Below are 57,671 nucleotides of genomic sequence, written 5' to 3' on the forward strand. Positions count from 1 at the left end.
TATATTAAATAATACTGAAAAGGGAATGACCTACTGCACGGTCATTCCCTTTTATTATAGAGTAGGAAAGAAAAAATGCTCTAGGGAAAGACATTCTAGGAAGGGTAGTGACGTCCAGCGCCTTGGCTCTTAAATCTGTTCGTAGCATGGCGGATGAAAAAGTCGAACGTCAAAGAATCCCCCGTCTACCCTGTAGATTGAAGTGGAAGGTGTGAGACTCCTGCGGGAAGTAGCGTTTTGTGGAGACCCCGCAGGCAAAGCCGAGGAGGCTCCACAAGCGCCCCGCGATCGCTGCCACCTGCAACGGAGATCAACAGGGAGTCTAACAGGCAACCTACTTATTTTCAGGGTAGCCTATTTATTAAAAAGCAAGCAAACCATTTCGCATTTACAGTAAAGTTATTATAAACTATTAATAGGAATAATTGATGTAGCAATAAATTCAAGTTGGAGGGTTATATGAAGCTTATTGATCAAACAATTGTGCAAGCCGAATTAGATAAGCTAGCAAATGTAGACGTCTTTCTACATTTAGAAACAACCAATGGGGCCTATGCAGGCCATCATAATACTGGCTTACCAGTAGGAGCATTTATTAGAAATGTTCAACTGAAATTTGAAAGAGGGAAAATAATAGGATTAAATCCTTTTCGAGTAGGCTTAAAGCTAGAACATGGATGGGTTTATGCTGAGGGTGTAACACATTATGAAATTGACGAAAAAGAACGATTATTGCTTGCTGGCTTAAATCCAGAAGGGAAGCTTGCGGTGGCGCTTCAAATAAGTAAAGAGCCTTTTTAAAATCGGTTTTTTACTCTCGGGAAAAGGAGAGATTACGATGCAATCAGAAAAGCATGTTTTAGTTATATTTCCACATCCAGATGATGAGGCATTTAGTTCATCGGGTACTATTAAACTTTTTACTGAAAGTGGAGTTCCTGTTACATATTTATGTGGAACACTTGGACAGATGGGCAGAAACCTTGGGAATCCATTGTTTGCTAACCGTGAAACATTGCCAGAAGTAAGAAAAAAAGAACTAATCGATGCTTGTAACGTTATGGGGATTCAAGACTTACGAATGCTTGGATTACATGATAAAACACTTGAATTTGAAGACGAACAATATTTAGCAGATATCATAGAAAAAGTATTACATGAAATAGAGCCAAGTCTTATCTTAACCTTCTATCCAAAGCATGGGGTACATCCCGATCATGACGCTATGAGTAATGCGGCGGCAATTGCTGTAGCCCGATTACCAAAAGAAACTAGACCTACTATATATGGAAAAGCAATTTTGAAAAACAGTGTCGATCTCATCGGTAAGCCGGATATCGTCATTGATATTAAAACGGTAGCAGAAGACAAACTAAAAGCTATAAAAGCTCACACATCGCAAACAAGTGGCTGGGTCGAATTAATGGAGCAACAATTAAAGGAAAGTTCCCCGGAAATTGAAGACTGGCTATATCGCGAGACATTTTGGACGTATCACGTTTAGAATTTAAAGTAGACAACTATGCAATGCAAAGAAAAGTTGCACCATGGAGGATGAAAACGTGGGCACCTTATTTTCAGGGTAGTTAGGAACTGTCGAGATTGTTTCGGCAGTTTTTTTTTATGAATTAAAAAGCTTAACTTTCCTAAAGAGGAGGTGTAACATTTCGAAGTCATTTGGACAGATGAGATAATCTGTCCTTTTTCTGTAATTTTAATAATTTTCTGATAATATATTGACTTTTGTCCAGTAGAACGTTATTTTAATTGTGAATATACTATATTACAAAATGCAATATAACGAAAAAAAATCGTCATACTCTTAGGTGATAGTAAAAAAATAAGGTAGGTGTTAGTTTGATTCTTCATGATATTGAAACTGTAACACAAGCAACGATGGAGAAAGTTCAGCTACAACGATTAAAAGAAACCTTACACCATGTTTACCTGAATGTACCTTTCTATCAAAAACATTTTACAGAACAGATGATTACCCCAAATGATATAACAGTACTTCAAGATATTCGAAATCTTCCTTTTACAACCAAAAATGATTTAAGAGAACATTACCCGTTTGGCTTATTCGCCGTAAAAAAAGACGAAATTGTCAGACTGCACGCCTCATCAGGAACAAGTGGTAAACCAACTGTAGTGGCATATACTAAAGCGGATATTGATATGTGGAGTACCATAGTGGCAAGAGCGATTGCAATTGGTGGAGGACAACCAGGAGAACTATTGCATAATGCATATGGCTATGGACTATTTACTGGAGGACTCGGTCTCCATTATGGAAGTGAGCGTTTAGGAATGATTACCGTTCCAGTATCTGGAGGGAATACAATTAGACAAGTGCAATTACTAGAGGATTTTAACCCATCTGTTATTTGTGGAACGCCATCCTATGTATTAACAATCGCTGAGAAAATGGAGGAATGGGGAAAGGATCCTGCTACAACTTCATTAAAATATGGAATATTTGGAGCGGAACCGTGGTCAGAGGAAATGAGAAATACGCTTGAAACGAAGCTAAATATTAAAGCTTGTGATATTTATGGTCTTAGTGAAGTAATCGGACCAGGTGTCGCAATGGAATGCCATGAAGCGCAAGATGGCCTACATGTTGCAGAAGATCACTTCTTAGTGGAAGTAATTGATCCTAAAACTCTTGAGAATCTACCATATGGAGAAGAAGGCGAGCTCGTTTTTACGAGTTTAACAAAAGAGGCGATGCCGATTATTCGCTATCGTACGGGAGATTTAGCTTCGATTCGAAAAGAAAAGTGTCTATGTGGAAGAACGACACTAAAAATGTCTCGTATTAAAGGAAGAGTTGACGATATGCTGATAATTCGTGGTGTCAATATTTTTCCGACTGAAATTGAGCATCATCTTTTAAAAATAGAAGAGCTGACACCTCACTATCAATTATTTCTAACTAAAGAGCAAAATTTAGATTGTCTAGAAGTAAAGGTTGAAATCAAAGAAAGTCTTGTATTAGAGATGGATCAACTTTCTTTACATGAAAAAATGAATACACTCTCTCGAAAAATAGAGCGTGTAATAAAGAGTAATTGTTATGTATCTGTTCGTGCAACAGTTGTTATACCAAGGACAATTTCCCGTTCAGAAGGGAAAGCCGTAAGGATTATCGATCAAAGAATTCCTACAAAATGAAATTTCAGAACTTTCAGAGTTGATAAATGTATAACATTATATTATAATTTCGTTAAATAAACGTTATAGAAATAGGAGGCGGCGACAATGACAAACTCACTTTCGTTTGACCGCTTAACAGAAGAAGAGAAACATCAGCTTTTTATGAAACGTATAGAGGCTGGTGAGAAGATAGAGGCAGACGATTGGATGCCTGAAGAATATCGGAAAACCTTAATAAAATTAATCAGTATGCACGCCATCAGCGAAATAATGGGAGCGCTTCCAGAGAAAGAGTGGGTGCCTAAAGCACCGACCTTAAAGAGGAAACTTGGCATCATGGCAAAGGTACAGGATGAAATGGGGCACGGTCAGCTTTTACTAAGAGTTGCAGAGGATCTTATGGTTCCTTATGGAAAAACAAGAGAAGAGATCATGCAAGATTTATTTTCGGGAGATTTAAAGTTTCATAATGTTTTTCATATGGAAGCACCAACTTGGGGAGATGCTGGTTTAATCGGTTGGTTAGTAGATGGTGCAGCGATTATCTCTCAAACAAATATGTTAGATGCATCTTACGGTCCATATGCACGAGCCTTAAAACGAATTTGTGCTGAGGAAGTGTTTCATGCTCAGCATGGAGAAGCGATTATTATGGCACTTGCAGAAGGAACCGAAGAACAAAGAGCGATGATACAAGATTCCGTTGACCGTTGGTGGGAAGCACTATTAATGTTCTTTGGTCCAGCAGATGCGTCAACAACAGGAACATCTAAGCAAGATATCACGATGAAATATAACATCAGAACAAAGAGTAACGAGGAACTTAGACAGGACTTTTTTACAAAATACGTACCGCGAGTATTGTCCTTAGGTCTAACAATACCTGACGAAACGATGCATTATAGTGAAACAGAGCAAAAGTGGATCTATCAACAGCCTGACTGGAACCGTTTTAAAGAGATTATTAAAAACAATGGTCCTAAATCAAAAGACCGTTTACGTCTTCGCGTTATCTCTCACGAAAATAATGCATGGGTCCGAGAAGCTTTAAGCTCCGAGACAAACGCACGCTAGAAAGGAGGAGCTTAGTTGAGTCACAAAGGATTTTACCAAGAATTTGAAGTATTTAGTAAAAGATCCCACAATTCCCCCATGCAATATCAATTTAGCTTACTGGCACCAAATGAAGAGCTAGCACTTGTAATGGCACAGGAAAATTTCATGCGCCGTGAGCCCGTAGTTGATATCTGGGTAGTAAAACGTGACAACATCAGAAAAATGACGCAAGAGGAACGTGAAACCTTACAAAGAATAGATAACAAAGAATATCGGAACACAAAAGGCTATGGCTATTTAAAAAAGAAATGGCGTCATTATGAACAAGAAATGTTAGACGAAAAGGAAATCATGTCGTGGGGAGGGAAGTTAAAGAAATGAATATAACATCTGTAGAGGAAGCAAAAAAAGACTCTGCCTATTATAAGGCCCTAACCCAATTATTATATCAACTTGCAGATGATGATTTTATTATAGCCTTCAGAGGGTCGGAATGGCTTGGCCTTGCCCCACATATAGAGGAAGATGTTGCTTTTTCTTCTATCAATCAAGATACAATGGGTCATTCCGCGATGTTTTATCAATTGTTAGAAGAGCTTGGGGAAGGGGACATGGACGCACTGGCACATGCGCGAAAAGCAGATGAGCGAGTAAATGCTGTTCTTTTGGAAAAAGTAAACGGCCCAGGTAACTATCTTATAGAACCTAAATATGATTGGGCCTTTGCCGTAGTGAGGCACTATTTTTATACACAAGCCAAAAAAATAAAAATAGAATCACTAAAAAATTCTTCCTATGAGCCTTTAAAGCATGTAGCGATTAAAGTCAATATGGAGCTATACTACCATCTGCTACATTGGAAAACGTGGTTTACCCAGCTTTGTCTAGCAAATGGAGAAGCAAAAACTAGAATGAAAGCTGCTATTGAGACGGTCCTTGATGATTTTGAAGGAGTGCTATCTCAAGGACCAGAAGCGGCAACGATTTCTCAATTCGGTCTAATTGGCAGAGAAGATAGGATACGTCAACAATTCATCACCATCATGACCGAAGTCTTTGAAAAGGTCGAATTAACCTTCCCTGCTCAAATGGGATTGAAAAGTGGTGATGGCCGCAAAGGGCAACACACCAAAGATTTAGAAGAAGCTATATTAACATTAGGTGAAGTATATAACAGTAACCCAACGGCTACTTGGTAAAGAGTAATGGAAATAGAAAATACACGTACAATAATACAGGAGCCCTTTTACTCAAAAATAAGGAATGATGCAAACATGACGGATAAAGCAAACCTACTTCGAGTATGGGAAAAACTCCAATCAGTGAAAGACCCTGAAATTGACTCTGTCAGCGTAGTCGAATTAGGGATGGTAGATGAAGTAAAGGTAGTTGGAGATACCGTAACAATAAAAATGCTTCCAACATTTATGGGCTGTCCAGCACTGGATATAATTAGAAAGAATGTAGAAAAAGAGATAGCTAGTCTAGCAGTTTTTGAATTAGTGGAAGTGAAATTCATTTACCAGCCTCCCTGGACTTCTGATCGAATTACTGAAGAAGGAAGAGAAAAACTAAAGGATTTTGGTATTGCCCCTCCACCAATTATGGATGAATCGGGAGAATGGCATGTAGACTGCCCGTATTGTGGCTCCACCTATACAACATTAGAAAACATTTTTGGTCCTACAGCTTGTAGAAGTATCCTATATTGCAAAGGCTGTAAAAATCCATTTGAAGCAATGAAGCCTATTTCAACATTAATGTAAATTTAGGTATTAAAGCTTTTTAGAGATAACCTCTATTAGGCTTACTACATATTAAAAGGAGAGATAATCATGGTAAAATTAATCGCGCTTTACAAGCACCCTGAAAATAGAGAGGAATTTGATCAGCACTATTTTGAAACACACGGACCTATTACGCAAAAAATTCCAGGACTTCGTAAAATGGAAGTGACTAAGGTAGTAGGAAGCCCAATGGGTGGAGAAGGTAAATACTATTTGATGTGTGAGATGTATTATGATAACCACGATGCACTAAAGCAAGCAATGAGAACGGATGAGGCAAAAGCATCTGGGAAGGACTTAATGAGATTTGCCGGTGATTTAGTAACACTAATGATCGGTGAAGAAGTGAATGAATAAAGAGTACCAATTTATTGACGTTTCTCTTCATGGGTCCGTTGGCGTTGTGGCCTTGAATCGCCCGAAAGTCTTAAATGCTATAAATCGACCGATGGTAACAGAAATCGTTACGGTTATTGAGGAATTCGATCGCAACGAGCAAGTGAAAGTCATTGTCCTTTGTGGGAATGGCAGGGCATTTGCCGCCGGAGCAGATATTGACGAAATGGCCGAGGCTAATGCCATTGAATTAGAACTATTAAATCAGTTTACAGAATGGGATCGAATTGCTTGGGTTAAAAAACCAATTATTGGTGCGGTTCAAGGATTTGCACTTGGTGGTGGTTTCGAATTAGCACTGTGCTGCGATATTTTATTTGCCGCTCATGATGCCGAATTTGGCTTTCCAGAAATCAGTCTTGGAGTAATGCCTGGTGCCGGTGGAACACAACGGTTAACTAAATTAATGGGCAAATCAAAAGCAATGGAATGGTTGTTAACTGGTGATAGAATGAGTGCCAATGAAGCACTTCACTACGGTGTAATAAATCGTGTCATTGCAAAGGAACTATTATTAGAAGAAACCATGAAATTTGCGAATAAAATAGCAAAACAAGCTCCTCTTTCTTTACGTTTAATTAAGGAATCCGTTTTAAAAGCGGTAGACTATTCTTTATATGAAGGGATGCAATATGAAAGAAAGAATTTTTATCTTTTATTTGCATCGAAGGACCAAAAGGAAGGAATGCAAGCTTTCATAGAGAAAAGAAAACCGAACTTTGAGGGAGAATAAGAGGAGTGAACGAAGTGTTTGAAACGATAACTTATTCAATAGAAAACGAAGTGGCATGGATCATCCTAAATCGACCAGATAAATTGAATGCGTTTACAGAACAAATGAATAAAGAAATAACAAAAGCAATGAAACAAGCTAGTTCCGATTCAAAGGTGCGCTCTATTGTAATAACTGGTGAAGGAAGAGCATTTTCCGCTGGTCAAGATTTAGCAGAAGTGGATGAAAGTATGGACCATGGTGAAGTACTACGAACACGATATGGTCCGATGATGAAACAATTAGCAAATTGTGAAAAGCCAGTCATTGCAGCAGTAAACGGCGTCGCAGCTGGAGCTGGATTTAGTCTTGCTTTAGCCTGTGATTTCCGCTTAGTTTCTGAGAAAGCTAGCTTTGTTCAAGCCTTCATTCATGTAGGACTAATTCCTGACTCTGGTAACCTATATTTTCTTCCAAAACTCATTGGAAATGCCAAAGCGCTTGAACTTGCCGTTTTAGGAGAAAAAATTCGGGCAGAGGAAGCAAAGGAGCTCGGTCTTGCAACAAAAGTAATTTCGCACGATAATTGGCAAGCTGAAGTAAGTGAATTCGCAGAACGATTAGCTAGCATGCCAACAAAAGCAATTGGTCTTATTAAAAGATCTATTCAAGCGAGCTGGAATATGAATTACGTTGAATACTTGGAACAAGAGGCATACGGTCAGAGAATTGCAGGGCTTTCAGAAGACCATAAAGAAGGAGTTTCATCATTCGTTGAAAAGCGTAAGCCAACTTTTAAAGGCAATTAATAGACACTAAAGGGGATGAGTGAATATGGCAACAGTAAAAGATGCAAAATTAGAGCAACTAGCTATGAAGCGTGATGTATATCAGTTAATTATTAATGGGCAAAGAATGGACAGTACATCTGGTGAAACATTTACCACTTACAATCCTGCAACTGGAGAGGCAGTTGCAACTATTGCAAAAGCTTCAAAAGAAGATGCAGAAAAAGCAGTGGCAGCAGCGCGACATGCTTTTGATAAAGGGAAATGGAAGCTATTTCCTTTAAATAAGCGTTCACGTACACTGAATAAAATCGCGTCTATTATGCGTTCAAGATTTAACGAGTTAGTAGAATTAGAAATTTTAGACACAGGTAAATCTCTTGCAGCAGCTCAAGGTCAAGTTATGCAAGCTATCGAAGATTTTGAATTTTACGCTGGAGCAATTGTCGGACATCGTGGTTCAGTAAACAATGTACCAGGTCAATTCCACAATTTCACAGAAAAAGAACCGGTAGGGGTTTGTGCACAAATAATTCCATGGAATTATCCATTAATGATGGCTGCATGGAAAATAGCACCTGCAATTGCTGTTGGATGTTCGGTTGTAGTAAAGCCAGCAACATTAACGCCACTTACTGCTATCGTTCTTGGTGAGATTTGTATTGAAGCTGGAGTTCCAGAGGGAGTAGTTAATATCATACCTGGAGCAGGTTCTGAGGTAGGAAACTATTTAGTTGAACATCCAAGAGTAGATAAAGTTGCATTTACAGGCTCTACGCCTATCGGTAAAGATATTATGGAAAAAGCTTCTCAAACGCTGAAGCGCGTAACATTAGAACTTGGTGGAAAATCTCCAAATCTAGTGTTTGAAGATGCAGATATTGATGCTGCAGTAGATGGATCATTATTTGGTATATTCTACAATACTGGACAATCTTGTGAAGCTCGATCTCGTTTATATGTCCATGAAAATATATATGATGCATTTATGGAAAAGTTTGTTGAAAAGGCAAAGAAGCTCTCTCTAGGTGATCCTTTTGCGAAAGAAACGCATATTGGAGCAATCATTAATAAAGGTCAGCTTGATGTAATTGATGGCTATGTTCAATCTGCAAAAGAAGAAGGAGCGAACATTGTTTTAGGTGGAAAAGTGGCAGAAGTAGCAGGATTTGAAAATGGTTACTGGTATGAGCCAACGATTATTACTGGTGTGAATCATGATATGAAGGTTGTTAAAGAGGAAATTTTCGGACCAGTCGTTGTCGTTATGCCATTTAGCGATGAGAAAGAAGCAATTAGATTAGCGAATGATAGTGAGTTTGGTTTAGGATCCGCTATTTGGACAAAGGACCATGGGCGTGCAACTCGAGTAGCAAAACAAATTCAAGCAGGTATTGTGATGGTCAACTGTCCATTCTCTGCTTTCCCTGGTACACCATTTGGGGGTTACAAACAATCTGGCTACGGTCGTGAACTTTGTATTGAAACACTCGATCTTTATACAGAAACTAAAAGTATTATCTCCTACTTCGGTAGTCGCCCTTTAAACCCGTTTGGGGTGTAAGAATTTAAATAAAGAGCAAAGGGGTCAGGTTCCCTTTGCTCTTTTCAAGTGCAGCTAAGGAGGAGAATTGAAAATGAAACATATTGTTGTAATAGGTTCTGGCGTGATGGGAAGAGGAATTGCCTATGTTAGTGCATTAGGCGGTTTCCACACAACTGTAGTAGATGTAAAAGAAGAACAATTAGAGAGTGCACAAAAGGAGATTCAATTAATTGTGGATGGTGGAGTAGAAAGAGCGCGATTAACGGAAATCCAAGCTTCCGCTATTAGAGCACATTTATCTTATTCTATTAATTTAGAAGATGTTATCAAAGAAGCAGACCTGATTATTGAAGCAGTACCAGAAAATATCGAAATAAAAAAAGCTGTATTTGAGCGCATAGATAGGTTTGCACCAGCCCATTGTTTATTTGCTTCGAACACATCTACTATGAGTCCAACTGAAATAGGTAGTTTCACGACTAGACCAGAAAAAGTAATTGCGATGCATTTCTTTAACCCAGTACATAAAATGAAACTAGTAGAAATTGTAAGAGGTCTTGAGACAAGTGATGAAACAGCAATAAGCATTCGTGCAGTTGCGGAAAAAATGGGAAAAGAAACAGTGGTGGTCAATGAATTCCCAGGCTTTGTTACAAGTAGAATTAGTGCGCTTGTCGGCAATGAAGCGTTTTACATGCTCCAAGAAGGAGTAGGAACCCCGGAAGAAATTGATAAAGCTATTAAGTTAGGACTGAATTATCCGATGGGACCATTTGAACTAGGAGATTTAGTTGGTCTAGATACACGCTTAAATAATTTGAAATACCTTCACGAAAAGCTTGGAGAAAAATACCGTCCTGCTCCTCTTTTAGAAAAGTATGTGAAGGCGGGAAGACTTGGTAGAAAAAGTGGGAAAGGCGTTTATGATTATCAGAAAAACGACTAGAAAGTAGGTGCTTCTTTTGAGAGAAGTAGTAATTGTAGATGCGTGCCGCACACCAATCGGAAGATATAAAGGAGCGCTTAAATCGATTCGGCCAGATGACTTAGGAGCTATAGTCATTAAAGCACTAATCGAAAGAAACCCATCCGTACCAACAGGTGAAATAGAAGAAGTAGTATTCGGAAATGCTAACCAAGCTGGTGAAGACAATCGCAATGTAGCAAGAATGTCAGCGCTATTAGCAGGACTACCAGTTGAAGTTGCCGGAACAACTATTAATCGTCTATGTGGTTCAGGCTTAGATGCAGTGAACTATGCAGCTAGAGCTATCTTAGCTGGAGAAGGGGATATATTCATTGCAGGGGGAACAGAAAGTATGACAAGGGCTCCTTTTGTCATGGGGAAACCTGAAATGGACTATCCACGTGGAAATATGGAACTCCTTGATACAACGATTGGTTGGCGATTCGTCAATAAAAGGTTTGAAAAAATGTACGGGGTAGACACAATGCCACAAACGGCAGAGAATGTGGCAACAGAGTTTTCGATTTCTCGGGAGGATCAAGATAAATTCGCGTATGAAAGTCAGCAAAAGGCGAAAAAGGCAATGGAAGTTAATCGTTTTGCAGATGAAATAATCCCAGTGCGCTTTCAAGATAGAAAAGGAAATGAGATAGTCGTAGATAGAGATGAACATCCTCGACCAGAAACGACTTTAGAAAAGTTAGGAAAGCTGCGACCGCTTTTTCAGGATGGAACAGTTACAGCTGGAAACGCCTCTGGTGTGAATGATGGTGCATCTGCACTTTTACTAATGAGTGCTGAAAAGGCAGAGCAACTAAATTTAAAGCCGCTAGCTAAATATGTAACCTCTGCATCAGCCGGGCTCACTCCATCCATTATGGGCAATGGTCCTATTTATGCAACTAGAAAAGCCCTACAAAGAGCTAAGTTGTCGGTAGCAGACCTTGAACTTATCGAATTAAACGAGGCTTTTGCATCTCAATCCCTAGAATGTATCAGACAGTTAGAACTGGATGTGGAGAAAGTAAATGTAAACGGGGGGGCCATTGCATTTGGTCATCCATTAGGAGCAAGCGGTGCTAGAATATTGACTACCCTTATCCATGAAATGAAGAAAAGAGAAGCTAAGTACGGTCTTGCAACGATGTGTGTAGGTGTTGGTCAAGGAGTCGCAACAATTGTAGAAAGATACGAAAAATCATAGAGGCTTCTCTATGATTTTTCGTATTCCTTATGACGCTTTACTTTGATAAAATAGAAATAATGTGATACGATTATTTGATTTTAAAGATAGAAAGAGGATGTAGCGGGCATGAACACGAGATCGATGATATTTACCTTATATGGAGACTATATTAGACATTATGGCAATAAAATATGGATTGGTAGCTTAATACGCCTACTGAAAGAATTTGGCCATAATGATCAAGCAGTTCGAGCAGCAATCTCTAGAATGAATAAGCAAGGTTGGGTTCAAGCTGAGAAAAAAGGGAACAAAAGCTATTATTATTTAACGGAACGTGGCGTAAAAAGGATAGAGGAAGCAGCAAAACGTATCTTTAAATTAAAAACAGAGAGCTGGGACGGGAAATGGCGTATCTTAATGTACACCATACCGGAAGAGATTCGTAGCGTACGGGACGAGCTTCGTAAGGAATTAGTTTGGAGCGGATTTGGTACATTGTCCAATAGCTGCTGGATATCACCCATCGCATTAGAAAAGCAGGTCAATGATTTAATTAGCAAATATAAAATAGAAGAATATGTCGATTTCTTTATTTCCGAATACAAAGGACCACATGAGAACAGTCGGCTCGTAAGGAATAGCTGGGATTTGCAAGAAATTAATGGGAAATATCAAGAGTTTATTCAAGAATACAGTCAAAAGTATATTATAGATAAAAACAAGATTCAAAAAGGTCAAATGACAGATGCAGAATGTTTTGTGGAAAGAACAAAACTTGTTCACGAATATCGAAAATTCCTCTTTGTAGACCCGGGTCTTCCTGAAGAGCTACTACCAGATATGTGGTTAGGAAGTCATGCAGGATCACTGTTTAGTGAATATTATAAAGAGCTAGCTGAACCTGCTTCACGATTCTTTGAAGGAGTATTTGAAGATGGCAATGAGTTAAGCTTTAAGGATAAAAAATATGATGTGCTTAATCATCCCTATATTATTGAATAAATGTAGGGGTGATTCAGCTTTTTTGTGTTAGTTGAATACTATTGGACGAATCGTTCAGTGCACAAGTAATTTGTGGGTAAAGCGCTGCTTATTAAACAGCTTATTACTTCATTGAAACAAAAATAATGTGATAAACATTAAAATTATTAATGCTCATCACATCATGTATTATAAAACAATCCATTATCTTTCCTTTAATTCCGCTTTATACTCTTTCCCTTTTTGCACATATGTGTCGATCGACAACTGAATTAGGTCCACATCTTTATCGGTAATTTCACGGATTACTTTTCCGGGTGAACCAACTACAAGTGAACGTGGTGGAATCTTTTTTCCAGAAGGAATTAACGTATTAGCCCCAATTATACTCTCTGCTCCTATTTCAGCCCCATCTAGAATGGTAGCTCCCATTCCAATGATACAGCGCTTCTTAACCGTACATCCATGCAAAATCGCATTATGTCCAACAGTCACTTCATCTTCAATGACAAGTGGAAACCCTTCATATAAATGGGCTGTTACATTATCTTGAATACTACACCTTTTTCCAATATGTATTGGCCCTTCATCGCCTCGAAGAACCGCATTAAACCAAACTGTTGATTCCTCTCCAATAGTAACATCTCCAATTAAATGAGCACCTGGCGCCACAAAAACAGTAGAATCAACATTAGGTTCTTTTTCCCCATAACGATAGAACATAAAATTTACCCCTTTCTATAGCTGGAATTGTAAAATAAAAGTATTAAACAAGCTTAAAAACGTGGATAGCTTTAGAGCCACTTCAACTTTTCGTATTGTCTAAATATTAAAATTAGTATAACATTATTTTTACGAGGGGTGAATTATTAGATGAATAAATTAATAGAGATATTAGAAATTCAGATCCCAATTATACAAGGTGGGATGGGGAATATTAGCAATGCTCCACTAACGGCAGCCGTTTCTAATGCAGGTGGATTAGGAACTATTGGCGCTGGAACGATGACGCCAAATGAAGTAGAGCAAATCATTACAGAGACAAAAACACTTACAGAAAAACCGTTCGCAGTCAATATAGCATTATCCGTTACTCTCTATGCAAAAGATATTTTAACCTTAGTAGTAAAGCATAAGATACCAGTCGTGTCCTTATCTGCTGGAAATCCGGCACCATATATTCCGAAGCTAAAAGAGCATGGGGTGAAGGTGATTTGTGTCGTAGCATCTCCTAAACAAGCAATTAAGGCCGAACAGGCTGGTGCAGATATTATTGTAGCAGAAGGATATGAAGCTGCTGGGATTAATTCTAACTTAGAAACAACCACCTTAGTATTAATTCCTCAAATTGCAGAATCTGTTTCGATTCCCGTGGCAGCAGCAGGGGGGGTCGGTGATGGGCGAGGTCTTGCAGCAACACTAGCACTTGGAGCATCAGGTGTACAAATGGGCACAAGATTAATTGCTACAAAGGAAGCTCCCTTTCATGAGTCGTACAAAAATAAAATCCTTGAAGCCGACGATCAGGGAACAATCATTGTTGGCCGTACAGTAGGCAGAGTAAGGAGAGTATTACGAACTCCATATGCGGAATTCTTGCTACAACAAGAACAAGCTGGGATTAGCTTAGAAGATTTTAATCGCTTAACGACAGAAGAACAACACAAATATGGTGCTATTGAAGGAAAGCTACAAGAAGGTTTTCTGAACGGTGGACAGATATCTAGTTTAATAACCACCATACCAAGTGTTCGAGAGTTATTCACTTCTATGATGCAAGAGGCGAAAAATGAGCTTCAAAGAGCTTCAGAGCTTCTTTAATCTAAACATTTTTATAACTATCCCAAATAGATTATTGAAGCAAGAAATAGACTCCTATGGGAAATCAACAGGGATTTTCACGGTGACGCTTTATTTTCAGGATAGACAACACCCGTGCAAAGAAAATTTACACCATAGTGGATGAAATGTGACTCAAATTCGTTTAAGGACCTCAGACATCTATTCTGAGGTCGTGCTTTTCTTTTCTGTTAAAATCCATGTCCTCAGCTACTCACTCTAAGGTCCTGCTTTTTTTGTTTTGTTAAAATCCATGCCCCTCAGCCATACTCACTCTGAACACCCCCGGCACGGAAATCTATAGGACGTTCAAAGAAGCTACCATATTTTCAGGCTAACCATAACCTAAAAACCAAACTTCTTTTTAGCAGAAGTTTATTTTTTTCTAAAGAAAAAAGGGTTTTTCATAAAAATGGCGTATTTATTCTAGAATAATATAATAAATTAAATTTTTCGAATATATTGACACTATTTAATTCGAAGTGTTAATATAACGTTGAAAAAACGAAAATGGTTTTTCCCATTACAGGATTTTTCAAATGTAACCGGTTTCAAACATTTAGTTTCAAAAGCTTGTCTAAGCTTTAATCAAAAACAAGCTTTTAAATAAAACAAAGGGGGATATTTATGAAAAAATTTCGAATTAAATCAGCTTTAGCTTTACTTGTGTGTTTCATGTTATTGGTAGGCTGTGGGTCGCCTTCCTCTGGTGAAGATGGAGAGAAACAAATTGTGATTGGTGTTACCCAGTTTGTTGAGCATCCCTCTTTAGATGCAGCTTATGAAGGGTTTAAAAAAGCATTAGCTGATAACGGCTATGTTGAGGGTGAAAATGTTAAATTTGATGTGCAAAATGCACAAGGGGACATGAATAACAACAAGCCAATTGCAGATAATTTTGTTGCAGATAAAGTAGATTTGATTTTTGCGAACACTACTCCAAGTGCGCAAAGTGCATTTCAAGCAACAAAAGAAATTCCGATAGTATTCACATCCGTAACGGATCCCGTTGGAGCTGAACTCGTTGAAGCTTTTGATAAACCAGGTGACAATATTACAGGTACTTCTGATACTCATCCAGATGCTCTTGCAAGTACAATCAACTTTATGGTAGAAGAGATGGGAATTAAGTCCATTGGAGTCGTCTATAATGCAGGCGAACAAAATTCTATCGTGCAAGTAAGTAATATTAAAGAACTAGCTGAAGCAAAAGGTGCATCACTTGTTGAAGCAACTGTAGCTACTTCGGCAGAGGTAAAGCAAGCGACAGAATCATTAATTGGACGTGTAGATGCTATTTACATACCAACAGATAATATCGTTGTATCTGCTTTACCGACAGTTATAGGTGTAGCAAATGACGAGCAAATCCCACTATTTGCTGGTGAACTTGATTCAATGGAACTTGGGGCAGTAGCTGCAAGTGGATTTAGTTATTCTGATTTAGGTTATGAAACTGGTTTAATGGCAGTGCAAATTTTAAAAGGTGAAAAGAAAGCTTCTGAAATACCAGTATCCTATCCGCAAAATTTAAAGTTAGTAATCAATACGAAAGCGGCCGAAGCGCAAGGTGTTGAAGTTAAAGATGCTTGGTCTGAAATCGCAGAGTTTTTTGACGGGAAGTAATAACGCTTAATCTTTATAGGAACAACGACAACAAGGAGATGATTCTAGCATGATTACAGCACTATTTGGCTCAGTAGAATTAGGAATCATCTACGCAATCATGGCCCTAGGGGTATACTTATCCTTTAGGGTTCTTGATTTTCCAGATTTAACTGTAGATGGTAGCTTTGTTACTGGAGCTGCAGTAGCAGCAACAATGATTGTGAATGGCGCAAACCCAATTACAGCAACGATAGTAGCGATGGTAGTTGGGTTTTTAGCAGGTTGTATTACCGGTGCCTTACATACGTTCGGTAAAATAAATGCACTTCTTTCAGGAATTCTCATGATGATTGCCTTATATTCGATTAATTTAAGAATAATGGGAAGATCCAATGTTCCGATGATGAACACGGATACTTTTTTTACAAACTTACGTGCTTGGTGGAATGGAACAGGAATCGATCCATTTATTAATAATATTTTTGCTTCCATTGGCTTAGGAAATTTTGTACCGAGAACATGGGGTATCATTTTTGTAATGATACTTGTCACCCTACTTATAAAGTTATTATTAGATTTATTCTTAAAGACGGAAATTGGCTTAGCGATAAGAGCGACTGGTGATAATAAGCGAATGATTCGAAGTTTTTCTGCCAATACAAATGGCTTAGTTATTTTAGGTTTAGGTGTATCCAATGCCATGGTAGCCTTTTCCGGGGCGTTAATTGCTCAGCATGGTGGGTTTGCTGATGTAGGAATGGGTATCGGGATGATCATTATTGGACTTGCTTCTGTCATTATTGGAGAAGCTTTGTTTGGCACAAAAACGATTGCTCGGACAACCTTAGCTGTTATTGGTGGAGCGATTATCTACCGAATTGTGGTAACATTGGCTCTTCGTGTAGAGTTTTTGGATACTGGAGATATGAAAGTGATTACGGCTTCTATTGTAATTATTGCACTAATCACCCCTAAATTAATGGACGGTTATAAAGAGAAGAAAAGAAAACGACAAAAAATGTTAAAACTTCAATCTCTAGGGCCGAATGGAAAGGGGGAGCACAATGCTACATTTAACTCAGATTAATAAGGTGTTTAATGAAGGAACATTGGATGAAAAAAATGCATTAGATCATATTAATTTATCGTTAAATAAAGGCGATTTTGTCACGATTATCGGGAGTAATGGGGCGGGAAAATCTACGTTAATGAATATGATATCAGGGGTGCTAACTCCAGATACAGGTAAGGTAGAGATAGACGGGAAAAATGTAACCTATTTATCAGAGCATAAGCGTGCAAAATTAATAGGAAGAGTCTTTCAAGATCCAATGGCAGGAACTGCTCCAACAATGACGATTGAAGAGAATCTAGCAATGGCGTATTCAAGAAACAAAACACGTACCTTGAGACGAGGAGTAACGAAGCAAAGGAAAGTCTACTTTAAAGAGGTATTAGAAACATTGCACTTAGGCCTAGAAAACCGCTTAACCGCCAAAGTGGGACTTTTATCAGGAGGGGAAAGACAAGCACTTTCTCTCTTAATGGCAACCTTTACAGAGCCTTCTATTCTCTTATTAGATGAGCATACTGCTGCATTAGATCCTTCTCGGGCCGAATTAATAACAAATATTACGAAAGAAATAGTAGCAAACACCGGTCTAACGACACTTATGGTTACACATAATATGCAACAGGCACTCGATCTTGGGAACCGCTTAATTATGATGGATAAAGGGCAAGTAATTTTAGAAGTTGAAGAAGAAGAAAAGAAATCGTTAACAATTGATCGGTTATTAAAAGAGTTTCAGCGTATCAGAGGTCAACAAATGGCAAACGATCGAGCTTTGTTATCGTAATAAAGAAGGAATAGTGCAGAGATTAAGCTGCTCTATTCCTTCTTTTATGAGAGGAATTATCGGAATGAAATGATTATTTATAAAATTGTTACAATTCATTGACTGTTTATTTAACGGAATGTTATTATATCGTTAAATAAACGTTATACGTTTAGAGGTGATAGCAAGTGAAGCAGGGGTTAATGGTGGGATCAAAACAGATGCTGAAAGTTGAAGTTACTCCAGCAATGTTTGCTCAATTCGAAGGTAAGGTAGTTCATCCTGTCTATTCTACAGCAATGATGGTTTACCATATGGAATGGGTATCTAGACTAATTATTTTGCCATTTTTAGAAAATGAAGAAGAGGGGATGGGAGCAGAAGTTTCTGTAAAACATCTTTCACCTGCACCAGTGGGATCCGAGTTAGACATACAAGCCAATGTGGTCAGTCTAAAGAAAAATGTCATTGTCACGAATGTTCAAGTGAAAGCTGGCGAAAGAATGGTTGGCACAGGTGAGGTTACTCAAGTAGTTTTAGCAAAAAGTAAGATAAATAGATTAATAAGTGACAAGTAACAAGAATATGAGATAACAAGGGTGATAATGATGAATAATTTGAAAACGCTTACTTCTGAGGTAGGGGGAATAGATATGTTTGAAAAAATCCAAAATCATCAGCAAGTAGTTTTTTGTAATGATCCAGAAACTGGTTTGAAAGCTATTATTGCAATACATAACACAACACTTGGCCCGGCACTTGGTGGGTGTCGCATGCAACCATACCAATCTGTAGATGCTGCTCTATATGATGTATTACGTCTTTCAAAGGGAATGACCTATAAATGTGCTGCAGCTGATGTCGATTTTGGTGGAGGAAAGGCTGTCATCATCGGGGATCCAATTAAAGATAAATCGCCGGAGTTATTCCGTGCTTTCGGTCAATTTGTTGATTCATTAAATGGTCGGTTTTATACAGGAACAGATATGGGTACTTCCCCAGAGGATTTTGTTCATTCCTTAAAAGAAACGAATTGTATCGTTGGTGTGGATGAAGTATACGGTGGAAGTGGCGATTCTTCTGTCCCAACCGCGCAAGGAGTTATTTATGGTATAGAGGCGACCAACCTAACAATATGGGGTTCGAAGAATTTATATGGGAAAAGCTACGCTATTCAAGGATTAGGAAAAGTAGGAGCGAAAGTCGCGGAACAGCTACTACTTGCTGGAGCAGACTTATTTGTATCAGATATTAATGAACATGCTATTAATCAGTTAGTGACAAAGGCAAAAGAAATCGGAGCGGGAATTAAAGTGGTTGGTGGAGATGAAATATACTCCGCCCCGGCAGATGTCTTTGTACCTTGCGCACTTGGTGGAATAATCAATGACCATACAGTGGATCAATTAAAAGTAAAGGCAGTTGTAGGGTCGGCTAATAATCAACTAATAGAAAACCATCATGGAGCATTGCTACAAGAAAAAGGCATATTATATGCACCAGATTATATAGTAAATGCAGGTGGTTTAATTCAAGTAGCAGATGAACTATATGAGCCAAACAAAGAAAGAGTGCTTAGAAAAACGAAAGCAATCTATAACTCTTTAATGGATGTATATAAGGAAGCGGAAAAAATGAATATTACTACTGTGGAAGCTGCAAATATATTTTGTGAACAGCGTCTGGCCGATCGCAGTCGTCGTAATAGCTTCTTTACACACTCGAAACGTCCAAAATGGTCTGTCCGAGTTTAATAGAAGGAGGGGAATAAGATGGAGAAGCAATTTCCAATCATACAATTGATGGATGTGAATGGAAACATAGAAAAGCAAGAATACAGTTCAAAAATAACGAAAGAACTTACCGAGAAATTTTATAAGCATGTACTTCGTATTCGTACTTTCGACAAAAAGGCGGTTAGTTTACAGCGTCAAGGTCGAATTGGAACCTACGCTCCCTATGAGGGACAAGAGGCATCTCAAGTGGGGAGTGCATTGGCTTTGTCCCAAGATGATTGGTTATTTCCTTCTTATCGTGATCACGGTGCAACAATGACGTTTGGTCACTCTCTACGTAATATTCTCCTGTTTTGGAATGGGAGAAATGAAGGCTGTGTTCCTGCTGAAGGAAAAAAAGTATTTCCGCCAGGTATCCCAATAGCAACACAACTCCCACATGCAGTGGGAGCTGCTTATGCAGAAAAAAGAAAAGGCACAAAAAATGCTAGTATTGTCTACTTTGGAGATGGTGCAACATCAGAGGGTGACTTCCATGAGGGATTAAACTTTGCAAGTGTACTGAATGCGCCGGTTGTCTTCTTTAATCAAAATAATCATTTTGCGATATCTGTTCCTATGACGAAACAAATGAAAACTTCTACGATTGCGCAAAAATCATTAGCTTATGATATACCAGGATATCGAATAGATGGAAATGATATATTTGCCGTTTATTTTTACACTCAAGAAGCATTAAAAAGAGCAAGAAACGGAGACGGACCGACTTTAATAGAAGCTATGACGTGGAGATATGGTGCACATACGACAGCAGATGACCCGACGAAATATCGAAATCAAGCGGAAAGTGAAAAAAGAAGAAAAGATAATGATCCTATTCTTCGTTTAGAACGCTTTATGAAAAATAATGGTTGGTTTGACGAAAATCATAAAAGTGCATTACTAGCAGAAATCTCAGAAGAAATAGATGCTGCTATTTCAGAAATGGAACGTTTTCCGAAAGCAAACCCAGCGGACATGTTTGATTATGTGTTTGAAAAACCTACCTGGGGAATTGCCCAACAAAAAGAAGAACTTCTTCAAGTGCTAAGAGGTGAAAACGAATGAAAACAGCTGTTAAGACAAATACCTTAACAATGGTGCAAGCCATTACAGATGGTTTAGATACAATGCTACAGCATGATGAACGGGTTTTACTCATGGGGGAAGATATTGGTGTGAATGGAGGAGTCTTCCGTGCAACTGATGGATTACAAGCTAAGTACGGTGTGGAACGTGTACTTGATACACCATTAAGTGAAGCGGGCTTTGTAGGTGCTGCAATAGGCATGGCAATCAATGGATTTAGACCTGTTGTGGAAATTCAATTTTTAGGATTTATCTATCCAGCTTATGAACAAATTATGACGCATGCATCACGAATAAGAGCGAGAACGATGGGTCATTTTACCGCACCAATGGTTATTCGTGCCCCATATGGAGCGGGAGTTCGCGCACCTGAAATTCATTCGGATAGTACGGAAGCTATTTTTACCCATATGCCAGGAATTAAAGTAGTTTGTCCTTCGAATCCTTATGATGCAAAAGGGCTAATAATTGCAGCGATTGAGGATCCAGATCCCGTGTTGTTTTTAGAACCAATGCGCTGTTACCGTTCTGTACGGGAAGAAGTGCCAGAAGGGAAATATACGGTAGAAATCGGCAAAGGTAAGCTCTGTAAAGAAGGCGACGATGTTACTGTTATTGGATGGGGAGCTATGATTCCTGTAGCATTACAAGCGGCAAAACAAATGGAAGACAAAGGGATTAGTTGTGAAGTAATCGATTTACGAAGTCTATATCCAATCGATAAGGATATTATTACGGAATCTGTTCAGAAAACAGGAAGAACTGTCATTATTCATGAGGCACATGCAGCTACAAGTGTGAGTGGGGATATCACAGCAATTATAAATGATCATTCTTTTCTATATCAAAGAGCTCCAATTGAACGTGTAACCGGATATGATGTGCCAGTCCCATATTTTGGATTTGAAGACTATTATTTACCAACTAGTCAACGGGTTATCGCGGCTATTGAGAAAGTAATGAAGTTTTAGGAGGTGGAATGATGATAGAAGTGAAACTTCATGATATTGGAGAGGGCATGACACAAGCAGATGTGTTAGCCCTATTTGTAAAACCAGGAGATCATGTAAATCCAGATGAACCATTAGTGGAGGTACAGACTGATAAAATGACAGCTGAAATTCCTGCGCCATATGCTGGGACGATTAAAGAGATTAAAGTAGAAGTAGGTCAGACTATTCCAGTAGGTACGACTATCTTTGTACTAGATGTTGATACATCAAGTAAGGCATCGCTTGAAGAAATTGCACCAACCATAGAAACTCCCATTTCTTTAAACCAAGAACAGCGAGAAGAGACGAATCTGACCAACAAAAAAAGTTCAACGAAGCGAATTATGGCAGCACCATTTACAAGAAAGCTTGCAAGAGAACATGGTATTAATATTGAGTTAGTAAAGGGGACGGGGCCTGCTGGACGAATCACTGATGATGATATTCTTACTTTTGCAAAACAAAAAAATCACCCAGCAACTGAAATAGAACTAGTTAAAACGCACGAACAAGAAGCGTTATCCCAGCAGATCACAACCAAAGTGACAAAGAATACTTCTATCCCGTTCAAAGGTAGAAGGAAGCAAATTGCAAATAAAATGTCACAATCTCTCTACACGATTCCTCATTGCACTCATTTTGAAGAAGTGGATGTTACAAACATCTTAGAGATTCGTGAGCTTTGGAAAAGACGCAATGTGAACATTTCAGCTACTGCAATATTTATAAAAGCTATCTCAATCGCATTAAAGGAGTTTCCGATATTTAATGCGCGATTAAACGAAGAACAAGCTTTGATAGATTTATATGAAAATCACCATATTGGAGTGGCAATAGATACCGAAGAGGGATTAATCGTGCCAATCGTTCGCAATGTTGAATCGAAATCCTTGAAGGAAATACATGGAGAACTTAAACAATTAACGAAAAAAGCATTAGAAAACAAACTTACCATTGCGGATATTTCAGGAGGAACCTTTACCATAAGTAATGTCGGTCCTTTAGGTGGTAGTATCGGAGCAACACCAATTATAAATCAGCCTGAGGTGGGATTAATTTCTTTCCACAAAACGAAAAAAAGACCTGTAGTTAATGAACAGGAGGAGATTGTGATTAGATCAATGATGAATATCTCCATGTCCTTTGACCATCGGGTAGCAGATGGTGCCACAGCAGTAGCCTTTACCAATAGACTAACTGAATTATTAGAAGAACCTAAACTATTATTGCTGGAGTTGGTTTAAATGGTAGTTGGAGAACTAACACAAGAAAGAGATGTAATAATCATAGGCGGTGGACCAGGAGGTTATCATGCAGCCATTCGTGCAGCACAACTAGGGTTACAGGTGACACTAATTGAAAAAGGAGAGCTTGGGGGAGTCTGCTTAAATGAAGGGTGTATTCCATCCAAAGTTCATACCGCTGCTGCACAACAACTCAATCAATTAAGCTCGATGAACAAAATGGGAATTCAAACAAGTCCGGCTACATTTAATCTTCCTACTTTACAGGAATATAAAGTAAGCACCATAAATCAGTTGAAAAAAGGAATCGAAGCTCTTTGTAAAGCGAATAAAATCGAACTGATAAAAGGAGAAGCCACCTTTATTTCCTCTGAAAAAATTGGGGTTGAGTGGGGGCATCAATATGATACTTATACTTTTAAACATGCGATCATCGCTACAGGTAGTCACAAAAAGCCACTGCTAAATATAAGGGATAATCACCTCACAGTTACATCCATTTGGAAACTCGAAGAACTTCCAAGCGAACTCATTCTTTATGGAAGTGACGATATTACATTGGAAGCAGCAATGAGCTTTCGGAAGCTTGGTTCTGAAATAACGATCATATTTCCTAAAAATCAAACAGAATTCACATTCGACACTTCTATTAATAAAGAACTAACAAGACAATTCAAAAAGCAAAAGATAAAAATGATCAAAGGTGTAAGCGTAGAGAGCGCGCAACTGTCAGATGAAGGCTGGGTAATCGAACTGAAGAACAAAGAAGAGCAAACGCAAAAATGTATGGGAACCCATTTTTTTGTTGCAGCAGAAACAATGCCAGTCAATGAAAATTTAGGTTTAGATCGAGCGGGGATAAAGCTAACCCATAACGGTTGGATTGACATCAACGAAGTTTGCCAGACTAATAAATCTAATATTTATGCTATTGGTGACATAACACCTGGCCCGGCACTCGCTGTAAAAGCAATTAAGCAAGGTAAAGTAGCTGCTGAAAGTATAGCTGGTATATCTTCAGAAGTTGATTTAACTTTTATCCCGAGAGTTCTACATACGATTCCACCTATCGCTTCAGTAGGTCTAACAGAAATTGAAGCTAGAGAAAGTGGGCATGAGATCAATATTGGAGAATCCTCCTTAAAAACGAGTGGTTATGCCTCTATACTTGGACAAAAAGACGGGTTCGTGAAAACAATTAGTGAAAAGGATACTGAACTAGTACTTGGAGTTCATATTATCGGATTAGGTGCTATCGAGCTTATTTCGTCCGGTACTTTTGCACTAGAAATGGTAGGTAGAGAAGAGGATTTACTATTTCCACTCTACCCTCATCCAAGTATAAATGAGAGCTTACTAGAATCTCTTGACGATTTATCAAATAAAGCAATTCATAAGGCACCTTCTTCAAATAATCAGAAGGTAATTGTTTAATGTTTTGTGTATGTACATTCAATTAATCTGCTAGGATGCTTTTGTACGGCAAAGCATTCTAGCTTTAAATGGCACTCTTGCTAGGAAAGTAATGAATAGATTATAGTAAATTCAGAATAAACTTATATTTCGCTATATTTGGAGGGAAACGAAATGACTTTTGAAAAAACGATGCAAAACCAAAATCAGGTAGAAGATTTTTTTCCAGTGAAAGATGTTGATTACTTAGAAATTTACACAGGAAATGCTAAGCAAGCTACACACTTCTTTACGACGACTTTCGGGTTCGAGCCTATTGCTTATTCTGGACTAGAGACTGGGAACAGAGAGACGGTATCGTATGTGTTAAAGCAACGAAATGTTCGTCTTGTCATTACAGGTTCATTGAAACAAGACACAAGAATTTCAGAATTTGTAAAAAAACACGGGGACGGAGTTAAGGACATTGCTCTTGTAGTAGATGATGTTGAAAAGGCTTACAATGTAGCGGTAGAAAGAGGTGCCATTGCTATTTTGCCTCCACAGGCTTTAACAGATGAGCATGGTACTGTCGTAAAAGCGGTAATTGGTACATATGGGGATACCATCCACACATTAGTAGAGCGTAAAAATTATAAAGGTGTCTTTATGCCAGGATTTAGAGCGTATAAAAATTCCACACCGGTAAAAGATGCCGGCATTATTGGAATTGATCATGTTGTAGGTAATGTGGAGCAAATGGAAGAATGGGTTGCTTATTATGAAAAGGTGATGGGCTTTAAAGAAATGACTCATTTTACAGATAAAGATATTAATACCGAGTATTCCGCGTTAATGTCGAAGGTTATGCATAATGGAGGACGTATTAAATTCCCAATCAATGAACCTGCTGAAGGAAAGAGAAAATCCCAAATTGAAGAATACTTAGAGTTCTTCAATGGTGCAGGTGTACAGCATATCGCCATCTTAACGGAAGATATTGTTCAAACTGTAAGTAAGTTAAAGGAAAACGGAGTGGAGTTCCTAAGTACACCTGATACGTATTATGAAATGCTTTCAGAAAGAGTTGGTGAAATTGATGAAGAAATCGCGAAGCTTCGTGAATTAAGTATTCTTGTAGATCGGGACGACGAAGGCTATTTATTACAAATTTTCACGAAACCAATTGTGGATCGTCCTACACTCTTTATTGAAGTCATTCAGCGTAAAGGAGCAAAAGGATTTGGTGAAGGTAACTTTAAAGCGTTATTCGAATCCATTGAAAGAGAACAAGAATTAAGAGGAAATTTATAAGCAAGTTTGAAAAGGAGGTATAGCGCCTCCTTTTTTAAAAGTTGTTTTCTCTATAGAGCGAAGGATAGTTACCCAACTATGTCAGCTTGGATAAAGAAAAGAGCTTAGAAGAATCAAATGGGGGTATTGTTTTGGTGGTGAAAGTAAAAAGTCGAGATATATTACAGCTAGTAACTGCATATCCGTTGAGTAAAAATTTGGAGCAATTACAAATAGAGCTTGGTTTACCAAGTATCAGGAATTTATCTGAGATTGAAAATGTCTTCGGGTGTTCTACTAAGGTGAAAAACCATTTATTGAACCAGCTTGACCATTTATTCGCATATCCTGACGGAGCAGCAAGGTTACTTACATCGCAATTAGCTAGTTTTTTAGAAGTCGAACCGGAGCAACTTTTTATTGGAAATGGATCCGATGAAATTATACGTCTTCTAATCAGGGCCTTTTTAAATCCGCAAGATGAAGCGGTTATGGCTGAAATAACTTTCCCAAGGTATAAAACAAATGTGACAATAGAAGGAGGAAAACCTGTCCTTGTCCCACTAAAAGATGGTGTCCATGATTTAGATAAAATGCTAACAAGTATTACGGACCAAACCAAGATGATATTTGTTTGTAACCCAAATAATCCAACAGGAACAATCGTCGAAAAGAATGCCCTGATGGACTTTATCGCAGAAGTCCCAGAAGATATTTTAATTGTACTAGACGAGGCATACTACGAATATGCAACAAACGATGCGTATTTACAGTCTATCCCGTTATTAAAAAAATTCAGCAATCTTGTAATCTTGAGAACCTTTTCCAAAGTGTATGGACTAGCTGGACTAAGAGTAGGCTATGGTATAATGGACCCGTTTGTCGCTGCCGAATTAAACAAAGTAAAAGAGGTATTCAACGTCAATCAATTAGCGCAAACAGCAGCTATTGTTGCATTAGAAGATCAAGACTTTAGAGAAGAGTGTGTAAAAAAAAACGAAGAAGGCCGTATATATTTAGAAAGGGAACTTTCTAGTATTGGATATACATTTTTCCACACACAGGCTAATTTTATGATGGTACATACGGATAAGTCGGGAGATTGGATAAGTAGCGAACTATTAAAGGCTGGAATTCTTGTCCGGTCAGGTAATGCGTTAGGTTACCCCAATTCTATCCGAGTTACCATAAGTTCAATGGAAGATAATCAATATTTTATCCAAACCTTAAAAAGTTTGCGAAGAAATGAGTGAGTGTCAATGAATATTCAACCAAGTAGTCTTGAATGGAAAGATGCCTATAAATTATTAGTAGGATCCATTTTACCACGACCTATTGCCCTAGTTTCTTCTATTAATAAAGAAGGAATCGGGAATATTGCACCATTTAGTTTTTTTACCGCAATTTGTGCGGATCCAATGCTTATTTGTTTTTCCCCAATGCGAAGAGGAAATGATGGGTCTAAAAAAGACACATTAGTTAATATAGAAAGCACAAGAGAATTTGTCATCAACATTGTTAGTGAAGAAATTGTTGAAAAAATGAACATAACAGCTACTGAATTTCCAAGTGATGTAGATGAATTTAAGGAAGCAGGCTTTACGAAGCAAGAGAGTCAGATAATTACTCCTCCACGAATCAAGGAAAGTAGTGTGCAATTGGAATGTACTTTACATGAAGTTCTCCATTATGGAGAGGTGCCAGGTTCCGGGAGTCTTGTTATCGGGAAAGTAGAAATGATACATATCGCAGAAGATCTATATTATGCTGGAAAAATAGATACGAAAAAATTAAACCCAGTCGGTAGAATGGCAGGAAGTTTCTATACAAGGGCAACAAGTGACATGTTTGAACTCCTTCGTAAAGAATCGAAAAAAAGTGAGTGATAATCTTGAAATACATTACGTTTAAGAATGTAAATGGCGAACAAAGAGCTGGTTGGCTTGATGGTGAGTATGTGGTCGATATGTTTGAAGCATCAGAAGGACGTCTGCCGAAGGATTTACTTGATTTTATAGAACAGCAAGAAGAGCATCATTCCTATATCAATCAATTAAATGCATTACCAAATCAAAAGGGGAAGCATCTCTTAAGTGACGTGCATTTACTTGCACCGCTGCCTCGTCCCAAAAGTGTTCGTGATTTTTATGCCTTTGAAGAGCATGTGAGAACTGCCAGAGCAAGAAGAGGGTTAGAGGTTGTACCTGAATGGTATGAAATTCCGGTGTTTTATTTTACCAATCATTTAGCGATTAAAGGTCCAAATGATTTGATAACAAAACCAGTTGAATGTGAATGGCTAGATTATGAACTTGAAATTGCCTGCATTATAGGAAAAGAAGGAAAAGATATTAAAGCCGAGGAAGCAGACTCCTATATTTTTGGTTATTGTGTGATGAACGACTGGAGCGCTAGGGATTTACAAGCAAAAGAAATGAAGGTTGGGTTAGGTCCAGCAAAAGGTAAGGATTTTGCTACCACCATCGGTCCATCAATTGTGACAAAGGATGAATTAGATCCTTACCTTAATAATGGGAAGTATGATTTGTCGATGAAGGCTAGGGTCAACGGAAAATTGCTTTCACAGGGCAATTTTCAAGATATCTATTATACATTTGGGCAAATGATAGAACGTGCATCAACCGGTGTTACTTTATATCCAGGAGAAGTCATCGGATCGGGAACGGTGGGTACTGGATGTATCTTAGAGCTTGGAACTGAGGTGCATCGCTGGCTTGAACCTGGTGATAAAGTAGAGTTAGAAATTACAGGACTAGGAAAAATTGTGAATACGATTAAATAGGTAGAAGAGGTGATCTTATGTATTATCGAACGATGGGAGACATTCCACATAAAAGACATACAAAATTTAAAAAAGAAGATGGTAATCTTTATCGTGAGCAAGTGATGGGGACAAAAGGTTTCTCTGGAACCCAATCTATCCTCTACCATCATTACTTGCCAACTGAGGTAGTAAAGTCGGAGGTTCTTTCTAGTTATCTACCAGAGTATGAAGAACATACGGCTTTAAATCATCGGCACCTGATGACCACTTCGATTCAGAAAAGTGGAAATGCTATTGATGCTAGAGAATACTTACTTGGAAATAGTGATTTGCTGATTGGTACTGCTAATGTGACTGAGGAAATGAAAAATCATTATCGTAATGGTGATGGAGATGAGCTTTTATATATTCACCATGGTACTGGAAAAGTGGAAACTATGTTTGGAACGTTAAGCTATCGTTCTGGTGATTATGTGATTATTCCTATTGGAACGATTTATCGAGTTGTCCCAGCTGAGGATACTAAGATATTGTTCATTGAATCCTTCAGTCAGATTACGACACCACGCAGATATCGTAACGAATATGGGCAATTGCTAGAGCATAGTCCATTTTGCGAACGTGATTTCCGAGGGCCAGAGGTGTTAGAAACGCATCATGAAAAGGGAGAATATAAAGTTCTAACTAAGTCTCGAGGGTACATTCACTCTCATATTCTTGGTCATCATCCATTAGATGTAGTAGGGTGGGATGGATATTTATACCCATGGGTCTTTAATATAGAAGATTTTGAACCAATTACAGGTCGAGTTCATCAACCACCACCTGTACATCAAACTTTTGAAGGACATAATTTTGTTGTTTGTTCTTTTGTGCCAAGACTTTATGATTACCATCCAGAAGCAATTCCAGCTCCATATTATCATAGTAATGTAAATAGCGATGAATTGTTATACTATGTGGAAGGGAACTTTATGAGTCGAAAAGGGATCAAAGAGGGATCGATTACTCTGCACCCTTCTGGCATTCCGCATGGACCACATCCAGGCACAACAGAAGCAAGCATCGGTAAAAAAGAAACATTAGAACTTGCTGTTATGATTGATACCTTTAAACCGTTGAAGATTGTCAAAAAAGCGCAAGAAATTGAAGATAAAAACTATATGTTTACATGGATAGAAAAGTAAATGGACATATTTTGACTTCCATAGTTCAACCAAGCTGATAACTGGCTTGGTTTTTTTATAGTGTAATTAGCTTAGCAGAATGACAATGAAACGATTTTCATGTAATACTTGTAACAATAAATGTAGATTTGTAATAAAATAGGCTCTGAAAAAAGGTTGTCAATACTATTTTACTAGAATAATTTTAATGAACTGTTTAATTGTGGTAAAAAAATTTAACTTTGTATTAAAATCGTCGGAGCTAATACTCGTTGCTATTATTAGCTCTCATAAGATATTGTATTATACTGGAAATCTGGTTGAAGTGAGTTGTGAATTTATTCCATAAATATTACGAAAAACCCGTGGTATGATTTTCGTGTAGCAACAAACACAAAAAATTATTTCAAGGGGGAAATACACCTATGAAAATCAACAAAACTTCAATCATTACTGCTGTAACAGCTGCTGCGGTTTTAACTGTGGCACCATTCGGAATGAATGCAAAAGCTGAAGCTAAATCACCTGTTAAACCAACTTGTGACTTAGGAACGAAGATAACTACATTTAAAAACCAAGAAGATGCAAAGGCATATTTTGATAACTATATGAAAGAGCTTGAAGAAAAGTTTGGTGTAAAGATCCAGTTTAATCAAACTGTTCCAAAAGCAGCTGAAAAACCAAAAGCACCAAAGCAAGAAGAACAGAAGCCTGCTGAAAAAGTAGAAGCACCAGCACCAAAGCAAGAAGAACAGAAGCCTGCTGAAAAAATAGAAGCACCGGCACCAAAGCAAGAAGAGCAAAAGCAACAACCAGCACCAGCACCTAAAGAAGAGGTAAAAGCTCCTACACAACCAAAGGAGCAAGCACCGGCACCACAACAACCAGCACCACAACAACCGGCTGAAAAGCCAAGTGAGAATAAAACAGAACAAACAGCTAGTGCAGTAAGTGCATTCGAAAAGAAAGTAGTAGAACTAACGAATGCGGAACGTGCAAAACAAGGCTTAGCACCTTTACAGCTTGACTCAGAGTTAAGCAAAGTTGCCAAAGAGAAATCAAATGATATGAAGCAAAACAATTACTTCTCTCATAATAGTCCTAAATATGGATCTCCATTTGATATGATGAAGCAATTTGGAATCTCTTACCGTACTGCTGGTGAGAATATTGCAATGGGACAAAAGAGCCCTGAGGAAGTCGTAAATGCTTGGATGAATTCGTCAGGACACAGAGCAAACATAATGAACGGTAACTTTACACACATTGGTGTAGGCCATGTAGAAGCAGGAAACTACTGGACTCAAATGTTTATCGGAAAATAATTAGTGTGACATTCTTTAAACTATAATTTGCTACAAACAGAAGGCAGCCATTATGGCTGCCTTTTCTGTTGTTCATTATTACTCAGTAACTAACTGTTTATAATATTTGGAGATATATGCATTAGCTTTTAAAGTAAGATCTGAAACTTTATGAATGCTATTTGGATTAATTCTGTTTATTCCAATATCCTGTAAATGAATATAGGCTACACATAAAGGGGGAAGAAGATAGTCTACAACCAAATTATTTGAATTAAATTCAATTAATACTTTTATTTGTTTCTTTAATTCATCTTTTACATTTTTGAATTGTTGTTTTATCTGTTGTTGAATGGTTGCTTTTTTCCCGTAATCTTCATTTTCATACTGTGCAAGCAAGCCGATTAATCTTTTTAGTTCGCCATCAAAATAAGCTAAAACAGATGCTACTTTGTCTATATCATAACTATTCATATAAATAATCCCCTCAAAAATAGTAGTTAAATGATTAAAAGGAATAAATAAATCGAGGAAATCTATTTCTTAAGTGAGAATTCCTGTTAATAGTATATTCGACAAATAACTACATTTACCCTTTCATTATTCCTATAAGAATAGTACGAATCGGAAATTGAGGAGAAAATCCATGTCTCAGTTCTAATCAACCTGCGTTCGAGATTGAAAGTTTTTTTGAATTTTTACCAAGCGCCACGTTAAACCAACTGCCCCTGCTGCAAGTCCACAAATTAGCCCAATCCAGTACCCAAACGCACCAAAAATAGTATAGTTGGCAAGTAGATAACCTATAGGCAAACCGATAAACCAATAGGACACCAAAGCTAGTATAAATGTAACATTTACATCTTTATATCCTCTTAATGCTCCTTGAATTGGAGCTGCAATTGCATCTGAGAGTTGGAAAAATATCGCATAAAGTAAGAATGCCGTAGACAAAGTTATAACATCTGGATCATTTGTATAAAGAGTTGCTACTTCTGATCGATAAAAAAATAAGAAAATAGCACAAATAGATGATAAAGCAACTGCAGCGATCACCCCAATAATCGTATATTGCTTTGCATCTTTCGTCCTATTTGCCCCAATTTCGAACCCAATTAATATAGTTAACGCCATGGAAATACTTAATGGAATCATATAAAGAAGGGAAGCAAAATTTAGAGCTACTTGATGAGAGGCAATCGTTATCGTGTCAAAGGAGCTCATCAGTAGAGTTACAGCAGAAAATATGCTTGTTTCAAAAAATATCGATAACCCAATTGGCACACCGATTAGTAATATTTCCTTCCATTTAGAAAATGAAATAGGATAAAGCGTTTTGAAAAGCGGGAACGCAGTAAATGGATTTTTCTTAAGTACGATATATAATGAAATAATCGCAATAATCCAGTAGGTGATAGCAGATGCTATTCCAGCACCAATGCCACCAAAAGCAGGGAACCCAAATTTACCAAAAATAAGAACATAATTTAAAATTATGTTTATAGGTAGAGAAGATAAAGTAATAAACATGGAAACTCTTGTGTGGCCTAAAGCATCAATAAAACATCGGAGTACGGTGTAACAGAATAAAGGGACGACTCCAAATCCTAGAGCAACTAAATAATACTTTGCTATATAGCGTACCTCTGACTCTAAACTCATTCCATTTAGAATTGGATTCAAACCTATTGCTCCTATTAGAAGAACAAGCAAACTCATCGCTATTGCCACGTATATTCCCTGAGTGATGGAAAATGGAACACTTTCTGTCTTTTTTGCTCCAACTAAATGAGCGACGATTGGTGTAATGGACAATAGGATACCACTTAAACCAGTATATATGGGTACCCAAAGTCCTGCACCAATAGCAACACCAGCTAAATCACTTGGCCCAACATTACCGGTCATCATAATATCGAATAAAGTCATAGAAAATAGACCAAGCTGAGTTATGAGGATTGGAAAAACTATACTAATAAATAATTTGATACGTTCAGAATGAGAATATACTTGTTTCATCTACTCGCCACAGTCCTTTGAGTTAATTATAATCTAGTGATTATATCATAATCGTTTTATTTAGGGAGTAGAAATAATCGTCGGGAATTTAATTCATAAAAATTTGAATATTGATAATATTTTTGCAAGGTCTTTCTTTTGTTTAGGCTCAGTTTAAGTAAAGTTTTGATTTATAGGTATCTAGCTGTTGATTGGAGCACGAGGCGAAGACTCCTGCGGGAGGTAGCGTTTTGTGGAGACCCCACAGGCAAAGCCGAGGAGGCTCCACAAGCGCCCTCTGGATAAGCGAAGCCTCGTGCGGAAATCAATAGCGGTATTTAACATAGTCATTGTTTAAGAAATAATAAAAAGTCGGGAAATGGGCGATAATTAAACTTTATTGAAAAACACTTGACACGCTACTAGTAAGCTACTAGAATAAGACTATATTAAAATTATATACTTACGAGCCCATCAAAGGGGAGTAGCTATGAAAACAATATTGCCGTCATTACGTGTCTGCTTGACAGCCACCGGCTTTATTGGCAACTTTTTCGTTGTTAGCAAGACCTTTGCCTAAACTAAAAACAGTTTAAGGTAAAGGTCTTTTTATGTTTGTCTAAAAAGCCTTTACCGTGTTTCTTAGGTAGAGGCTTTTGTAGTAGGAGGAGAAAAAATGGAACTTCAATTATTATTGGAATATGGCTGGGTACTGCTTGTCCTTATCGCACTTGAAGGTATTCTTGCAGCAGACAATGCGTTAGTACTAGCTATCATGGTAAAACACTTACCGGAAGAAGAAAGAAAACGTGCGTTATTCTATGGACTTGCTGGAGCATTAGTATTTAGACTAGGGTCATTATTTGTTATTTCATTTCTTGTTACTATATGGCAGGTTCAAGCTCTTGGTGCAGCATACTTACTCTTTATCGCTATCAATCATATTTGGCGACGATTTGTTGTTTCTAGAGCAGAGCATGCAGCTGCGGTTGAGAAACCAGAAAAAAAATCTGGTTTCTGGATGACAGTTTTAAAAGTAGAAATTGCCGATATTGCCTTTGCAGTCGATTCGATTTTAGCTGCTTTTGCTTTAGCATTAACATTGCCGGAAACGAACCTTCCTCAAATTGGTGGAATTGATGGTGGACAGTTCATTATCATTTTCCTTGGTGGATTTGTTGGAGTTGTGATTATGAGATTTGCTGCAACATTATTCGTTAAGCTTTTAAAAGAACGACCAAGCTTGGAAACTGCAGCATTTTTGATTGTTGGTTGGGTTGGAATTAAATTATTATTGTTCACATTAGCTCACGAAAGCGTAGGAATCTTGCCACATCATTTCCCACACTCTCCATTGTTTAAAGCATTATTCTGGATTGTCTTAATAGGAATAGCAGTGGGAGCTTGGATTATTTCTGGTAAGAAAAAAGTAGTCAAAGAAGTAGACAGTATTAAATAAGTGAATATAACATAAATCTTTTTACTTTAAGACTTTCATAAATATTGCTATAATAAATTAAGCTGTTGACAACTATTTGTCAGCAGCTTTTTTCAAGTTTATAGGGCTTTTTATACTAATGGTTTTTGTTATAGCTAATGATAAAAATACAAACATAAAATATCCGGAAAATGATGTATGAAAACTAATCCTGATAAAAAACTTGTGAAATAATAGTGGTGTGAATATCTCGATATATAGAAAAGGAGTCTATTACTTTGTTTAATATAAAAAATCTACCCACAGAAATTCAAGAAGTAATAAATCAAAATACAGCTAGCAAGGAGCATTCTAGTTTGATTGGGAATGCGGGTTATACGTCCTCTGACGATAGCATAATCTTTGACGCAATCATTGCGTTATCACTAGGTAAAAATGTGTTATTAAAAGGTCCAACAGGTTCTGGAAAGACGAAGCTTGCAGAAACACTTTCTTCGGTTTTTCAAAAGCCCATGCATAGTATAAATTGTTCCGTGGATTTAGATGCAGAGGCTTTATTAGGCTTTAAAACGATTCAACATATCAATGACCAAGCATCCATTGAATTCGTTGCAGGTCCTGTTATACAAGCAATGAAAGAAGGACATCTGCTTTACATTGATGAAGTGAATATGGCGAAGCCTGAGACACTTCCTATCTTAAACGGTGTATTAGATTACCGAAAAACAATCACGAATCCATTTACAGGTGAGGTTGTATCTGCTAAAAAGGAATTTGGTGTGATTGCAGCGATTAATGAAGGCTATGTGGGAACGGTTCCACTGAATGAAGCGCTGAAAAATCGATTCGTTGTGATAGATGTTCCATATATTCAAGGAGATGTATTACATCAAGTTCTTAAAGAGCAATCAAAACTAAAAGATGAGAAATTGTTAAATAAATTTGTAACGTTATCTGCTGATCTCATTGCCCTCGTGAAGAATGGTCAGCTATCAGAGGAAGCTGCTTCAGTCCGTGCACTTCTCGATACTTGTGATTTAAGCATATATCTACCCCCACTTAGAGCGATTAAACGTGGAATTGTAGAAAAATTAGAAGATGAACGTGAAAAAGCAGCAATTATGAATGTTGCACAAACTTTGTTCGAGTGAGGGATTCGTTTTGAAACCTATTGTCTTTAACGATAAAAAAATTGATTCTTTTTTGTTCATGGAACTTGCCGATTTAGCAGTATCTTTGGCGAAAAAGGATCTACTAGAAGTGGAGTATGCATTTAAGTCTTACTATGATCCTTTTGATAAGAAACTTTTTATCAGCTTATTTTGGGATAATCACCCCTATACAGAAAAAGTGAATGGCTTAAAAAGTGACGTTTACTTACGAAGTGTGGGAACTATCCATCATACGGATTTTTCTTGCATCTCTACTTTTATTAGAAGTGAAAAAAATAAAAAAATACCTAGTTTTGGCAGACAACTTTTTATGCTGTTAGAGGATCTGCGATTAGAAGAAATTTGTAAACGTGAAAGACCTGGTACTACGAAAACTTTTTTATCAAGAAGACAGGAGTATCGAAAATACTTTAGAAGTCAATTAAAGGTAAATCTTGAGCGGAATATTACGACTGATGCTTTCTATAATTTACTCTACTTATTGCTTACGACAGATAATCCATTGGAGGATATTCCAATTGTAAGTGAAGAAACTAATTTAGCTCTTCCTTTTATTCGTGCGGAAGCATCTAAGTGCTACGAAGCAACGTCTACTAAAGACATAGAGAAAATTTGCCGAAACATCCTAGAAGTCTTTGAAGAGCTTGTTGAAAGAGATATGTTAAATATGTATTTCTTACTCCCGGATTTCGCTGAAAAAGAAGAATTGCAAGATGGGCTTACTTTTGATGAGATGAAAAGAAAGAGTGAGTTAAAAAATAATGATAAAAAAGAAGTGGAAGAAAAAGATGATACTGATATTCATGAAGAAAAACTTCCGACTTGGCATCGAGAAACAGAATCTGCTACAAAAAGCTTTTTACAGTTTGATTTAGAACAAGGAACGAAAATGGATCTAATGGGACAAGGTGGAAGAGAGGGAGAAGATGGCGATCAAGCAATGGGCTTTGTACAGGGATCGAGTAAACAAACGAATAAAAATGACTACTCAAAACTGGAAGCTTTGGAGATGCTTGATCATGCAGTAAAGGAAGGTGGTTCAACCACTGAATTCGGTAAGGAAAATAAGTATGCTTATCCTATTTTTCTTTCACCAATTTCAATTACTCCAGAACAGAAAAGAGAATACGAAGAATACAAATTGTTCGTATCTTCTTTTCAGAAAAAACTAAAGCAATTAATTCAAAAAACATTAGAACATAAAAAGATTTTACCTCGTAATGATTTAGCTTTTGGACGATTAAGTAAAAAATTATTACCTTGGTTCATAGAAAATAACCCGAAGATGTTCTATAAAAAAGATAATCCATCGATCGAAATTGATGCTGTTTTTTCGTTACTAGTCGATTGCTCTGCTTCCATGTTTGATAAGATGGAACAAACAAAGTATGGGATTACATTATTTCATGAAGCACTTAAATCGGTATTTGTTCCACATGAAGTAGTTGGATTTTGGGAAGATACGAATGACGCGACTGCTACTAGCCAACCAAATTATTTGAAAACGGTCATTGATTTTTCATCAAGTCTTCGTCTTACTACTGGTCCAGAGATTCTTCAGTTAGAACCTGAGGAAGACAATCGAGACGGCTATGCCATACGACATATGACAAAGCGGTTATTGAATAGAAGTGAAAAACAGAAGTTTTTATTAGTTTTTTCTGATGGTGAGCCTGCTGCTATGCAATATGAGCAAAATGGGATTATCGATACTCATCAGGCTGTCATGGATGCGCGAAAAAGTGGCATTGAAGTCATTAATGTATTTCTTGCTAATGGGGAAATTGAAGAAAGTCAAGTAAAGACCATTCAAAACATGTATGGAAAGTATAGTATTCTTGTCCCTAATATAGATGAACTTTCTGAGGTTTTATTTCCACTCTTGAAAAAATTACTATTAAAAAGTTTATAAATGAATGGAAAAGCTAACCCTAATTATAACTGCTAGGGTTAGTTTTTTTATTGGTATAAGGAGTTGTTGCAGTACAATGAATGCTCGAGCACTACATTTCTTTAGATGTAGTATCTTTTTAAGCTTATTACTTTTAGTACTGGGATATATAGTAAGCATGGATGGAATGGAAGTACTGGACACAAAAATTGGAGAAGCTTTCTATCAACTGGGTGGGATAGATCGTTTCTTTATTTTTCTTTCTTTCCTTGGTTCACGTAAGTTTTTCTATCCGGCATTAGGACTTTTTTCGCTATTTCTTATTTATAAGAAGTACTTTCGTTCGCTAATAATCGTATGGGCAAATTTAATTGGAGTGAGCTTACTTAATCATTTCTTAAAGAGTATGTATACAAGAGAAAGGCCAAGTCTTGATCATCTTGTAGATGTGAACTATTATAGCTTTCCAAGTGGACACTCTATGAACTCATTTGCATTTTATGGAATGATAGCTTTTTTGCTAATTTCTATGGTGCATGTAAAAAAGATAAAAATAGCCATAATTCTATCCACAGCCACTTTTATCATTTTAATCGGTTTAAGTCGAATTTATTTAGGAGTCCACTTCCCACTAGATGTCCTTGCTGGATTTGTAGCAGGATCAGCTTGGTTATCGTTCATTATTGGAGTATGGATAAAATTCGCAGCTAGCTCAGATGCATGTTGATTGTTTTTACATTAGCAATTTTGGGTAAATACTCTACCATCTGGTTAAAATAATTAATAACTAGGCACTGTTAAAGGTCAGTGTTGATTTTTTGAACCTAGCTGTTGATTGAAGCCTTGTGCGGAAATCAACAGCGATGTTTGATAGAGCCAATAACTAACAAGTAGGAGGATCAAGAGATGAAAAAAATACTTTCAGCTAAATCAATGATTACCGTAATGAATTTACTACTAACTGCAGTACTAGTTACCGCTTGTGGTACAGATAACAATAATTTATCTGCGCCTCCTGAGAATACACCTAATCAGGAAGAAAATTTCACCCCAGAAGATAACGGAGCTAATAATCCAGAGGAAAACCAAGGGGTACAAACAGGGCATTCGTTCAAGAAGTTTGATTTAGAAGTAAAGTATCGAGATAATGTGAAATATGAAGCAGATTTTGAAGCTGAAGGCAATGGAGAAGCGGAAATTGAAGATGATATTACAAATAAAAAACTAAAAGGAGATGAAGCATATCAGGAACTATCTCCAAAATTAGAACAACTGAAGTTTGATCCTAATTCAGAGGATCAAGAGGTTTTAACGCAAGTGTTAGAGGTTTTTGGCCTACAAGATGATTTTACAGAATTTGAATTAGAAGTAACATTTGCGGATGGAACGAGAAAAGAATATAAATTAGTTCAATAATAAGTGAAGGATCTAAACTTAAGAAATACTATGAGATGTAATGGAACAATGAAATATATTATCTCTTTTGGCACAGGAAAAAGAGCTTGGTGGATCACCAAGCTCTTTAATATTTTATTCCATTTTTCGATAATAACAAAGTTACTATTTTAATCCTTAAACGACACTGAAATCTCTCTTCAATATAAATTACTGTCAGGGGAGAATCTCTTTAATTGTCTGTTCGGATTGATTTACTGTGGGATAAATTTAAAAGAAACTTCGAGTGGCGAAAAGTCTTTAAGCGTGGTATGATTTTACTTATCAAAAGTAGAACGGAGCTCGCAACCATGTGGAGAAATAGAAACGTATGGATCATATTACTCGGTGAATTTATTGCAGGGATTGGCCTCTGGACAGGAATTATCGGAAATCTTGAGTTTATGCAAGCGCAAGTTCCATCTGACTTTGCAAAGGCTCTTATCTTATTTATTGGACTACTCGCTGGAGTTTTAGTAGGACCTTATGCTGGAAAGATAATTGATTTATACAGTAAGAAGAAGGTAATGATTTATTCGGGCTTTGTTCGAATGTTCAGTGTATGTTTTATGTTTTTAGCTATAGAATATCAATCTATTATTTTTATGATTTTATTTATGATCACTATCCAACTTTCAGCCGCGTTTTACTTCCCTGCATTACAATCGTCCATTCCATTGATTGTGGCAGATAAGGATTTATTACAAATGAACGGTGTACACATGAATGTGTCCACTATCTCAAGGATTGCTGGTACTGCCCTTGCTGGAGCAATGTTAATTATCATGAGTTTATCCTCTCTTTATTTAGCATCCATGGTTGCCTATGGAATATTGTTCATGTTAACATTCCTTCTTAATTTTGATGAAGGACCAGAGGCAAAGGATAGAAAAAATGGTGCCAAAGGTTCGGGCAGTTTTAAAGAGGTATTACCTGTATTAAAAGAAACGCCAATCGCCTTAACAGTTTTAATCTTAACGATTGTACCAATGCTCTTTATTGGTGGATTTAACTTAATGGTTATTAATATTAGTGAACTTCAAGATGATCAAACGATCAAAAGTTTAATTTATACAGTGGAAGGTATTTGTTTTATGATAGGAGCTTTCGCTGTGAAAAAGCTGTCTAATGATAATAATATGGTTCAGCTAATGTTTATTTTTGCTGGTTTGATAGCTGTCGCGCACTTAACATTGTTTTTTGCTGATATGAAAATTATGTCACTAGTATCGTTTGGTATTTTTGGTTTAGCAGTAGGATGCTTTTTCCCGATTGCTTCAACGATTTTTCAAACGAAAATTCCAAGAGAATATCATGGTCGCTTCTTTTCGTTCCGTAATATGCTTGACAGGGTAATGTTCCAAGTCGTCCTTCTAGGTACAGGACTATTCCTTGATACCATTGGTTTACAGATGATGGCGATTATCTTCGGTTTATTATCTTTAACTTTAATAGTTATGTATGCACTCAAGCTCTTTAGACAACCTATCCGAGTTGTTAAACAGGAAACACCTTAGCGAAAGGTGTTTTTTTGTGCGGAAAAAAGGGAAAGTACAAAACTAAGTGAATATATAAAGTAAGATAAAAGTATAGTGTGATACAAGGAGGAGGAAACATAATGGAAAAGTATTCGATGTACATAAACGGTGAGTGGGTTCAGACGGAAAAGACAATAGAAGTAACCAATCCAGCTACCGAAGAGGTTATCGGCACGGTGCCAAGTATTTCAAAGGAACAGTTAGAACAGGCTATTGAACATGCTTCTGATGCATTTGAATCTTGGAGAGAAACCTCTGTGTATGAACGAGCAGCGCTAATGGAAAAATGGTTTAATTTGTTAGACGAAAATAAGAAAATCATCGCAGAAACATTAACAAAAGAACAAGGGAAACCGTTCAAGGAAGCATTAGGAGAAGTAATGTATGCTAATAGCTTCATAGAGTGGTATAAAGAAGAAGGAAAACGGATTTATGGCGAGACCATGCCTACATCGCAAGAAAACAAACGAATTCTTATTCAAAAACAACCGGTTGGTGTCGTTGCAGCCATTACCCCTTGGAATTTTCCAGCAGCAATGATCACTAGAAAAGTAGCCCCTGCATTAGCAGCAGGTTGCACGGTAATTGTAAAGCCTGCTGGTCAGACGCCTTTAACAGCACTTTTACTTGCAAAGTATGCGCACGAGGCTGGAATCCCAAAAGGGGTACTTCAAGTAATTACTGGTAAATCAAGCGATATTGGAGAAACATTAATGAATAGCTCGAAGGTAAAGAAGCTGACATTTACAGGTTCTACCGAAGTGGGAAAAACATTGATGAAGCTGGCTTCCAAAACAGTGAAAAACCTCTCTTTAGAATTAGGTGGACATGCGCCATTTATCGTTTTTGAAGATGCAAATTTAGAAAAAGCTGTCCATGGACTTATTCAATCCAAGTTTCGAAATGCAGGGCAGACGTGTATATGTGCAAATAGAATTTATGTACACGACACCATCGCAGAAGAATTTACAAGCCTTTTTGTAAAAGAAGTATCTAAGTTGAAGGTTGGGAATGGCTTAGACAGAGGCACAAATATCGGCCCACTAATTGATCAAGATGCATTAGATAAAGTTCAAGAGCATATAAAAGACGCAAGAGACAAAGGAGCAGTCGTTTCTTACGGCGGAGATGTGATAGAGAAGACTCTAATGCAACCGACTGTTCTTTCAATGGTGACTGATGACATGATATGTATGCAAGAAGAAACTTTCGGTCCATTAGCTCCAATCACTACCTTCAAAGAGGAGAAAGAAGTTTTAAAGAGAGCGAACCATTCACCATATGGATTAGCTGCATACGTCTATACAGAGAATATCGGAAGAGTTTATCGAGTGACAGAAGGACTAGATTATGGAATTATCGGTGTAAATGATGGTGCTCCTTCATCAGCTCAGGCTCCGTTTGGTGGTTTAAAAGAAAGCGGAATTGGTCGAGAAGGAGGACATCAAGGATTAGAAGAGTATCTTGAGGTAAAATATGTATCTATTGGAATCTAAAACTATGTAGATTGTGTTAAATTATAACGGATTGCCTAGCCTTAAGTGTACGTCGCTGAGAGGTTGGGCATTTTTTTATCTTCCAAAATCATATATAATGAAGATAGTAGTTAAATGAAACTTTTTATAAATTAATTCGTATTAGTAATATAAGTGTATTAAACATAAGGAAAGGCCTAAAGTAAGAGGTGAGGAGTGAGAAGATGAAACGATTTTTAAAGCAAGCATTTATATTTATTGCTTCTTCCAATATAGCGATACTGACATTTGTTATTGTTTTTTTTACCACAACCAATCAAGTTCATTTTGGGGTGCTTGGTTCCATTGTGGGATTTTTGATAAGTTATTGGCTATTAAAAAGGAAATTGTTACCCAATGACGAATTAGACAAGATAGAACGAAAAGAAAAGAAGTATGCGCTCACACAAATTAAAGAAGCAAAAGAAAAAGTGAAAAAAATTAATAGTACAAGGTTTAAAGTGAGATCAATCTTTGTCTACCAAAACATTACAAAACTTTATAAAATATCGAACAAAGTAATTAAAATCGTCGAAAAAGAACCAATTCGATATCGAAGTGCCCAAACCTTTTTCCAACAGCATTTAGATTCTTCTGCAATCATAACTGAAAAATATGTGCAATTACTCTCACAGCCAGTTAGAACGCATGAGGTATCAACTGCATTGAGAGATACGGAAAGAGCTCTAAAACAATTAGAACGTAATATGGAGAAGGAATTATTAGTAGTTCTTTCTGGTGATATGAATAATTTAAATACGGAAATAAAACTTTTGAATCAACATCTAACAATCGATAAGAAGTAGCATATGAGGTGAAATAATGGATAACAATGAAAAACTTAAAGAAAAAGTAAAACAAGATACGTTAAATGACTTATTAACTAATCCATTTTCAACACCAACAATGGAAAATGAACTAGTAGCTCAAGAAGAAGAGCAGCCAGTACCTAAGCAAGAAAAGGTAATGGATTCTCTATCAGAAGATATGAAAACTAGAGCGAGAGAGATAGCTAAACAAATCGATCCCAATGATCAGCATGCTATTTCTTCTTATGGCATCACAGCGCAAAACGAACTTTCCAATTTCTCTAATTCCATTCTTTCACACGTTCAAGCAAAGGATGCGGGACCTGTGGGAGAAGTGGTTTCAGATTTAATGAGAAAAATAAAAGAAGTGAAGCCGGGAGAACTGGAACCTCAAAAGAAAAGCTTCTTTGGTAGATTATTTGGATCTGTGAACAATTCTGTAAGCCAAATGTTCACAAAATACCGTAAAATAGGATTTGAAATTGATAAAATCGCTGACCAGCTCGAAAGCTTTAAAAAGGTCTTACAACGCGACAATATTATGTTGGAATCATTGTATGAGAAAAATAAAGATTATTTTCAAGCATTAAATGTATACATCGCAGCAGCGGAGCACAAATTGGAAGAGATTCAACATACTTTAGTTCCCGCGTTAGAAACAAAAGCAAGGGCGACTAACAACCAAATGGATGTTCAAGCTGTAAGTGATATGATGCAATTTGCTGATCGTCTTCAGAAAAGAACACATGATCTTAAAATAAGTCGCCAGATTACATTGCAAATGGCGCCACAGATTCGGATGATTCAGCATACAAACCAGACACTTGTAGAAAGAATACAGTCATCCATCTTAACAGCCATTCCATTGTGGAAAAACCAGTTAGTAATTGCTGTTTCCCTTTATAATCAACAAAAAGCTGTAGCTACTCAAAAGAATGTCTCAGAAACGACCAATGAATTATTGCTTCGTAATTCTGAAATGCTTAAACAAAATACGATTTCTGCTGCAAAAGAAAATGAGCGCGGACTAGTAGATATAGAAACCCTCAAGAAAACGCAGGAGAATTTAATTGAAACATTAGAAGAAACCTTACAAATTCAACAAGAGGGACGACAAAAACGTCAGCAAGTAGAACAAGAACTTGTACTTATGGAAAACGAGCTCAAAAATAAGTTATTAGACGTACGATCGAAAGCCCAAAAGAATACAAAATGATAAAAAAAGGCTTACATAAGTGAAATTCACTGTGTAAGCCTTTTTACCTTGCTTACTAAAATCGGCTCAATCCGCCGAGAACTCAACCAAAACCACCTACGCAAAGCGAGTTCCTAGTATGGAAATCAGCAGGGTGTTTTAAAAGCGTCCACCGTATTTTCAGGGTAACCAGCGCTAAAATAGAAACAAGAGAGCGGCTGATAGAAACCGGCTCTCTTGTTGATTTTAATTATCGATTAGTAGGGAAAATACGTTCAATTGTTTCTGTGAATTCATCAAAAAAACCACCAATAGGTCTTCCCTCACGTAAGTCATTAGCATATCCGTCCATACGGTCGACAAATTCAGGGTTAACAGACACATAAACATTTCGTATATTAGAATCTGTTGCTTTAACTTGGTCTGCTATTTTACGCTCTACTTCTCTTGTTACTTCATCTTGATTCCCATTTTCTAACACCGCAGCAACATAAGCATTTCGATTCGTGACAACAACATTACATGACCTAACTTCGTTTAAGTCAGTAATTTTATCTGCGGCACGATCTGCAATAGCTAATCTTGGTTCATTTCTGTCATTAACTCTTCGGGGGTTAACGGTATTATTTCGGACATTACGTGTCCCTGTAAATCGATCACCTTGCTCATAGTTTACATTAAGTGAATCATTTGGGGCATCTCGTCCTGCAGTATCATATTCATTAACGTTTCCACAACCAGTTGCTAGCATGGTGAAAGCAAGACCGGTCACAACTAATCCTTTGACGTTCATAAATTTCACCTCTTTCCTAAATTGTTACTGTTATAATCCTCCAAAGAACATTAAATTATTCAAAATGTTCATCACAACTGAAAATAGGTTAAACTAAATAATAGCAAGCTTAGTAAAGGATGAAATTATGAAGAAAACAAATGGGAATCATTTACTTTACGAAGAAGACGCCTATCTAAATCTTTATGATTTAAAAGCTTTGAATTCTATTTACCGAAGTGAATTTTTACCTTGTGCATCTGGAGAGGTTTTTACACAAAGTTTTATTCCTGAAAATAAAGAGGGAATCGTTATATTAATTCATGGCTATTTAGACCATTCTGGTTCACTTGCACCAATAATTCATTTTCTTGTAGACAATTCCTTTGGTGTGATAACTTTTGATTTGCCAGGGCATGGCTATTCATATGGAGCAAGAGGGGATATTAATCATTTTCAAGAATATATCCAAGTACTACATGATGTAGTGTTACATTCTAAATCTGATTTTAAAAAAGAAGTTCCATTTTTTGCAATTGGACATAGTACAGGTTGTTCGGTTTTAACTGATTATATTGTGAAGTATCCTTCAACTTTTCAAAAAACTATACTAGTTGCTCCCCTTGTTAAACCATACCTATGGTCTTTTTCTCAGTTAGGGGTTAAACTGTTAGGGAAGAGAGTAAAGTCTATCAAAAGGAAATTTAGAAAAAACGCTTCAAACAAAGTTTATTTAGACTTTGTGAAAAAAGATCCGCTACAATTTTCTGATTTACCAATTAATTGGTTAGTGTCTTTATCTAGATGGCAAGACACCGTTCTTCAATATCCAATACAGGTCGAACCATTGTACTTGATTCAAGGTAATAAGGATAAAACAGTTGATTGGGATTTTAATATTTCTTTTCTACTTCAAAAATTTCCAAACAGTAAGGCAATATTGATTGACGGGGGGAATCATCAACTTTTTAATGAGAAGCAGTCGATTCAATTAATTACATTTGAATACATAAAAAGTATTTTGCTTTCGATTGATTAAGGGTAATAATAAAAAGGTACATAAACTTAAATATGAGGTGGAATAGTGATGGAAGAAACAAAAGCTAATGGTATTCAAATAGGGGATACGATCCAAATCAAAACTGGCACGAATAAAGGAACTAAAGGTAAAGTTATTGTAATAAGAGAGAGTTCTGTTATTGTCGAAATTGGTAAAAATCCAAGCACCGGCGAACCAATTCGGACAGTAATCAATCATAAAAACTATAAAACGGTATAAAAAAGATGAGGCTGGGACATTAATTAAATCCCCTTTTAAAGTACACTTTTGATTTTTAGAGTACCTAGGTGTTGATTGGAGCACAAGGCGAAGACTCCTGCGGGAGATAGTGTTTGGTGGAGACCCCCGCAGGCAAAGCCGAGGAGGCTCCACCAACGCCCTCTGGATAAGCGAAGCCTAGTGCGGAAATCAACAGCGGTGTTTAACAGAGCCAAACTAAAAAAATCCGAACTAATGCAAAACTCTACTTAGAATTTCGCATAATAGTTCGGATTTTTCTTTAACAAATATTCTTTTGTCCCAGCCTCTTCTTTTTTTAAAATATAATTCTTTGATTATTGTGCGAACACATGATTGCCAATTGTTTTCGTTACGGGTCTAGTACGAATCCACTGGTCATTCGTTTTATCAGGATTGAAGAAATATAAAGAATTCTTTCCTTCGCCATGGAAAGCAATCGCTTCCTCTACAGCTTTCATTGCTTCTTCATCTGCCTCTTTATTAATTTCTCCATTTTGGACTGGTGAGAATTGGTAGACACCACCTGGAGTCGTTTCATAAATAACTTCTTTAATAGAGTCAGGGAAATGCTCGCTATCTACGCGATTTAATACTACAGTTGCTACCGCAACTTTTCCTGCATAGGGTTCACCTTTAGATTCAGCATGAACTAGCTGCGCAAGTACTTCTTTTTCTTCTTCCGAAACTGTTTTTGGAAGCTGCAATGATTCACCTGGGAAAATTAAATGATTCCCTTTATTGTTAATTTCCTGAACTTCTTTTGCAGATACACCATAAGTTTTTCCAATGTTATATAAGGTATCACCTGATTGTACTTTATATGACTCTGCTGCTTGTGCACTGAACCCAGTTCCTGTAAATAATGCAACAGCTAGAGTTGATATTGTAATAAGTTTTTTCATAATGTAAAAAACCTCCTTGTGTTGAATAATAGCAACTCTCGGACACTCTAGTTTAAATGGTAACAAGTATATGAGCCCATTTCATTGTATAAATGTTACCAACAAAACATATATATTGTAGATTTTAGCTTAATCTTACATAAAATTGGATGATTAGCGCCAAAATAATGATAAATAATGGGTAATTATAATAATATTGGAAAAGACGGGTGATTAATATCGTATATCAAGCCATATATTCGACTGCCTTTCATGGTTTTCTTATCTCTATTAGTATTATTCAAGGCATCAATCAACTTTCTGAGAATAGACTAATTGGATTCTGTTATCTTGCATTAGCTACTTTATCCTTCTTTGCTTTAACTATTCGACATAATATTAGGATTAAGGATAAGGAAATTCATTATTGGATGACTGTTTTGAGTTTAAAGCTTATTAACAAACGAGTTTCTGTATTGGAAGTACGAAAAATAGAATTTAAGCGTGTAAGTTGGTCTACTAAAGGAGCTTTTGTATTCTATGCAAATAAACGCTTTCCACTTAGACTAGTTAATTTCAAACCAGAGGAAATGTATGAGGACTTACATAAGTTTGCAAAGAATAACCATATTCCCGTTATAATGATGGAAGATTTTAAAGGCCAAAAAAGAGAAGTTACCGAAAACAGCTAATGTCTCATTACAGGAGACATTAGCTGTTTTTTTAGATTGCGGCAACCAACAAAAAGAAACCCTTTGAAAATCAACTACTTTCTTCTAAAAAATAGTATAATTTTCCTTATCCGAAGAAAAATGGTTCTGCTGAATTTTCAATAATGAGAGCCCGTGAGCGTGTATTTAACAAGCAATTTTGTTGGGAACATTGTTTAAAATTTACGTTGAATTATTTTTGAAACTAAATGCAAAATGACCTCGTCAAAGAATTAGAGAAAGGGGGTACAGGAATGTCAGATGTAGAAATGATCGATGATTTACCAATTCGAACGAAAAGTGATAAGCAATTGTTAAATGAAATTATGATTGATTATGGGCAGTCAATCCAACAACTTGTTTATACATATGTGAAGGACTATGCAATGGCGGAAGATTTAACTCAAGAAATTTTTCTTAAATGTTATAAGAAACTACATACTTTCAAGCAACAATCATCAATAAAAACGTGGGTGTATCGTATCGCGATGAATCACTGCAAAGATTATTTAAAGAGCTGGCATTATCGTTATTTTGTATTGGATGAGGAAAAAATTGACAATGCGGAATCTAATGAGAAAGACGTCGATCAGCTAGTAATAAAAAGATCAGAAGAACATAGGCTTGTTCAAGCTTTACTTCATTTACCTTTAATATATAGAGAAGTTGTATACCTGTATTACTATGAAGAATTAACAACGAAAGAGATAAGTCAAATGACAAAAGAAAATGAAAACACGATTAAAACAAGATTGAATCGAGCTAGACTTATGATAAAAAAAAGAATAGGTGAGGAGGACTTGTGATGAATGATCCACTCAAAGGCTTAAAGAAAGCAATGAATAAAACAGTTTTTCGTGATATGCGATTTTCCGAAAAACAACAAGAGAACATCTTAAATTCAGTTGGAGACGAGTTAGAAGCTAACATAGAGTTTCAGATATTGAAATCTCTTGAAGCAGAAGCAAAAGCGGGCTTTTCGATTTATAAATACTTGCAGCAACATGCTGGAAGAGAAGTGTTGAACGAACAAGAAGGAAAATTATATATTCTACTTCATCAATTAGAAAAAAGAAAACTCATACGATCAATGTGGTTAGACAATATAGACTTCCCAACTAAATTTTATGATTTAGAAAAAAAAGGTAAGGACTATATTAGAGTTTGTGAAAAAGAGATACAACAAAAAGTGAAAACGAACGTCAAACTTGAATGGAATGGAGGATTAAGCTGATGACTGAAAAAGCATCCCTTTCCATTAGCCAGTTTTTACAGCGAGTTAAATATCAAATTCGCTCGAAAGAAGCACAAATTTTTGTTGAACGTGAATTACAACATCACATAGAACAACGAAAAAGAGAATGTATTCTCGAAGGATATTCAGAGGAAGAAGCAGAGAGGGTAACGATAGAACAAATGGGAAACCCGACGATATTAGGGAAAGAGATGCACATAATCCATAAGCCAAAGATTGACTGGTTTTTAATCGGGGTATTTGCTCTATTAATAATACTAGGGACCGTACCTTTTTATTTTTTATCAGTCGAATTTAGCGAAATGTTTTTTAGTAAAAAAGTTGCTTTTAGTCTTATGGCCGTTGTTGTAGTTGTCATGTTTATGTTTTACGACTATAGAAAAATCAGCAACATATGGCACTGGTTATTTGGAATAGCATTGCTTTTATCTATACTCATACACTTTTCAAATCACACTATGAATGGAGTTAGCTACTTAAATGTTGGTTTCTTCTCCATAAATTCTTGGTTAGTAAGTGTTATATATGTAATAAGCTTTGTTGGAATGATATCAAAGCTTCATCGAGAAACAAAGAAATTATGGGTCTTTACGCTTGTGATGTTTTTGTTACCCAATTACTTTTTCTTCACTAATCCAACTCTTATTTTAACAGTTTTCTATTCTTTGACACTCCTAATAGTTATGGCATTTTCACCAATTGCAAAGGATCAGTTGAAACGGATGTTCTTAATCAAGGGAGTATTTTCAGTTAGCGCTCTTTTAGTTTTATGGATTAACATAAGGCCACATCAATATGAACGGTTGCTTGGGTTTATTGATCCGTCTTCTTATCCAACAACCTATGGCTATTTTCCAATACAATTAAATCTGATCTTAAACGAATCAAAGTTCTTCGGTAAAGTAACTTCTTCAGAGGTTATGAAGGTGCTTCCAACTCTAGATTTTGACCAGGATTTAATTTTCGTTTCACTTGTTGCACATTTAGGCTGGCTTTTCGGTATTATATTACTAGCCACTTTTGGACTATTTCTAATCAGGATTGTTTATATTAGCCATCAAACAAGTGATCCATTAGGCGTCATGCTAGTTTTAGCAAGTGTGAGCATAATAGGGCTTGCAGCAGTATGGAATATTATGATGGTATTTGGATTAATGCCACTTACTGGTACTCCCCTTCCTTTTATCAGCTATGGTGGTCAATTTCAGTTGATTTACGCTGGCTTGATTGGCTTGATTTTAAGTGTTTACCGCAGAAAAGACCTTGTCCAAATGCAGTCTATATAAAAGTGCATTGCTATAAGAAATTTTATCTTCCTTAATCGGTGCATCTCCATAATAAGAAATGCACCTGAAAGCTTTTCTGGACCGTCAAAACATATTGTAGCGTGAAAGTCCTATACCTATCTATTTTCAGCGTAGCCTTTAATAAGCAGTAATCAAACTTACTTCTATATAAGGCCTTGATGCTGCTGTTAAGTTTTCATGCTCCTCCATCATAGCAAAGTACTCATTCCCAATATCCAAAGAAGGATCTATGTCAGGTTCAGATGGGTCTATGTCTACAAGAGAAATAGTCTGGATCTGAACATGTTGAAATCCAGACTTCTCAACAGCTTCCATCCATTCTTGCTTCGACAGTATTTGTGGCAAACCATAAAATTTCTTCATATTTATTTCTAATAATAATGGCAAGGATTTCTTTTTAGTCATTTCTACAGCTACTAATTTTCCATTTGCTTTCAAAAGTCGGACTATCTCAGATAGTGACTTTTGGAGATTTGTAAAGGAAAGAACAGATTCTGCAATTACGAAATCAAATGATGAAGAGGCCAGGTTTGTTTCTTCTATATTCATTTGAAGGGCATGGTATTTTAACTGTTGTTCTTTAAATCTCTTATTCGCTTTCTCCACCATCAGTGGATGGTAATCAATTGCAGTTAACTTGGCATCACGTGCATGCAAATATGCTGAAGTTTGCCCAGTACCACACCCTACTTCTAATACATTCGCGTCTTTTAAGTCATAATTCGTTAAAATATCTTTGGTTAATTCTAGCCCACCTGGATGTGCTCCACCTATTCCAAATAAAGCGAGTAATTCTGTATACGCATACTCGTTCACTTACTAATCACCTCAACTAATAATATGATAAGAAGCTAAGTTATGTTCATTGAGATTCAGTAGGAAGGGGGTTACTCAAGAGCTTTTTCATTTATAGCGTTTAACGAGAATCCTGCGTTTTCTTAGCTACAATTGAACTAGCACAAAAAGCAAATATAAGATATGATAAAAGTGAATTCTAGTAGGAGGTGCCGAAATTGATACATGAAGTATGGAAAGATCGTCCAAGTATCAAAGTAGTAAAATGCGTACATACAAATGCGGAAAAATACTTAGTAAATAATATGTTAACAGCTGGAAAGAGTTATGAAGTGAAGAATGAAACAGAAGAGTTTTACTTCGTTGAAGATAACAGTGGACATATTGGTGGCTACTATAAAGATTACTTTGAAACAGTTTAGAAGCAAGGCGATTATTCGTCTTGCTTTTTTAAATACTTTAATCCCTGAATCATAAAAATGCCTTAAACTCAAAATAAATGGTTAAAATAAGTTAAATAGGGTATGGAGAAAAGAGAGGTGTGTGCAAATGAACAAAACACTATTTTTAGGGATAACGATGTTGAGTATTATAAGTACAGGATGTATGAATTTTAACCAAGAAAATAGTAATCAAAATCCACCAACTTCTGTGGAGACCAATACAAGTGAAGAATCAGTAGAAATAATAGCGAAAAATTTGGAAGTACCATGGGCAATTTCCAAGCATCAAGACACTTTCTTTATAACAGAAAGAAGTGGGTCCATAGCCAAAGTGGAAAATGGTACGATTCATAGAGAATTGGTATCCTTAACGAAACCACTTCTGCAACATGGAGAAGGGGGCTTATTAGGCTTCACTTTACATCCGGATTTTGATACAAACCAATTAGCATTTGTATACCACACATATGGAAGTACAGAAGAAGTGAAAAATCGTGTAGTATTAGTAAAATATAGCAATAAACAGTGGGTCGAAGAAAAACCACTTTTGGAAGATATAGAAGGTGCGGTTAATCATAATGGTGGCCGAATTATGATAGGTCCTGATAAGTTGCTATATGTAACTACAGGAGATGCTAATAAACCAGAAAGTGCTCAAGATAAATCTAATTTAACAGGTAGCATACTAAGAATGGAATTAGACGGCTCTATTCCAACTGATAATCCCCTCACTGATTCCTACATATATTCTTATGGACATCGTAATCCACAAGGTATGGCGTGGGATGTAGAAGGTGAAGTGATGTATGAATCTGAGCATGGACCTTCTGCAAGAGACGAAATCAATGTTATACAACCTGGCGAAAATTATGGTTGGCCATCCATTACTGGCGACGAACAGGAGGAAGGGATGTTAACTCCTCTATTTCATTCTGGCACAAATACATGGGCACCTTCAGGTATGGTATTTCATAAAGGAAAACTTTATGTGGCGAGCTTACGAGGGGAAATGATTCGTGGATTTGACCTTGATACGAAAGAGGAGTTTATCCTTTTAGATGGATTTGGAAGAATAAGAGATGTTTTGATCGATGGAGACGACTTATATGCAATAACAAATAATACCGATGGCAGAGGAAACCCATCTTCAACTGATGATCAGCTAGTGAAAATCCCATTAATAGGAGAGTAGGTAGCGCAAGGAACAATACTAAGACTTAGCATTGGAGATGGTCACATATATGAAGATAAATAATATAGAGATGTTTAAAGACGTTCATTTATTAAAGCTTTTAGATAGTATAGGAGAAAGCATAATTTTCGCGGACGACAAACAATATATAAGATGGATTAATAGCTCAGCAAAAGAGATTTTATCAAAGATAGGCCCTTACTTAAATATTCATACACCAGAGGAATTTATAGGAGTAAATCTTTCTAAGTTTCATGGTCCGAGACAGGATGCAATATTGGCAAAAGGTATTTTTCCACATAACGCTCAGATAAAGCTCTTCAGTCGTTTCTCTGCTAAAATTATTGTCGATCAAGTGCTTAACGAAAAGAATGAGCCAACTGGATATATATTGACATGGAAGGATGTAACGGATTTTGAAGAAGAATTACAAAATCAACAAAAAATCCTTAAAAGCCTATACACCCCTATAATAGGAACAGCGATTGATTCGGTTTTACTAGTAGCTCTAACTGGTCTTTTAACAGAAGAAAGAATGCAATACACCAAGGACTCCATATTACTAGCCTGTGCTCAAAAAAAGGCGGAGTATATAATTTTTGATTTTACTGGTATTGTCAACGATGTGGATGAGGTAATCGTATTCCATCTTGATCAAATAGCAGAAGCTTTAAAGTTAATGGGATCCGAAGCAATCTTTGTTGGGTTAAATGCCCAATTTGTACAGCAAATGATTAGAAAGGGATTAAGCATTCGAGTGAAAACCTGTCAGTCATTTAAACAAGGTGTTCAATATGTCTGGAAGAAAAAAGGGTATCAATTGGTGAAAATATAATAGTAAGCACTAAAATGTATACTTTTTAGATTAATAAGCTTGTTGTTTGGCAAGCTTATTTGTTTTGTTGAAATTACTTCTATTTATGTTATTAATAGTGGGTAGGTTCGAAGGAGGATTAGTATGATCAGCTTATTAAAGAAAAATAAATTAACAAGTTTTATTGTATTTATTAGCGCACTCATTATTTGTACAAGCATTTATCATAGTTATAAACCTTTGCCGAAAAATGTTTCTTTTGAAGGAGAAGAGCACTTCGTATCAGATGTGAGTTTTTTGTATGATTTAACGTATCAAAAAGAGAATGAAACTATTACTGAGCATGTAATATTTGATAGGATTAATAAAATAATTGAAGAAGCAAATGAGTTTATTGTATTAGATATGTTTTTGTTTAATGGCTATAACGATGGAGAAAAAGACTTTCCTCCATTGAGTGATAACCTAATGAATGCTTTAGTAGAAAAGAAAAAAAGTAATCCGGAAATTGACATTGTATTTATAACTGACATGATAAACACAACTTATGGTTCCCATGAAGCAAAAAATTTAAAAAAACTAATAGAGAGTGATATTCAGGTTATAGAGACAAATGTAAATGTTCTTCGAGATTCTAATCCATTATACTCGGGGTTATGGAGAGTCTTTTTTCAGTGGTTTGGACAAGAAGGGGCTGGCTGGGTGAAAAATCCATTGTCTGAAAATGCACCTAACACCACAGTTCGTTCTTACTTAAAGTTATTAAATGTGAAGGCGAACCATCGAAAGGTTGTTGTTACAGATCAAACAGCTATTATAACCTCTGCTAATCCACATGATGCCAGTGGTTTTCATTCCAATATCGCTTTTGAAGTAACAGGAGGAATTATCCAAGATATTCTTGTAACTGAGCAAGCAGTATTAGATTTTTCAGGGGGAGGTAAGCTCCCTACTAACCATACGAGTAAGCAAAATGAAGGAGAAATAATGGTTCAACTTTTAACGGAAGGAAAAATTCTAAAGCATGTACTGGCTGAAATCCAAGAAGCGGAAGTAGAAGATGAAATATGGATGGCAATGTTCTATTTAGCTGAACGCAGTGTTATTGAAGAATTAATTACTGCTGCTAAAAGAGGTGTCTCCATTCAGCTAATTCTTGACCCAAATGAACATGCATTTGGCCAACAAAAGATCGGATTGCCTAATCGTCCAGTAGCAGCGGAATTAATCGAAGAAGGAATTGGAAATATTGAAATAAAGTGGTTTAATACAAAAGGTGAACAATATCATCCAAAAATGATTTATGTCAAAAAAGAGAATGAATCCACAATAATAGGTGGTTCAGCAAACTTTACGAAGAGAAACTTATACGACTTGAATTTAGAAACAAACCTTAAAATAAAAGCGAAAAACCAGGAAGAAATCATAAAAGAAGTAGAGGAGTACTTTCAGCGACAATGGTTAAATGAAGAGGCAAACTATACACTACCTTTAGAATCATATCAGGATGATACAACCACCATAAAAAAAATAATGTATCGTATCCAAAAGCTTTTGAGGTTTACTACCTATTAGTCAGGTTTAGTTATTGTAAAACGAAAGGTGACAAAACTAGTTGTTTTGCCACCTTTTCAAATTAACTTACAGGCAGTACATATAACATAATGAAAAAGAAGTGAAGAACTGTTCCAGCTAAGACAAATACATGCCATACTGCATGATGATAGGGGAATGCTCTCCAAATATAGAAGATAGCGCCAAGGCTATAAACGACTCCACCCATCACTAAAAATACAATGCCACTCGTTCCGACTTTAGCTGTAATTTCACTCCACCCAAAAACAGCTAACCATCCCATTAACACATAAAGAATAGTAGAAGCAAAAATAAATCTCCGAACAAAAAAGACCTTAAATACGGTACCAGCAATGGCTAATGCCCATACAATCCCAAATAACGTCCAGCCAAGAGCTCCATCCATTATGACTAATGTAATTGGTGTATAGCTTCCTGCTATAAAGAAATAAATTGATGAATGGTCTAAGATCTCGAAAACATTTTTTGCTTTCCCTTTTGGTAATGCATGTAAAAATGTTGAGGCTGTATAAAGCATTAACATCGTTACGCCATAGACAATAAAGGTTACAAGATGCAACTGAGTTCCGTTAATGGCTGAGAAGATAATAAGGAGAACTAACGCAGCAACACTTAATAAGATACCAATACCATGTGTAATGGAATTGGCAATTTCTTCGCCTTTTGAAAAAGTATGTGTTTGTGCCATCCAAATCCCCGCACTTTCATAATTTAATGAGCTAAAAACATAATACCATCATAACAAGTTTTCTTACAAAGTTCCAATGGGAAGAAAAGCGGAAGCGGATTTTCCTAGTCTCGCAATGCTACTTAGCCAATAAGAAAAAAGCATGAGAGTGGGGGAGACCACTCCATGCTTCTTCACTTACAACAAAGACTCTTCCGTTTCTTTAACTTTTCGTAGCTTAATAAATCGAATTGTATGCAAAACAATTACTTTTGAAATCGCGTAAGTCGGTACAGCAAGTAAAAGACCTACTAATCCTGCAAATTTACTTGCTACTAGTAATAAGAAAATAATCGTTAGAGGATGTACATCTAGTTTTTTCCCCATAACCTGTGGAGATATTAAATTACTTTCAACTTGCTGAACGATAATAACTACTAATAAAACCCATACAGCCATTATCGGTTCATCAAAGAAAGCAACGATAACACTCGGAACGGTTCCAATAAAAGGGCCAATAAATGGAATTACATTAGTGAACATCGCAATTAATGCAAGTACTAATGAATATTCCAATCCAATGATTAAAAAGCCAATATAGATTAGGACACCCACACAAACACTAACGATTATTTGTCCTTGGATATATGAACTAAGGGCAATATCCATATCCTTTAATACATGACGTCCTTCTTTCTCATGCTGTCGAGGAATAAACTTTATGACTTGTTCAGGTAATCTGTCCCCATCCTTTAACATGTAGAAAAGGACAAATGGGATAATAACGAGCAAAATCACAAATCCGGTAATGGCACCGATAATATTGATGACATTTGAGCCAAATGCGGTTAAATAAGCATTTAAATTATCAGCTATTTTTCCAGAAATCTCTTCTAAAGAAAAACGCTCATCCTGCTGAAATCTTGCTACATATTCATTTTCCTGCAATTCAACAGTAAATTCTCTAATTTCATTAATAATTTTCGGTGTATTTTCTACTAAGCTATTTACCTGATGTTGCAAAGTAGGTCCGATTAGAAATAATAAGAGGGTAATAATACCAATAAACATTAAATAAATACTTAAGATAGCTAAACCTCTAGGAATATAACGTGCTGCAAGGTTTACAAGAGGACGGAGCAAGTAATACATCACACCAGCAAGAATAATCGGTGCAAATAGTGTTTTAATCATAATAGTGATTGGTGTGAAAATAAAATTAACTAATGATAACAAATAAATAACTAAGAGAATTACAATTAATCCGTAGCCAATACGAAACCACTTAGATTGTGGCATGCTTACACCTCATTCTTCTTAACAAATTAAATAGAAAACATAAAATTACTATACCCTAAAAGTGTAATAAAGTAACGAAAAATGGAATCTATGTTACTTATACGGACGAGTGGTCAGTAAGGTTTCATAATGAAGAAAAAAAGCCTTCGGAAAGAAGGCTTTCTCCATTATGCGTATAGTTCAGCTAATTGCTGTTGAACAGTTGGATCCTCTAGGTACTCATCATAAGCCATTTGCTTGTCTACGAAACCATTTGGAGTAATCTCAATCATTCTATTTGCAATCGTTTGAATAAACTGGTGGTCATGTGAAGTGAAAATCATTGACCCTTTAAAGCTGATTAACCCATTATTTAATGCTGTAATGGATTCTAAGTCTAAATGGTTTGTGGGATCATCTAATATTAACACGTTAGAACCACTTAACATCATTTTCGAAAGCATGCAACGAACTTTTTCTCCTCCAGAAAGGACACTAGCTTTCTTTAATACTTCTTCACCAGAGAATAGCATTCTTCCTAGGAAACCACGTAAGAAGCTTTCTGTTTGGTCATTAGGGGAGAACTGACGTAACCAGTCTACTAAGTTAGAGTCAACTCCTTCAAAGTAAGTGGAGTTATCTCGAGGGAAGTATGCCTGAGAAGTCGTGATCCCCCATCTGTATGTTCCACTATCAGGTTCCATTTCACCGGTTAAGATTTTCATTAGCGTTGTATTAGCAATTTCATTTGCGCCAACCAAAGCTATTT

At 36.7% G+C, this 57,671-nt stretch carries 59 protein-coding genes (2 of these 59 running past the window's edge); 50 read left to right on the forward strand and 9 right to left on the reverse strand.

What is annotated here, in order from left to right; genetic code table 11:
- From BK580_RS10790 to paaX, 15 genes are all read left to right on the forward strand, one after another.
- Nucleotides 1–12 carry the final stretch of an alpha/beta hydrolase gene (locus BK580_RS10790; RefSeq protein ID WP_078382736.1) on the forward strand. The gene continues 588 nt to the left of window position 1, outside the view, so 12 of the gene's 600 nt are visible here — the last part of the coding sequence; the start codon falls outside the window, past its left edge; it ends in the stop codon at nucleotides 10–12.
- Between the two features lie 447 nt (nucleotides 13–459).
- Nucleotides 460–801: a YojF family protein gene (locus tag BK580_RS10795; RefSeq protein ID WP_078380327.1), complete on the forward strand. Its 342-nt coding sequence runs from the start codon at nucleotides 460–462 to the stop codon at nucleotides 799–801.
- Nucleotides 802–838: 37 nt separating this feature from the next.
- A complete protein-coding gene (gene bshB2 / locus BK580_RS10800) occupies nucleotides 839–1,504 on the forward strand; it encodes a bacillithiol biosynthesis deacetylase BshB2 (protein WP_078380328.1) in 666 nt (221 codons plus the stop codon).
- A 353-nt stretch (nucleotides 1,505–1,857) separates the two neighbouring features.
- A complete protein-coding gene (locus BK580_RS10805) occupies nucleotides 1,858–3,177 on the forward strand; it encodes a phenylacetate--CoA ligase family protein (RefSeq protein ID WP_078380329.1) in 1,320 nt (439 codons plus the stop codon).
- Between the two features lie 87 nt (nucleotides 3,178–3,264).
- Nucleotides 3,265–4,233: a 1,2-phenylacetyl-CoA epoxidase subunit PaaA gene (paaA, locus tag BK580_RS10810; protein ID WP_078380330.1), complete on the forward strand. Its 969-nt coding sequence runs from the start codon at nucleotides 3,265–3,267 to the stop codon at nucleotides 4,231–4,233.
- Nucleotides 4,234–4,248: 15 nt separating this feature from the next.
- A complete protein-coding gene (paaB, locus tag BK580_RS10815) occupies nucleotides 4,249–4,596 on the forward strand; it encodes a 1,2-phenylacetyl-CoA epoxidase subunit PaaB (protein ID WP_078380331.1) in 348 nt (115 codons plus the stop codon).
- Nucleotides 4,593–5,414, forward strand: a complete 822-nt coding sequence (paaC, locus tag BK580_RS10820) for a 1,2-phenylacetyl-CoA epoxidase subunit PaaC (protein ID WP_078380332.1) — start codon at nucleotides 4,593–4,595, stop codon at nucleotides 5,412–5,414. The genes paaB and paaC overlap by 4 nt, the downstream gene beginning before the upstream one ends.
- A gap of 75 nt (nucleotides 5,415–5,489) precedes the next feature.
- Nucleotides 5,490–5,981: a 1,2-phenylacetyl-CoA epoxidase subunit PaaD gene (gene paaD, locus BK580_RS10825; RefSeq protein ID WP_078380333.1), complete on the forward strand. Its 492-nt coding sequence runs from the start codon at nucleotides 5,490–5,492 to the stop codon at nucleotides 5,979–5,981.
- Nucleotides 5,982–6,050: 69 nt separating this feature from the next.
- The gene (locus BK580_RS10830; RefSeq protein ID WP_078380334.1) at nucleotides 6,051–6,359 is read left to right on the forward strand and encodes an EthD family reductase; all 309 of its coding nucleotides are present in this window, start codon (nucleotides 6,051–6,053) and stop codon (nucleotides 6,357–6,359) included.
- The gene (locus BK580_RS10835) at nucleotides 6,352–7,131 is read left to right on the forward strand and encodes an enoyl-CoA hydratase-related protein (RefSeq protein ID WP_078380335.1); all 780 of its coding nucleotides are present in this window, start codon (nucleotides 6,352–6,354) and stop codon (nucleotides 7,129–7,131) included. The genes BK580_RS10830 and BK580_RS10835 overlap by 8 nt, the downstream gene beginning before the upstream one ends.
- A 14-nt stretch (nucleotides 7,132–7,145) precedes the next feature.
- Nucleotides 7,146–7,919, forward strand: a complete 774-nt coding sequence (locus BK580_RS10840) for an enoyl-CoA hydratase-related protein (protein WP_078380336.1) — start codon at nucleotides 7,146–7,148, stop codon at nucleotides 7,917–7,919.
- A 25-nt stretch (nucleotides 7,920–7,944) separates the two neighbouring features.
- Nucleotides 7,945–9,462, forward strand: coding sequence for an aldehyde dehydrogenase family protein (locus tag BK580_RS10845; protein ID WP_078380337.1), 1,518 nt, complete (start codon nucleotides 7,945–7,947; stop codon nucleotides 9,460–9,462).
- Nucleotides 9,463–9,535: 73 nt separating this feature from the next.
- A complete protein-coding gene (locus BK580_RS10850; RefSeq protein ID WP_078380338.1) occupies nucleotides 9,536–10,390 on the forward strand; it encodes a 3-hydroxyacyl-CoA dehydrogenase in 855 nt (284 codons plus the stop codon).
- A gap of 16 nt (nucleotides 10,391–10,406) precedes the next feature.
- Nucleotides 10,407–11,615, forward strand: a complete 1,209-nt coding sequence (gene pcaF / locus BK580_RS10855) for a 3-oxoadipyl-CoA thiolase (RefSeq protein ID WP_078380339.1) — start codon at nucleotides 10,407–10,409, stop codon at nucleotides 11,613–11,615.
- Between the two features lie 108 nt (nucleotides 11,616–11,723).
- Nucleotides 11,724–12,599 (forward strand): phenylacetic acid degradation operon negative regulatory protein PaaX, encoded by an 876-nt coding sequence (paaX, locus tag BK580_RS10860; protein ID WP_078380340.1) that lies wholly within the window; start codon nucleotides 11,724–11,726, stop codon nucleotides 12,597–12,599.
- A gap of 183 nt (nucleotides 12,600–12,782) precedes the next feature.
- Here the strand turns inward: paaX and BK580_RS10865 are convergent, their stop codons facing one another.
- A complete protein-coding gene (locus tag BK580_RS10865; protein WP_078380341.1) occupies nucleotides 12,783–13,301 on the reverse strand; it encodes a gamma carbonic anhydrase family protein in 519 nt (172 codons plus the stop codon).
- 150 nt (nucleotides 13,302–13,451) lie between these two features.
- On the opposite strand from BK580_RS10865, the gene BK580_RS10870 reads away from it, so the two are divergent.
- The 16 genes from BK580_RS10870 (at nucleotide 13,452) to BK580_RS10945 (ending at nucleotide 30,924) form a co-directional block, all read left to right on the forward strand.
- Entirely contained in the window at nucleotides 13,452–14,399 is a 948-nt protein-coding gene (locus BK580_RS10870) for an NAD(P)H-dependent flavin oxidoreductase (RefSeq protein WP_078380342.1), read from the forward strand.
- 645 nt (nucleotides 14,400–15,044) lie between these two features.
- The gene (locus BK580_RS10875; protein WP_078380343.1) at nucleotides 15,045–16,043 is read left to right on the forward strand and encodes an ABC transporter substrate-binding protein; all 999 of its coding nucleotides are present in this window, start codon (nucleotides 15,045–15,047) and stop codon (nucleotides 16,041–16,043) included.
- A gap of 49 nt (nucleotides 16,044–16,092) precedes the next feature.
- Nucleotides 16,093–17,112, forward strand: a complete 1,020-nt coding sequence (locus tag BK580_RS10880; RefSeq protein WP_078380344.1) for an ABC transporter permease — start codon at nucleotides 16,093–16,095, stop codon at nucleotides 17,110–17,112.
- A complete protein-coding gene (locus BK580_RS10885; protein ID WP_078380345.1) occupies nucleotides 17,090–17,884 on the forward strand; it encodes an ABC transporter ATP-binding protein in 795 nt (264 codons plus the stop codon). The genes BK580_RS10880 and BK580_RS10885 overlap by 23 nt, the downstream gene beginning before the upstream one ends.
- A gap of 167 nt (nucleotides 17,885–18,051) precedes the next feature.
- Complete coding sequence (locus BK580_RS10890) at nucleotides 18,052–18,441, forward strand: thioesterase family protein (RefSeq protein WP_078380346.1); 390 nt, start codon at nucleotides 18,052–18,054, stop codon at nucleotides 18,439–18,441.
- A gap of 75 nt (nucleotides 18,442–18,516) precedes the next feature.
- Nucleotides 18,517–19,617, forward strand: coding sequence for a Leu/Phe/Val dehydrogenase (locus BK580_RS10895; RefSeq protein WP_235864032.1), 1,101 nt, complete (start codon nucleotides 18,517–18,519; stop codon nucleotides 19,615–19,617).
- 18 nt (nucleotides 19,618–19,635) lie between these two features.
- Entirely contained in the window at nucleotides 19,636–20,706 is a 1,071-nt protein-coding gene (pdhA, locus tag BK580_RS10900) for a pyruvate dehydrogenase (acetyl-transferring) E1 component subunit alpha (RefSeq protein ID WP_078380348.1), read from the forward strand.
- The gene (locus tag BK580_RS10905) at nucleotides 20,703–21,698 is read left to right on the forward strand and encodes an alpha-ketoacid dehydrogenase subunit beta (RefSeq protein ID WP_078380349.1); all 996 of its coding nucleotides are present in this window, start codon (nucleotides 20,703–20,705) and stop codon (nucleotides 21,696–21,698) included. The genes pdhA and BK580_RS10905 overlap by 4 nt, the downstream gene beginning before the upstream one ends.
- A 14-nt stretch (nucleotides 21,699–21,712) precedes the next feature.
- Complete coding sequence (locus BK580_RS10910; RefSeq protein WP_078382737.1) at nucleotides 21,713–22,963, forward strand: dihydrolipoamide acetyltransferase family protein; 1,251 nt, start codon at nucleotides 21,713–21,715, stop codon at nucleotides 22,961–22,963.
- Complete coding sequence (lpdA, locus tag BK580_RS10915) at nucleotides 22,964–24,397, forward strand: dihydrolipoyl dehydrogenase (protein ID WP_078380350.1); 1,434 nt, start codon at nucleotides 22,964–22,966, stop codon at nucleotides 24,395–24,397.
- 153 nt (nucleotides 24,398–24,550) lie between these two features.
- Nucleotides 24,551–25,669, forward strand: coding sequence for a 4-hydroxyphenylpyruvate dioxygenase (hppD, locus tag BK580_RS10920; protein ID WP_078380351.1), 1,119 nt, complete (start codon nucleotides 24,551–24,553; stop codon nucleotides 25,667–25,669).
- A gap of 134 nt (nucleotides 25,670–25,803) precedes the next feature.
- A complete protein-coding gene (gene hisC / locus BK580_RS10925) occupies nucleotides 25,804–26,901 on the forward strand; it encodes a histidinol-phosphate transaminase (RefSeq protein ID WP_235864033.1) in 1,098 nt (365 codons plus the stop codon).
- A gap of 6 nt (nucleotides 26,902–26,907) precedes the next feature.
- Nucleotides 26,908–27,534, forward strand: coding sequence for a flavin reductase family protein (locus BK580_RS10930; RefSeq protein ID WP_078380353.1), 627 nt, complete (start codon nucleotides 26,908–26,910; stop codon nucleotides 27,532–27,534).
- A gap of 5 nt (nucleotides 27,535–27,539) precedes the next feature.
- Nucleotides 27,540–28,451: a fumarylacetoacetate hydrolase family protein gene (locus BK580_RS10935; RefSeq protein ID WP_078380354.1), complete on the forward strand. Its 912-nt coding sequence runs from the start codon at nucleotides 27,540–27,542 to the stop codon at nucleotides 28,449–28,451.
- Nucleotides 28,452–28,468: 17 nt separating this feature from the next.
- Nucleotides 28,469–29,620 carry a homogentisate 1,2-dioxygenase gene (locus tag BK580_RS10940; RefSeq protein ID WP_078380355.1) on the forward strand — a complete coding sequence of 384 codons (1,152 nt, stop codon included), beginning with the start codon at nucleotides 28,469–28,471 and terminating at the stop codon, nucleotides 29,618–29,620.
- 404 nt (nucleotides 29,621–30,024) lie between these two features.
- Nucleotides 30,025–30,924, forward strand: coding sequence for a CAP domain-containing protein (locus BK580_RS10945; RefSeq protein ID WP_078380356.1), 900 nt, complete (start codon nucleotides 30,025–30,027; stop codon nucleotides 30,922–30,924).
- 78 nt (nucleotides 30,925–31,002) lie between these two features.
- Here BK580_RS10945 and BK580_RS10950 read toward each other — a convergent pair whose 3' ends face one another.
- Both BK580_RS10950 and BK580_RS10955 read right to left on the reverse strand, forming a co-directional pair.
- Entirely contained in the window at nucleotides 31,003–31,377 is a 375-nt protein-coding gene (locus BK580_RS10950) for a hypothetical protein (RefSeq protein WP_078380357.1), read from the reverse strand.
- Nucleotides 31,378–31,560: 183 nt separating this feature from the next.
- Nucleotides 31,561–32,922: an MATE family efflux transporter gene (locus BK580_RS10955; protein ID WP_078380358.1), complete on the reverse strand. Its 1,362-nt coding sequence runs from the start codon at nucleotides 32,920–32,922 to the stop codon at nucleotides 31,561–31,563.
- A gap of 655 nt (nucleotides 32,923–33,577) precedes the next feature.
- On the opposite strand from BK580_RS10955, the gene BK580_RS10960 reads away from it, so the two are divergent.
- The 9 genes from BK580_RS10960 to BK580_RS11000 all read left to right on the forward strand — a co-directional run bounded on the left by BK580_RS10960 (nucleotide 33,578) and on the right by BK580_RS11000 (nucleotide 43,913).
- Nucleotides 33,578–34,360: a TerC family protein gene (locus BK580_RS10960; RefSeq protein ID WP_078380359.1), complete on the forward strand. Its 783-nt coding sequence runs from the start codon at nucleotides 33,578–33,580 to the stop codon at nucleotides 34,358–34,360.
- Between the two features lie 257 nt (nucleotides 34,361–34,617).
- Nucleotides 34,618–35,490 carry an AAA family ATPase gene (locus tag BK580_RS10965; RefSeq protein ID WP_078380360.1) on the forward strand — a complete coding sequence of 291 codons (873 nt, stop codon included), beginning with the start codon at nucleotides 34,618–34,620 and terminating at the stop codon, nucleotides 35,488–35,490.
- Nucleotides 35,491–35,500: 10 nt separating this feature from the next.
- Nucleotides 35,501–37,423: a vWA domain-containing protein gene (locus BK580_RS10970; protein WP_078380361.1), complete on the forward strand. Its 1,923-nt coding sequence runs from the start codon at nucleotides 35,501–35,503 to the stop codon at nucleotides 37,421–37,423.
- Nucleotides 37,424–37,499: 76 nt separating this feature from the next.
- Nucleotides 37,500–38,129 (forward strand): phosphatase PAP2 family protein, encoded by a 630-nt coding sequence (locus BK580_RS10975; protein ID WP_169864937.1) that lies wholly within the window; start codon nucleotides 37,500–37,502, stop codon nucleotides 38,127–38,129.
- A gap of 179 nt (nucleotides 38,130–38,308) precedes the next feature.
- Nucleotides 38,309–38,818, forward strand: a complete 510-nt coding sequence (locus BK580_RS10980; protein WP_078380363.1) for a YusW family protein — start codon at nucleotides 38,309–38,311, stop codon at nucleotides 38,816–38,818.
- A gap of 329 nt (nucleotides 38,819–39,147) precedes the next feature.
- Nucleotides 39,148–40,353: an MFS transporter gene (locus tag BK580_RS10985; RefSeq protein WP_078382738.1), complete on the forward strand. Its 1,206-nt coding sequence runs from the start codon at nucleotides 39,148–39,150 to the stop codon at nucleotides 40,351–40,353.
- 101 nt (nucleotides 40,354–40,454) lie between these two features.
- Entirely contained in the window at nucleotides 40,455–41,870 is a 1,416-nt protein-coding gene (locus BK580_RS10990; RefSeq protein WP_078380364.1) for an NAD-dependent succinate-semialdehyde dehydrogenase, read from the forward strand.
- A gap of 203 nt (nucleotides 41,871–42,073) precedes the next feature.
- Nucleotides 42,074–42,694, forward strand: coding sequence for a 5-bromo-4-chloroindolyl phosphate hydrolysis family protein (locus tag BK580_RS10995; RefSeq protein ID WP_078380365.1), 621 nt, complete (start codon nucleotides 42,074–42,076; stop codon nucleotides 42,692–42,694).
- Nucleotides 42,695–42,710: 16 nt separating this feature from the next.
- On the forward strand, nucleotides 42,711–43,913 hold the full coding sequence (locus tag BK580_RS11000; RefSeq protein WP_078380366.1) for a toxic anion resistance protein: 1,203 nt from the start codon (nucleotides 42,711–42,713) through the stop codon (nucleotides 43,911–43,913).
- Nucleotides 43,914–44,142: 229 nt separating this feature from the next.
- Here the strand turns inward: BK580_RS11000 and BK580_RS11005 are convergent, their stop codons facing one another.
- Complete coding sequence (locus BK580_RS11005; RefSeq protein ID WP_078380367.1) at nucleotides 44,143–44,685, reverse strand: YhcN/YlaJ family sporulation lipoprotein; 543 nt, start codon at nucleotides 44,683–44,685, stop codon at nucleotides 44,143–44,145.
- A 127-nt stretch (nucleotides 44,686–44,812) separates the two neighbouring features.
- Between BK580_RS11005 and BK580_RS11010 the strand changes: the two genes are divergently transcribed.
- A complete protein-coding gene (locus tag BK580_RS11010; RefSeq protein WP_078380368.1) occupies nucleotides 44,813–45,703 on the forward strand; it encodes an alpha/beta fold hydrolase in 891 nt (296 codons plus the stop codon).
- Nucleotides 45,704–45,751: 48 nt separating this feature from the next.
- Nucleotides 45,752–45,943 carry a DUF2187 family protein gene (locus BK580_RS11015; RefSeq protein WP_078380369.1) on the forward strand — a complete coding sequence of 64 codons (192 nt, stop codon included), beginning with the start codon at nucleotides 45,752–45,754 and terminating at the stop codon, nucleotides 45,941–45,943.
- A gap of 335 nt (nucleotides 45,944–46,278) precedes the next feature.
- Here the strand turns inward: BK580_RS11015 and BK580_RS11020 are convergent, their stop codons facing one another.
- Entirely contained in the window at nucleotides 46,279–46,866 is a 588-nt protein-coding gene (locus tag BK580_RS11020; protein ID WP_169864940.1) for a cell wall hydrolase, read from the reverse strand.
- A gap of 209 nt (nucleotides 46,867–47,075) precedes the next feature.
- Here BK580_RS11020 and BK580_RS11025 point away from each other — a divergent pair, with 209 nt between their 5' ends.
- The 4 genes from BK580_RS11025 (at nucleotide 47,076) to BK580_RS11040 (ending at nucleotide 50,096) form a co-directional block, all read left to right on the forward strand.
- Nucleotides 47,076–47,537, forward strand: a complete 462-nt coding sequence (locus BK580_RS11025; RefSeq protein ID WP_078380370.1) for a hypothetical protein — start codon at nucleotides 47,076–47,078, stop codon at nucleotides 47,535–47,537.
- Between the two features lie 272 nt (nucleotides 47,538–47,809).
- Nucleotides 47,810–48,361 (forward strand): sigma-70 family RNA polymerase sigma factor, encoded by a 552-nt coding sequence (locus tag BK580_RS11030; RefSeq protein ID WP_078380371.1) that lies wholly within the window; start codon nucleotides 47,810–47,812, stop codon nucleotides 48,359–48,361.
- The gene (locus BK580_RS11035; RefSeq protein WP_078380372.1) at nucleotides 48,361–48,789 is read left to right on the forward strand and encodes a helix-turn-helix transcriptional regulator; all 429 of its coding nucleotides are present in this window, start codon (nucleotides 48,361–48,363) and stop codon (nucleotides 48,787–48,789) included. The genes BK580_RS11030 and BK580_RS11035 overlap by 1 nt, the downstream gene beginning before the upstream one ends.
- Nucleotides 48,789–50,096, forward strand: a complete 1,308-nt coding sequence (locus BK580_RS11040) for an FtsW/RodA/SpoVE family cell cycle protein (RefSeq protein WP_169864943.1) — start codon at nucleotides 48,789–48,791, stop codon at nucleotides 50,094–50,096. Before BK580_RS11035 ends, BK580_RS11040 begins: the two co-directional genes overlap by 1 nt.
- 138 nt (nucleotides 50,097–50,234) lie before the next feature.
- On the opposite strand, the gene BK580_RS11045 is transcribed toward BK580_RS11040, so the two are convergent.
- The gene (locus BK580_RS11045) at nucleotides 50,235–50,933 is read right to left on the reverse strand and encodes a class I SAM-dependent methyltransferase (protein ID WP_078380374.1); all 699 of its coding nucleotides are present in this window, start codon (nucleotides 50,931–50,933) and stop codon (nucleotides 50,235–50,237) included.
- A gap of 197 nt (nucleotides 50,934–51,130) precedes the next feature.
- Between BK580_RS11045 and BK580_RS11050 the strand changes: the two genes are divergently transcribed.
- The 4 genes from BK580_RS11050 (at nucleotide 51,131) to BK580_RS11065 (ending at nucleotide 54,936) form a co-directional block, all read left to right on the forward strand.
- Entirely contained in the window at nucleotides 51,131–51,334 is a 204-nt protein-coding gene (locus tag BK580_RS11050; protein WP_078380375.1) for a DUF6501 family protein, read from the forward strand.
- 127 nt (nucleotides 51,335–51,461) lie between these two features.
- Nucleotides 51,462–52,547 (forward strand): PQQ-dependent sugar dehydrogenase, encoded by a 1,086-nt coding sequence (locus BK580_RS11055; protein ID WP_078380376.1) that lies wholly within the window; start codon nucleotides 51,462–51,464, stop codon nucleotides 52,545–52,547.
- 49 nt (nucleotides 52,548–52,596) lie between these two features.
- Nucleotides 52,597–53,382: an STAS domain-containing protein gene (locus BK580_RS11060; protein ID WP_078380377.1), complete on the forward strand. Its 786-nt coding sequence runs from the start codon at nucleotides 52,597–52,599 to the stop codon at nucleotides 53,380–53,382.
- 123 nt (nucleotides 53,383–53,505) lie between these two features.
- Nucleotides 53,506–54,936 (forward strand): phospholipase D family protein, encoded by a 1,431-nt coding sequence (locus BK580_RS11065; RefSeq protein ID WP_078380378.1) that lies wholly within the window; start codon nucleotides 53,506–53,508, stop codon nucleotides 54,934–54,936.
- Between the two features lie 61 nt (nucleotides 54,937–54,997).
- On the opposite strand, the gene trhA is transcribed toward BK580_RS11065, so the two are convergent.
- The 3 genes from trhA to BK580_RS11080 form a co-directional block, all read right to left on the reverse strand.
- Nucleotides 54,998–55,645, reverse strand: coding sequence for a PAQR family membrane homeostasis protein TrhA (gene trhA / locus BK580_RS11070; RefSeq protein WP_078380379.1), 648 nt, complete (start codon nucleotides 55,643–55,645; stop codon nucleotides 54,998–55,000).
- Nucleotides 55,646–55,822: 177 nt separating this feature from the next.
- The gene (locus BK580_RS11075) at nucleotides 55,823–56,923 is read right to left on the reverse strand and encodes an AI-2E family transporter (protein ID WP_078380380.1); all 1,101 of its coding nucleotides are present in this window, start codon (nucleotides 56,921–56,923) and stop codon (nucleotides 55,823–55,825) included.
- A gap of 167 nt (nucleotides 56,924–57,090) precedes the next feature.
- Nucleotides 57,091–57,671, reverse strand: the 3' end of a protein-coding gene (locus BK580_RS11080) for an ABC-F family ATP-binding cassette domain-containing protein (protein WP_078380381.1). It continues 1,039 nt past the right edge of the window; the window shows 581 of its 1,620 coding nt (coding positions 1,040–1,620); its start codon lies off the right edge, out of view; it ends in the stop codon at nucleotides 57,091–57,093.

It is taken from the genome of Sutcliffiella halmapala (assembly GCF_002019665.1).
GTDB classification, from domain to species: domain Bacteria; phylum Bacillota; class Bacilli; order Bacillales; family Bacillaceae_I; genus Sutcliffiella_A; species Sutcliffiella_A halmapala.

What these genes read in the sequence shown, in the direction of transcription:
- BK580_RS10795 (WP_078380327.1), top strand. Translation starts at nt 460, where the DNA reads ATGAAGCTTATTGATCAAACAATTGTGCAAGCCGAATTAGATAAGCTA.
- bshB2 (WP_078380328.1), top strand. Translation starts at nt 839, where the DNA reads ATGCAATCAGAAAAGCATGTTTTAGTTATATTTCCACATCCAGATGAT.
- paaA (WP_078380330.1), top strand. Translation starts at nt 3,265, where the DNA reads ATGACAAACTCACTTTCGTTTGACCGCTTAACAGAAGAAGAGAAACAT.
- paaC (WP_078380332.1), top strand. Translation starts at nt 4,593, where the DNA reads ATGAATATAACATCTGTAGAGGAAGCAAAAAAAGACTCTGCCTATTAT.
- paaD (WP_078380333.1), top strand. Translation starts at nt 5,490, where the DNA reads ATGACGGATAAAGCAAACCTACTTCGAGTATGGGAAAAACTCCAATCA.
- BK580_RS10830 (WP_078380334.1), top strand. Translation starts at nt 6,051, where the DNA reads ATGGTAAAATTAATCGCGCTTTACAAGCACCCTGAAAATAGAGAGGAA.
- BK580_RS10835 (WP_078380335.1), top strand. Translation starts at nt 6,352, where the DNA reads ATGAATAAAGAGTACCAATTTATTGACGTTTCTCTTCATGGGTCCGTT.
- BK580_RS10845 (WP_078380337.1), top strand. Translation starts at nt 7,945, where the DNA reads ATGGCAACAGTAAAAGATGCAAAATTAGAGCAACTAGCTATGAAGCGT.
- BK580_RS10850 (WP_078380338.1), top strand. Translation starts at nt 9,536, where the DNA reads ATGAAACATATTGTTGTAATAGGTTCTGGCGTGATGGGAAGAGGAATT.
- paaX (WP_078380340.1), top strand. Translation starts at nt 11,724, where the DNA reads ATGAACACGAGATCGATGATATTTACCTTATATGGAGACTATATTAGA.
- BK580_RS10865 (WP_078380341.1), bottom strand. Translation starts at nt 13,301, where the DNA reads ATGTTCTATCGTTATGGGGAAAAAGAACCTAATGTTGATTCTACTGTT.
- BK580_RS10870 (WP_078380342.1), top strand. Translation starts at nt 13,452, where the DNA reads ATGAATAAATTAATAGAGATATTAGAAATTCAGATCCCAATTATACAA.
- BK580_RS10875 (WP_078380343.1), top strand. Translation starts at nt 15,045, where the DNA reads ATGAAAAAATTTCGAATTAAATCAGCTTTAGCTTTACTTGTGTGTTTC.
- BK580_RS10880 (WP_078380344.1), top strand. Translation starts at nt 16,093, where the DNA reads ATGATTACAGCACTATTTGGCTCAGTAGAATTAGGAATCATCTACGCA.
- BK580_RS10885 (WP_078380345.1), top strand. Translation starts at nt 17,090, where the DNA reads ATGCTACATTTAACTCAGATTAATAAGGTGTTTAATGAAGGAACATTG.
- BK580_RS10895 (WP_235864032.1), top strand. Translation starts at nt 18,517, where the DNA reads ATGTTTGAAAAAATCCAAAATCATCAGCAAGTAGTTTTTTGTAATGAT.
- pdhA (WP_078380348.1), top strand. Translation starts at nt 19,636, where the DNA reads ATGGAGAAGCAATTTCCAATCATACAATTGATGGATGTGAATGGAAAC.
- BK580_RS10905 (WP_078380349.1), top strand. Translation starts at nt 20,703, where the DNA reads ATGAAAACAGCTGTTAAGACAAATACCTTAACAATGGTGCAAGCCATT.
- lpdA (WP_078380350.1), top strand. Translation starts at nt 22,964, where the DNA reads ATGGTAGTTGGAGAACTAACACAAGAAAGAGATGTAATAATCATAGGC.
- hppD (WP_078380351.1), top strand. Translation starts at nt 24,551, where the DNA reads ATGACTTTTGAAAAAACGATGCAAAACCAAAATCAGGTAGAAGATTTT.
- BK580_RS10930 (WP_078380353.1), top strand. Translation starts at nt 26,908, where the DNA reads ATGAATATTCAACCAAGTAGTCTTGAATGGAAAGATGCCTATAAATTA.
- BK580_RS10940 (WP_078380355.1), top strand. Translation starts at nt 28,469, where the DNA reads ATGTATTATCGAACGATGGGAGACATTCCACATAAAAGACATACAAAA.
- BK580_RS10945 (WP_078380356.1), top strand. Translation starts at nt 30,025, where the DNA reads ATGAAAATCAACAAAACTTCAATCATTACTGCTGTAACAGCTGCTGCG.
- BK580_RS10950 (WP_078380357.1), bottom strand. Translation starts at nt 31,377, where the DNA reads ATGAATAGTTATGATATAGACAAAGTAGCATCTGTTTTAGCTTATTTT.
- BK580_RS10955 (WP_078380358.1), bottom strand. Translation starts at nt 32,922, where the DNA reads ATGAAACAAGTATATTCTCATTCTGAACGTATCAAATTATTTATTAGT.
- BK580_RS10960 (WP_078380359.1), top strand. Translation starts at nt 33,578, where the DNA reads ATGGAACTTCAATTATTATTGGAATATGGCTGGGTACTGCTTGTCCTT.
- BK580_RS10975 (WP_169864937.1), top strand. Translation starts at nt 37,500, where the DNA reads ATGAATGCTCGAGCACTACATTTCTTTAGATGTAGTATCTTTTTAAGC.
- BK580_RS10980 (WP_078380363.1), top strand. Translation starts at nt 38,309, where the DNA reads ATGAAAAAAATACTTTCAGCTAAATCAATGATTACCGTAATGAATTTA.
- BK580_RS10985 (WP_078382738.1), top strand. Translation starts at nt 39,148, where the DNA reads ATGTGGAGAAATAGAAACGTATGGATCATATTACTCGGTGAATTTATT.
- BK580_RS10990 (WP_078380364.1), top strand. Translation starts at nt 40,455, where the DNA reads ATGGAAAAGTATTCGATGTACATAAACGGTGAGTGGGTTCAGACGGAA.
- BK580_RS10995 (WP_078380365.1), top strand. Translation starts at nt 42,074, where the DNA reads ATGAAACGATTTTTAAAGCAAGCATTTATATTTATTGCTTCTTCCAAT.
- BK580_RS11000 (WP_078380366.1), top strand. Translation starts at nt 42,711, where the DNA reads ATGGATAACAATGAAAAACTTAAAGAAAAAGTAAAACAAGATACGTTA.
- BK580_RS11005 (WP_078380367.1), bottom strand. Translation starts at nt 44,685, where the DNA reads ATGAACGTCAAAGGATTAGTTGTGACCGGTCTTGCTTTCACCATGCTA.
- BK580_RS11010 (WP_078380368.1), top strand. Translation starts at nt 44,813, where the DNA reads ATGAAGAAAACAAATGGGAATCATTTACTTTACGAAGAAGACGCCTAT.
- BK580_RS11015 (WP_078380369.1), top strand. Translation starts at nt 45,752, where the DNA reads ATGGAAGAAACAAAAGCTAATGGTATTCAAATAGGGGATACGATCCAA.
- BK580_RS11020 (WP_169864940.1), bottom strand. Translation starts at nt 46,866, where the DNA reads ATGAAAAAACTTATTACAATATCAACTCTAGCTGTTGCATTATTTACA.
- BK580_RS11030 (WP_078380371.1), top strand. Translation starts at nt 47,810, where the DNA reads ATGTCAGATGTAGAAATGATCGATGATTTACCAATTCGAACGAAAAGT.
- BK580_RS11035 (WP_078380372.1), top strand. Translation starts at nt 48,361, where the DNA reads ATGAATGATCCACTCAAAGGCTTAAAGAAAGCAATGAATAAAACAGTT.
- BK580_RS11040 (WP_169864943.1), top strand. Translation starts at nt 48,789, where the DNA reads ATGACTGAAAAAGCATCCCTTTCCATTAGCCAGTTTTTACAGCGAGTT.
- BK580_RS11055 (WP_078380376.1), top strand. Translation starts at nt 51,462, where the DNA reads ATGAACAAAACACTATTTTTAGGGATAACGATGTTGAGTATTATAAGT.
- BK580_RS11060 (WP_078380377.1), top strand. Translation starts at nt 52,597, where the DNA reads ATGAAGATAAATAATATAGAGATGTTTAAAGACGTTCATTTATTAAAG.
- BK580_RS11065 (WP_078380378.1), top strand. Translation starts at nt 53,506, where the DNA reads ATGATCAGCTTATTAAAGAAAAATAAATTAACAAGTTTTATTGTATTT.
- trhA (WP_078380379.1), bottom strand. Translation starts at nt 55,645, where the DNA reads ATGGCACAAACACATACTTTTTCAAAAGGCGAAGAAATTGCCAATTCC.
- BK580_RS11075 (WP_078380380.1), bottom strand. Translation starts at nt 56,923, where the DNA reads ATGCCACAATCTAAGTGGTTTCGTATTGGCTACGGATTAATTGTAATT.